Origin of the sequence: Kribbella albertanoniae, assembly GCF_004348455.1 — a bacterium.
Classification (GTDB): domain Bacteria; phylum Actinomycetota; class Actinomycetes; order Propionibacteriales; family Kribbellaceae; genus Kribbella; species Kribbella albertanoniae.
The window spans coordinates 1-44,600 of sequence record NZ_SMKA01000038.1 but is presented as its reverse complement, the minus strand read 5'-3'; the positions used below and the strand labels follow the sequence as shown (position 1 = coordinate 44,600).

27 protein-coding genes and 5 pseudogenes are annotated in these 44,600 nt (G+C 64.5%); 15 read left to right on the top strand and 17 right to left on the bottom strand.

The annotated features are described in order from the left end of the window. A pseudogene (locus tag E1261_RS12070) lies at positions 1 to 544 on the bottom strand (hypothetical protein); the annotation flags it as partial. A 1,888-nt stretch (positions 545 to 2,432) separates the two neighbouring features. Between E1261_RS12070 and E1261_RS12065 the strand changes: the two are divergent. Further along, a complete protein-coding gene (locus tag E1261_RS12065) occupies positions 2,433 to 4,058 on the top strand; it encodes an MFS transporter (protein WP_132405873.1) in 1,626 nt (541 codons plus the stop codon). A gap of 982 nt (positions 4,059 to 5,040) precedes the next feature. On the opposite strand, the gene E1261_RS12060 is transcribed toward E1261_RS12065, so the two are convergent. Together E1261_RS12060 and E1261_RS12055 are read right to left on the bottom strand one after the other, a co-directional pair. Next, complete coding sequence (locus tag E1261_RS12060) at positions 5,041 to 6,195, bottom strand: hypothetical protein (RefSeq protein WP_132405871.1); 1,155 nt, start codon at positions 6,193 to 6,195, stop codon at positions 5,041 to 5,043. Beyond that, a complete protein-coding gene (locus tag E1261_RS12055; protein ID WP_238176159.1) occupies positions 6,192 to 6,731 on the bottom strand; it encodes an RNA polymerase sigma factor in 540 nt (179 codons plus the stop codon). Before E1261_RS12055 ends, E1261_RS12060 begins: the two co-directional genes overlap by 4 nt. A 577-nt stretch (positions 6,732 to 7,308) precedes the next feature. Here E1261_RS12055 and E1261_RS12050 point away from each other — a divergent pair. Further along, complete coding sequence (locus E1261_RS12050) at positions 7,309 to 10,155, top strand: BTAD domain-containing putative transcriptional regulator (protein WP_132405869.1); 2,847 nt, start codon at positions 7,309 to 7,311, stop codon at positions 10,153 to 10,155. Positions 10,156 to 10,236: 81 nt separating this feature from the next. Beyond that, a complete protein-coding gene (locus tag E1261_RS12045; RefSeq protein ID WP_132405867.1) occupies positions 10,237 to 12,750 on the top strand; it encodes an ATP-binding protein in 2,514 nt (837 codons plus the stop codon). A gap of 200 nt (positions 12,751 to 12,950) precedes the next feature. Here E1261_RS12045 and E1261_RS47115 read toward each other — a convergent pair. Continuing rightward, positions 12,951 to 13,301, bottom strand: a pseudogene (locus E1261_RS47115) (phosphotransferase); the annotation flags it as partial. Between E1261_RS47115 and E1261_RS12035 the strand changes: the two are divergent. The 3 genes from E1261_RS12035 to E1261_RS12025 all read left to right on the top strand — a co-directional run bounded on the left by E1261_RS12035 (position 13,214) and on the right by E1261_RS12025 (position 14,880). Next, entirely contained in the window at positions 13,214 to 13,738 is a 525-nt protein-coding gene (locus E1261_RS12035) for a methyltransferase (protein WP_132405865.1), read from the top strand. The pseudogene E1261_RS47115 and the gene E1261_RS12035 overlap by 88 nt on opposite strands. Positions 13,739 to 13,947: 209 nt before the next feature. Continuing rightward, on the top strand, positions 13,948 to 14,328 hold the full coding sequence (locus E1261_RS12030) for an SDR family oxidoreductase (RefSeq protein WP_165952462.1): 381 nt from the start codon (positions 13,948 to 13,950) through the stop codon (positions 14,326 to 14,328). A gap of 81 nt (positions 14,329 to 14,409) precedes the next feature. Then, positions 14,410 to 14,880: a Rossmann-fold NAD(P)-binding domain-containing protein gene (locus E1261_RS12025; RefSeq protein ID WP_132405861.1), complete on the top strand. Its 471-nt coding sequence runs from the start codon at positions 14,410 to 14,412 to the stop codon at positions 14,878 to 14,880. 628 nt (positions 14,881 to 15,508) lie between these two features. Here the strand turns inward: E1261_RS12025 and E1261_RS12020 are convergent. Further along, complete coding sequence (locus E1261_RS12020) at positions 15,509 to 16,348, bottom strand: hypothetical protein (RefSeq protein WP_132405859.1); 840 nt, start codon at positions 16,346 to 16,348, stop codon at positions 15,509 to 15,511. After that, positions 16,345 to 16,848 (bottom strand): SigE family RNA polymerase sigma factor, encoded by a 504-nt coding sequence (locus tag E1261_RS12015; RefSeq protein WP_132405857.1) that lies wholly within the window; start codon positions 16,846 to 16,848, stop codon positions 16,345 to 16,347. The genes E1261_RS12020 and E1261_RS12015 overlap by 4 nt, the downstream gene beginning before the upstream one ends. Positions 16,849 to 17,024: 176 nt before the next feature. Between E1261_RS12015 and E1261_RS12010 the strand changes: the two genes are divergently transcribed. Beyond that, the gene (locus tag E1261_RS12010) at positions 17,025 to 17,801 is read left to right on the top strand and encodes a hypothetical protein (RefSeq protein ID WP_132405855.1); all 777 of its coding nucleotides are present in this window, start codon (positions 17,025 to 17,027) and stop codon (positions 17,799 to 17,801) included. Positions 17,802 to 17,982: 181 nt separating this feature from the next. Continuing rightward, a pseudogene (locus E1261_RS47110) lies at positions 17,983 to 18,375 on the top strand (alcohol dehydrogenase catalytic domain-containing protein); the annotation flags it as partial. A 366-nt stretch (positions 18,376 to 18,741) separates the two neighbouring features. On the opposite strand, the gene E1261_RS12005 reads toward E1261_RS47110, so the two are convergent. Next, complete coding sequence (locus E1261_RS12005; RefSeq protein ID WP_165952461.1) at positions 18,742 to 19,608, bottom strand: S41 family peptidase; 867 nt, start codon at positions 19,606 to 19,608, stop codon at positions 18,742 to 18,744. Positions 19,609 to 19,769: 161 nt separating this feature from the next. Between E1261_RS12005 and E1261_RS12000 the strand changes: the two genes are divergently transcribed. Both E1261_RS12000 and E1261_RS11995 read left to right on the top strand, forming a co-directional pair. Further along, positions 19,770 to 21,527 (top strand): ABC transporter substrate-binding protein, encoded by a 1,758-nt coding sequence (locus E1261_RS12000; RefSeq protein ID WP_132405851.1) that lies wholly within the window; start codon positions 19,770 to 19,772, stop codon positions 21,525 to 21,527. An 85-nt stretch (positions 21,528 to 21,612) separates the two neighbouring features. After that, the gene (locus E1261_RS11995) at positions 21,613 to 23,718 is read left to right on the top strand and encodes a helix-turn-helix transcriptional regulator (protein WP_165952460.1); all 2,106 of its coding nucleotides are present in this window, start codon (positions 21,613 to 21,615) and stop codon (positions 23,716 to 23,718) included. A 56-nt stretch (positions 23,719 to 23,774) separates the two neighbouring features. Here the strand turns inward: E1261_RS11995 and E1261_RS11990 are convergent, their stop codons facing one another. From E1261_RS11990 to E1261_RS11970, 5 genes and pseudogenes are all read right to left on the bottom strand, one after another. Continuing rightward, a complete protein-coding gene (locus E1261_RS11990) occupies positions 23,775 to 24,473 on the bottom strand; it encodes a WD40 repeat domain-containing protein (RefSeq protein ID WP_132405847.1) in 699 nt (232 codons plus the stop codon). A 325-nt stretch (positions 24,474 to 24,798) separates the two neighbouring features. Next, a pseudogene (locus tag E1261_RS11985) lies at positions 24,799 to 26,316 on the bottom strand (IS1634 family transposase). 533 nt (positions 26,317 to 26,849) lie between these two features. Beyond that, positions 26,850 to 27,110 (bottom strand): DUF7660 family protein, encoded by a 261-nt coding sequence (locus E1261_RS11980; RefSeq protein ID WP_238176158.1) that lies wholly within the window; start codon positions 27,108 to 27,110, stop codon positions 26,850 to 26,852. An 11-nt stretch (positions 27,111 to 27,121) separates the two neighbouring features. Beyond that, the gene (locus E1261_RS11975; protein WP_165952459.1) at positions 27,122 to 33,820 is read right to left on the bottom strand and encodes an RHS repeat-associated core domain-containing protein; all 6,699 of its coding nucleotides are present in this window, start codon (positions 33,818 to 33,820) and stop codon (positions 27,122 to 27,124) included. Between the two features lie 591 nt (positions 33,821 to 34,411). After that, complete coding sequence (locus tag E1261_RS11970; protein WP_132405843.1) at positions 34,412 to 34,648, bottom strand: hypothetical protein; 237 nt, start codon at positions 34,646 to 34,648, stop codon at positions 34,412 to 34,414. A 391-nt stretch (positions 34,649 to 35,039) separates the two neighbouring features. Between E1261_RS11970 and E1261_RS47105 the strand changes: the two genes are divergently transcribed. Further along, positions 35,040 to 35,198: a hypothetical protein gene (locus tag E1261_RS47105; protein WP_202874646.1), complete on the top strand. Its 159-nt coding sequence runs from the start codon at positions 35,040 to 35,042 to the stop codon at positions 35,196 to 35,198. Positions 35,199 to 35,764: 566 nt separating this feature from the next. Here the strand turns inward: E1261_RS47105 and E1261_RS11960 are convergent. Next, positions 35,765 to 36,589 (bottom strand): hypothetical protein, encoded by an 825-nt coding sequence (locus tag E1261_RS11960; RefSeq protein WP_132405841.1) that lies wholly within the window; start codon positions 36,587 to 36,589, stop codon positions 35,765 to 35,767. 1,201 nt (positions 36,590 to 37,790) lie between these two features. Here E1261_RS11960 and E1261_RS46845 point away from each other — a divergent pair. Together E1261_RS46845 and E1261_RS11955 are read left to right on the top strand one after the other, a co-directional pair. Next, positions 37,791 to 37,889, top strand: a pseudogene (locus E1261_RS46845) (hypothetical protein); the annotation flags it as partial. A 129-nt stretch (positions 37,890 to 38,018) separates the two neighbouring features. After that, positions 38,019 to 38,819, top strand: coding sequence for a tyrosine-type recombinase/integrase (locus E1261_RS11955; RefSeq protein ID WP_272948576.1), 801 nt, complete (start codon positions 38,019 to 38,021; stop codon positions 38,817 to 38,819). A 128-nt stretch (positions 38,820 to 38,947) separates the two neighbouring features. On the opposite strand, the gene E1261_RS11950 is transcribed toward E1261_RS11955, so the two are convergent. The 3 genes from E1261_RS11950 to E1261_RS11940 all read right to left on the bottom strand — a co-directional run bounded on the left by E1261_RS11950 (position 38,948) and on the right by E1261_RS11940 (position 39,860). Then, on the bottom strand, positions 38,948 to 39,199 hold the full coding sequence (locus E1261_RS11950) for a LuxR C-terminal-related transcriptional regulator (protein ID WP_132405837.1): 252 nt from the start codon (positions 39,197 to 39,199) through the stop codon (positions 38,948 to 38,950). A 194-nt stretch (positions 39,200 to 39,393) separates the two neighbouring features. Continuing rightward, entirely contained in the window at positions 39,394 to 39,570 is a 177-nt protein-coding gene (locus E1261_RS45915; RefSeq protein ID WP_420814007.1) for an antitoxin, read from the bottom strand. A 74-nt stretch (positions 39,571 to 39,644) separates the two neighbouring features. Continuing rightward, positions 39,645 to 39,860, bottom strand: a complete 216-nt coding sequence (locus E1261_RS11940; RefSeq protein WP_132405835.1) for a hypothetical protein — start codon at positions 39,858 to 39,860, stop codon at positions 39,645 to 39,647. Positions 39,861 to 40,099: 239 nt separating this feature from the next. On the opposite strand from E1261_RS11940, the gene E1261_RS11935 reads away from it, so the two are divergent. After that, the gene (locus E1261_RS11935; protein ID WP_132405833.1) at positions 40,100 to 41,380 is read left to right on the top strand and encodes a tyrosine-type recombinase/integrase; all 1,281 of its coding nucleotides are present in this window, start codon (positions 40,100 to 40,102) and stop codon (positions 41,378 to 41,380) included. 60 nt (positions 41,381 to 41,440) lie between these two features. Here the strand turns inward: E1261_RS11935 and E1261_RS11930 are convergent, their stop codons facing one another. Next, positions 41,441 to 42,604 carry an acyl-CoA dehydrogenase family protein gene (locus E1261_RS11930; protein ID WP_132405831.1) on the bottom strand — a complete coding sequence of 388 codons (1,164 nt, stop codon included), beginning with the start codon at positions 42,602 to 42,604 and terminating at the stop codon, positions 41,441 to 41,443. Between the two features lie 134 nt (positions 42,605 to 42,738). Between E1261_RS11930 and E1261_RS11925 the strand changes: the two genes are divergently transcribed. Beyond that, on the top strand, positions 42,739 to 44,076 hold the full coding sequence (locus E1261_RS11925) for a UDP-glucose dehydrogenase family protein (protein WP_132405829.1): 1,338 nt from the start codon (positions 42,739 to 42,741) through the stop codon (positions 44,074 to 44,076). Positions 44,077 to 44,600: the final 524 nt, after the last annotated feature.

Here is a 44,600-nt window from a genome sequence, read left to right as displayed (position 1 = left end):
CGCCCATCTCGCGACTCAGCTTCGTCACCGCAATCGCATCCACCGGGTGCTCAACGACCACCGGCACCGCACCACGTCCCAGCAGATCCAGCTGCTCCTCGATACCGACCAAGACATTCGTTGGCCGATGAATCGCGGTCGCCGGAGTCGCCGCCTGCGCACGCCCCGTCTCATCGATGCCGACGAATCCCACCGGCGAAAGTCGATGGTCCCGAGCCACCAGCATCAACCTGTCGCGATGCCGATCAACGGCATCGCCCTGGTCGCTCCACTCCACCAGTCCCGCCTTGACCAGCGTCCCGCAGTCAAACCCTTGAGCCCGCAGATGGTCCGTCAGGTTTGAGCAGGTATCCGGCGCATACCCAACCTTCCAATCGGACTCGACCGTCAACACATGCGGCAAACCACGCGCGTCGAGATACGACGCTGGCCAGGTACTCCTCGTCCGCAACAACTCACGCCGAAAGAACTGCGCCGCCGCCCTATTTGCCTCCAGCAACCGCCGCCGCTCATCCAGCGACAACGCATACCCAACCTCGTCCACGAAGACCTCCACAGAGCCGCCCAACTGACAGCTCGAAGATCTCCTCGCCACGACCACGGCAGAAGCCTGATCCGCGATTCCAGGAGTCCGAGATTCAGAACCAACGCAGCCCTTCACGCCAGATCGATCGCTTGCCCGAGGTCCGCTTCGTCCTCGGGTCGCCACCGCCCGCTACCGCGTTCTCTGACGGGCCGACGACCTGTGATCGGCCGAGGGACCGTCCGATCGTCGGTCCAGTCGAGCCGCAGACCTTCAGACCGGGCCAGCTGAGCGCCGGCCGAGTCAATCGCATCGTCGACCAACTTGATTAGCCCAGCGATGGTCCAGCTCCTAGGCCGACCCCAGCCGACGTCTTGCTGCCTGGGTGTCGCCCGGACGTCATTCGTGTCCTCTTCGATCTCCACAGATGCGAATCTCGTAGGCAGCGGGCATACAGGGAACCTGGAACCTAGATTCCAGGACCACCACAGTTCAGACGAGCGCAGTCCGACAATCGGACCGGTGCAGGGAGGTCAATAGGCGATCTGATCGAGGACGAACCCGATCAGGCCCTTCGCACAGCGATAAGCAACCCACTCGCCCGGGTCAGGTGGGTCATCTGGAAGTCAGGCCGGCACTCCAGCTCGGCGAGCAGAATGCTTGCCCTGACACAAGAACGAGGTTGGCAGGCAGACCCGCTTCGAGAAGATCCGGGAACCACCGAGTTCCAGCCCGTCAACGGCGGCATCCAGGATCAAGCAACTGCAGCTGTCCAAGCGGTGCTGGCACTGTTGGATGCAGGTGTTAGTCGCATGAGGTCGCTGTACTTCTCCGCTACCGAAACCCGCCCGGCCGCCCCATCGAGCAGCAACTGGCGGCAGCCGGAGTCATGGTCCGGGCCCACAGCACCCGCGACCAAGCTCGGCCGGTGGATGGAGGCCGCAGCACTCTATGCTCTGCGGCTGGCGCTCGGAGGGGACGAGGCTGGTCCCCACAGTTCGGCGCCACCGAACTTCTGGAACGCCTCGAAACCCTCAGGAGACTCGCGAACCTGCCACGCGGTACCAACCAGCGGCTCATCCAGGTCGATTCACTGCACGGACGCTACTCGGGACCTTGACCACGACGGCCAGCTTGGCGGAGTGGGCTCGGTCGGTGGTCGACGATCTCAACTTGCGCCGAGTCGCAACCGCAATCGGCGACCCCCGCACGATCAAGGAGATCCAGACCCTGACATCTGCCCTCGACGACCTCCTGCTGACGGACCTTGCATCCGATACGGCTGCGACGGGAAGGTTTGCTTTGTCGACCTACCACAACGCGAGGGGGCGGGCGGACCTTCACCGCGGTCATTCTTCCTGGACTGGCCGCAGGAGTCGTACATCCGCTGGCTGGGCCGCCTTGGGACCGTCGGCCACTCCGAGGCCCCAAGCTCGAAGAAGAGCGACGCTACGTCGCGCTGACCAGGAGCCGTGGCAGCGTCCTACTCCACCTCTCGCCAACAGGGATGGATGCGACGAAGCGACCGATCAGCTATGGCCACTCAACTTCCCCCGAACTCGCCGCTTCCCTGGGCCAACAGGCCTGAGACCCATTCGGCCATGTGAGCAGCGAGTCCCGGCTGAAACATCGGAAGCCGGAACCGGATCACCGTCTTCGTGCGTACAGGTGATTGCCATGGCACGGGCTCAGAGGCGGCCAGGTGCCGTTTGCACCGTTCATTCCGGCAGAAAGGCGTCACCGCAACGATCAGGATCGAAGCGTCTCCGGCCTGCCCAGACAGCAGAGCATGGACACAGGCTCAGCCTGTCCGAGGCGCATGAGGCCTTGACACACGGGCGCGCGCTATTCCTCTTCCCGACCGGACGCGTCCGTTAGTCGGGTTTGATTCACCGACTACTGGGCAGCGATGTCAAGCGACGAGGGGGCAACGCACGACATGGCGATGCAAAAGGAATTGCGGCTGTCGCCGCTGTTTCGGACTCTCGGCAACCACGAACGCGAAACAGTGTCCGCGCTGCTGGTCGAGCGAGTTTTTCCGGCGGGTAGCGTGGTCGCCGAGGCAGGATTCCTTTTTGTCGTTGCGGGCCGGGCAAGCCTAACCGTCGGCGGGAGCCTGGCTAGCACGCTAGGTCCCGGGGACCACATCGGAGCGGCTGCCCTCGTGGGCCTACCGCGTTCTGCCACGTTGACCGCCCTCACCGATCTGCATTGCTTTGCCATGCCCTGGCCCGCGTTCCGCCAATTGCTCGACGCGAGCCCGGAGGTCGCCGGCGAGCTACTGATCGCTTTGGGGACACATCCCGCGCCCCCATCATCCGATGCAGATGACAACCAGCCCCGCCCCCTGTCCACTGGGACACGGCACCGAGCCAGTGGCGTCGCTTCCCACCTATCCACGGCATCCGACGAAGCAGCGACTGCATTGCTACCAGCATTCGTGGTTGGCACCCTGGGCTCCTCCCCGCTGGCACTCGGCCTGATCGAAGGCTTGGCCAATGCCGCCGACGGCATCGCCCGGCTAGGCGGTGGCGCACTGAGCGAGAACCCGCGACGACGCCCCCTTATCAGCCTGGTCGCGTTCACCCTGACTGCTCTGCTCAATGGGTTGGTGGCGCTCGCTGCCACCAGCCCACAGGTAGGCATGTTGAGGGCCGGCGCGTCCGGGGCCCGTGGGTTGCGTTCCCCGCAACGCTACGCGGCCGTGCCGGAACGCGCCGGCAAGGGCGGCTATGGCGAGGAATTCGGCCGTAAGCGCGCAACCCACCATCTGGTCTCGGTAACCGGGCCGCTGCTCGCGTTCGCGATCCTTGCTCTCGCCGACGTCCGGTCGGCGCTCGTTGCCACCCTCGTGCCGGGTCTACTGGCGGTAGCGATGGGGACATGGGTGATCCGCCGGACACCGTCTCGGCCGAACGCCATCAGCCCACCAACCCGGCTGCGGGTGCGTGCAGTCTTTCAGGGCCCGCTCGGTCGGTTCATGACGGCGATCACTCTGTTCGAGCTCTCCAACTTCGCTGCGGTCCTGCTGATCCTGCGCGCCACCAAGCTGCTCGAGCATCGCGACGTACCGTTTGGAGCGCAGGCGATGGCCGTGCTGCTCTACTTACTGTGGCGGCTAGCAGCCTGTGCGTCGTCTTACTTGTGCGGCCGCCTGCTGGACAGTCATCGGCCAGTGGACCTGATGCGAGCCGGGGTGGTCATGCTGTTGGTTTCATACGCCGGCTTCGCGTTGCTGCCCGGGACGGTGCTCGGGCTGGCGTTGTGCTTCCTGTACGCCGGCGCGGCGATCGGCGTGGTGGACGCCGCCGAGCACGTCGGCGTCGCACAGGTCGCCCCAGGGCCGCTGCGCTGGTCGGCGTTCGGGTCGCTGTCCGCCGTGCGCAGCTTGGGCCGACTCACCGCCACAATTGCAGCCACGGCGGTCTGGACATTCCTCGGCGCCGAGTTCGGCCTGCTGCTGGCCGTCCCACTGATGATCGCTGCGCTGGCTGTGATGAGCAGCCACGATCCCGGCATACGCCCTCCTGCGTGACAGCGGGGGTGGCTTCCCCGCATCACGACCGAGACGCCGCCAACGTCTAGCCGCTGCAGTTGAGGCAGCTTGACCTCGGACTACTTGCGCTCAGATCGACGTCAACACGCAAATGCAGCAGGCGGTCGGGATGACTTCACCCGTCGTTGCAGCGACCTGTACACACGGTTGGGCGTCTGGGTCTGAGCGCGTCCAGCTGGGTGGACCATCGACCGCCCCGATGGCACCCGATCGGTTGCCACATGCACGACGGTCACGGGGACCGACGCCATCGCGCCGAGGACATCGTGGTTGAACCAGCCGCGGCCGGGCTCTAGCGGTACTGGCGGGCGACTCGAGCAAGGGGGACCAGCAGTCCCAGTCAGTCTCGTCGCAAGGATCGCGCTAGTGTGAACGATCTTTTCGTTGTGCACATAGACATGAGTCAGGCGCTATCAGCGTCCTCGACAGGCACAGCATCAGCCCCGTCATGAGAGAAGAAGCAGACAGTGCCCAGATCCAAAGGCACCCGGATTGCGCAATACCAACCACGTCGCCGCCGTACTGACCAAACTCGGCGCAACCAACCGCATCGAGGCAGGCGACCGCACCCACCAATGGACGACCGGCCCCCATCCGACTGCCCCGAGATCAGTCCACCATGAGCGCCGCTAGCCAAGCACTGCACTCCGACGTCGAAGTCAACCCGGTACTGGGTCTCTCCGCAGCAGGGTTCTGCAGGCGGTCGTGCGAACGGCCTACGCTCTATCGGTTCTCCCTCGGAGCCCCGCATGCTCGCTGTTCCTCGAGATGCTGGGTCGCTTCCGGATCGCCGACACCCGAGGTAGTCATCCAAACGTCGTCGACGTCTGTGCATGCCGAGCTGATCCGCGACCCGTCCTACTGGCTCCTGGACTTGGCGATTCCGCTGTTGCGACCGACTGACCGCTCCCGCGCATCACCAAAGGCGGTCCCGCGAGAGCAGGACCGCCTGAGGAGGGTCTCATGGCCGGGTGAGGACGATGTTCTTGTCCTGCTCCGTGCGGAGCAGAGTGCACTCACCGCTGGCGACGTCGCAGCGGTACAGCCGCTGCGGACCATACTTGTTGCCTTCTCGATGCTGAGTGACTGCAAGCACCCGGGTGGCGTCCTCGAAGACTGCCGACAGGGGGCCGCGGATCGGGTCCACGAGCTTCAGCTGGGTGGTCTTCCCGCTAGCGACGTCAATGGCGAGTTTGCGTTCGCTATAGAGCATGGTCTTGCCGTCGTCGGACAGGACGGCATAGACAGCTCGCTGGCCGCTGGCGCAATGCTGACGCTCCACGTTGAACTTCCCGTCACGCAGCGCGCCGGCCTTGACGCAGCGGCTGTTTCCGGCTGCAGTTGCGACCGCCACCGTATCTGTAGCGGGGCTTACAGCAAGGCTTCCGGTGAATCCGTTTACTCGAACCGGCTCGAACGCCGACTGACCGGGACGCCAGACAAACAACTCAGCCTTTCCGCCGCTTTCCACCGAGCCCCACACGCCAGTCTGGTTCCATCCGTGCAGGAGGAACATCTGCCGTGGCACCGCAACCTTGGAACGGCTGTATACACCGCTCGCGACATCGATGACATCGAACCGCCCGCCACCATCCGGAGTCGTGCGCGTCATGACCGCAATCTCCCGACGGTCCGGAGACAGCACCGGCATGTCAGCCTTCGACGGCCCGATAGTGCGAAGCGCCCCATTGGGCTGCAGGATCGCGGCACGGAAGTCGCCACCAGGGGCAGAGACTCGTTGAGTCAGCCATCCGTCACCAACACGGCCGTAAATCAACTTGATCTCGTTTGGGAGCCTGACCGTGCGAGAGCCGTCGTACAGGGTGGCGGTCAACCTGTCACGCCCACGCCTCGCATCGTTGACAATGTACGGAACCTGCGGCGACGCATCCACGACCGATGTACTCGCCGCGCTAGGAGCGTCGGCAGAGACGCGATTCACGAACGTCACCGTCAACACCAGCACGGCAGCGACCGCGGCTGCGGTCAGGATCATGGGCAAGGCGAGCTGCCGCCGATGTACCTCGGTCGTCAATGCAGGTCCACGGGCGGTAGCGGAAACCGTCGCAGCCATAGCCTCGAAGTAGTCGCGGAGACGAGCTTCGGTGTCGTTCATCGGAGTCCCTTCAAGCGGTTGGTGAGCATGACGAGTCTGCGCGACGCAGTGGAACGTGCACTGGCCTCGCGAATACCGAGCAGAGCGGCGATCTCGCCGAACGGCAGATCGAGATAGAACCGAAGAACCAGGACCTCACGAGTACGTGCAGGCAGACCCTGCAGAGCTCTCTGCACCTCCCCGCGTTCCTCGCTGAGAACCACATCGCTCTCCGCCGAGGCCTTAGGTGCCTGGTATGGCGGGGTGTACATGCGAGCGACGCGTCGACGACGCAGCACCGAACGACTCCGATACAGAACCGCCGCCCGCAGATAGCCGAGCTCGACCCCTTCCTCTTTCAACGGCCATTGCCGATACAAGGTGGCAAACGCCTCCTGTACGACGTCTTCTGCCGCCTGCCGATCGCCCATCGTCAGCACAGCCAGGCGCACGAGCCCAGTCCAGTGCTGCATGTGGAGCGCCGAGACGACCGTTCGCGCCTCGTCTCGCAGCAGAGCTTCGTGGGGACCGCTCGTGCTCATCGGTTCGTTCGTCACACCCCTCCAGTCGCGCTGAGCCGGAGAAACGCTGCTAAACCCGGCAGACGGTTCCTCATCACTTGCCCACCGGGATTCCAGTTCGCGCCGAGTCCACCCAGCGCGCAGCTTTTCAATGCATTCGGCGACCAGTCAGACAACCGACCACATTCTGCGGTCCTGGCTGATTGGAAGAAATCGCCGAATGCGGGAATCCGCTGGCACGAGCGCGGAGGTGCTCGTCCCTGTTACAACGAGGCAGCATCAGGCGGAAAGGTGGTTGGCCCCGGGTTCATCTCGGCTCTGCCAGCGCGACCGAGACACGCAGCGCCAGCACCCGCCTCGCCTCAAGGCACGGTGGGTGGATGCTTCGGCGGTCGTGGAGTATGCGACCACTCGCTGATGCCGGCCTCAGTCAGCAACCGCCGCTCCCTCGTCGTCGCTCTTCGACGAGACCGCTCATGATCACGCTGGACCCCGAGCACGGTCCCATCAGGCCACTACCAGAGTCACGGTCAGGTCAGCTGCCGGGCATCGGTGTCCGGTACCTATCTGAAGCATCGAGCTACCTAGGTCGGGCAGGCGCTAAGCTGTGGCGATGGCGGCGGGGGATCTGCCGGTTCGGTTGTCGAGCTTCGTCGGGCGGAAGGCCGAGCTGACGGAGCTGTCTGAGCTTGTCTTGGCGCATCGGCTCGTCACGGTGACCGGGCCGGGCGGTGGTGGCAAGACCCGGCTGGCGGTAGCGCTAGCCGATCGGCTGCGGTCACGGTACGGCCATCGCGTCCGCTGGCTCGGTCTGGCCGGAATACCACCGCGGAGTGCCGTCGACCGCGTACTCGCGGCGCTGGCTGACGCCTTCGAACTGTCCGAAGAAACGATCGAATCCGCGGTCACCGCGTTGGCCGGTGAGCCGTCACTACTCGTGGTCGACAACTGCGAGCACGTGCTGGAGACCGCCGCGCCACTGCTTGGCGAGTTGTTGCGCGCCTGTCCAGGGCTGACAGTGCTGGCCACGAGTCAAGAGGCGCTGGGGATCGCGGGTGAGGCCGTCTACCGGCTGCCACCACTCAAGGCAGAGGCAGCACGGTTGTTCGTCGATCGCGCTCAGGCGGTTTCGCATGGTTTCGAACTGACCGAGGCGAATGGTCCGCACATCTCGGCGATCTGTACCCGGCTGGACGGCGTACCGCTGGCGATCGAGCTGGCCGCAGCCTGGGCTCCAACGCTCGGCGTGGCGCAGATCGCGGCTCGGCTGGACGACACCCTGGCTGTGCTCACCCAGGGCGATCGGGAGGCGATGCCGCGGCATCGGACGCTGCGGGCCGCGCTCGACTGGAGCTGGGATCTGCTGGAGAAGCCGGAGCAGGAGTTACTTGCGCAGCTCTCCGTGTTCCACGGCGGTTTCTCGGTCGACGCGGTGGAGGCAGTAGCACAGTCCGAGGATGTGTTGCGGTCGCTGTCGAGACTCGTGAACCGGTCGCTCGTCATGGTCGAGCAGAGCGACCAGGCGCAGTACCGGCTGCTCCGGATCGTCCAGCAGTATGCGGCCTCCCGGCTCGGCGACGACTCCGGGCCGGCCGAGCGGCTGGCGCAGCATGCTCTTGACCTGCTGCAGCGGGCCGCTGGCCGGTGGGAGGGTGCGGAGCAGCAGGAGTGGCTCGACCTGTTCGTTGCCGAGCGGGACGGTCTGCAGACTGCCCTCACCTGGCACATCGATCGCGGCGAGGCCGAGCAGGCGACCAAACTGGTGGTCGGGTTGTGGTGGCCGTCGTACTTGCTGGGCCGGTACCGGGAGACCCGGGATCGGCTGGAGCGGGTGCTCGCGATGCCCGGTCCGGTGCCACCGGACCTGCGGACGGAGGCCGAGCTGGCGCTGGGCACGATGGCGCACTTGCAGGGCGAGGCTGACCTGGCCGAGGTGCATCTGAGGGTCGCATTCAACGCCATGAAGGCGGCCGGTGATCTGACAGCCGAGGCGCGAGAGCTGCATTGGCTGGGCGGCGCCGCGATGCGTCGAGGTGAGTACGACGAGGCTCGCCGGCTCGGAGAGCGGTGTATCGCACTATGGCGGACACTCGACCATCCGTCGAACCTGTCCCGGGCAATCGACTATCTCGGCATGCGCGAACTGCTGGCCGGTGAGCTCGATCGCGCCGAGGCGCTGCTGCGCGAGGCACGGTCCCGCTATGAGAGCGACGGTGCGGGCGAGGGGCTCGGCTGGACGACCGTCCTGCTGGCCGGTGTCGAGCACTACCGCGGTGAGTCGGCCGTGGCGCGGACGCTGCTCGGTGAGTCTCGTCGGCTGGCCGAGCGAACCAACTCCGGCAGCACCCTCGCCTGGACGCTGCAGTTCCTCGGTCTGGAGGAGCGTCGCGCCGGGCGTCTGGATGCCGCGGAAGACCTGCTCAGCCAGAGCCTGCAGGCACACAATGACCACGGCAATCGGTGGCGGGCGGCAAGCATCCTGGAAGCACTCGCCTTGACAGCACTGGCCAGGCGCAACGACCGCGGTCAGCTGCGGCGCGCCGTACGGCTGCTCGGGCACGCCACCAGTCTGCGGGCCCGCTTGGGTACGCCGGTGCCCGCGGTCGAAGCCGACGAGGTCTCGGCCGGGCTGCAGGTGGCACGGGCGGCATTGCCGCTGGATGAGTTCCGGACCGCATGGGCCGAGGGAGAGATCTGGTCCCTCGAGAAGGTGGCCGAGGTCGACCCAACCTCGCGGCCGGCCTCGCCGCCGATCACGATCGCCGAGACCAGAGTCGATGCGCTGCGAATCGTTGCCCTGGGCGTCTCCGAGGTGCACCGCAACGACACCCTGCTCGATGCCGCCGATTGGGGCTACGCCAAGCCGCGGGAGCTGTTCCAGTTCCTGCTCGGCTCCGGCCCGGTCAGCAAGGGCCGGATCGGCGCCGAGCTCTGGCCGGACGTCTCCGCCCAGACCCTCCGCAACAGCTTCCACACCTGCCTGCACCAGGTACGCCGTACCCTCGGCCGCTCGGATTGGATCACCTTCCGCGGTGGCCGCTACGAGTTCAACCAGTCGCTCGAGTACGCGTACGACGTCGCCGACCTCGAAGCTGCAGCCGCGGTCGGCGACCTGGCCCGGGTGATCGATCTCTACCGCGGCGACTACCTGACCGACGTGACCGGCGCCTCCTGGATCGACGAGCGCCGCGAGAGCCTGCGCCAAACCTTCGAGCGCTCACTCATCGCGCTGGCCGAAGCCAAGGCCACCGATGGCCACGTCGAAGAGAGCATCGACCTCTACCAGCGCGCTGTCAGCCACGACCCTCTGCTCGAATCCGCTCACCGCGCCCTCATCTCCCTGCACCTCATCCAGGGCGATCGGGCCGCCGCCGTTCGCCAGTACAACACTGTCACCGAAATCCTCGCCACCGAACTCCGAACCACCCCCAGCCCGCAGACCACGGCTCTCCTCCAGTAGGTCCGCCCCTAGCGGTTCCCACAGCGCGGGGAGAGATCGTGGGCGCGGGGAAGACATGAGCGAACCTCGGGGGTTCTACTGATGTTGCTGGAACGGGAATCGGCGATACGTGCCGTCCTGGGGGCGGTGGCGGAGCCGGAAGGAACCGTCGTGCTGCTGACCGGGGAAGCAGGGGTCGGCAAGACGAGTGTGATCCAGGAGGCCCTCGGACAGGTCGGCGCGCACGTGCGGGTCCTGAGAGGTGCCTGTGACGACATGCTGGCGCCGTCACCGCTGCAGCCGATGCGGGACGCCGTACGGGGGACGACAGGCCCCTTCGCGTTGGCGCTGGCCGCAGGAGAAGATCTGTACGAGCCGCTGATCGCGGAGTTCCGCGGTGCGCGGCCGACGATTCTGGTCATTGAGGATGTGCACTGGGCCGATGACGCGACGCTAGATCTGCTGCGGTACCTCGCTCGCAGACTGAGCAGGTTGGAACTGGTTCTGGTGCTGAGCTTTCGTGACGGCGAGATCGATACGCGGCATCCGTTACGCGCCTTGCTCGGGTCGCTGACCGAGGTGCCGGTACGGCGGATTGCGTTGGAGCCGCTGTCGGCGGAGGCGGTCACGGAACTGGCCCGCGCGGCCGGTCGGGATGCCGACGAGCTGTATCGGCTGACGAACGGCAACCCGTTCTATCTGACCGAAGCGCTGGCCGGCCCGGCGGACGCCGTACCGCTGACGGTGGTCGATGCGACGCTGGCCCGGTTACACACGCTCGATCAGGAGAGCATCGCGGTCGTCGAGCAGTTGTCGGTCATTCCGCGGCCGGTCGGATTCCAGTACATCGATCACATCCTCGGCGGCCGGACGGAAGCACTGACCCGGGCAGAGCGCCGCGGGCTGCTCCAAACCAGATCGGAGGCGATCTCGTTCCGCCACGAGCTGGCTCGCCGGGCGATCGAGGAGGCATTGCCGACGATCCGCCGACGGGCACTCAATGCCCGGCTCGTCGAGCTGATCCTGGCCGCCGACTACCCCCGAAAGCTGTATCCGCTGGTTCATCACGCGGTCGCGGCCGGGGACCGCGAGACGATCGTCGAGTTCGCGCCGCAGGCGGCCCGGGAGGCGACAGCTGCGGGATCACATCGGCAGGCACTGACGCACTACGAGGCCCTCGCGCCGTACGTCGATCAGCTGCCTGCCGCCGAGCGGGCCGAGGTACTGGCGGGGTACGCCTGGGAGCTTCACCTCGCACATCGGTTCCCCGAGGCGATCAGCCGGTGTCAGGAGGCGATTGCTCTGTTCGAAGAGCTGGCCGACCGGGTCTCACTGACCGAAGCTCTGCTGCAGCTTTCCCGGCACTCCTATCTGGCCGGGGAGACAACGACCGCGCTGGTTGCTACCGAACGAGCCTTCGAAGTTGCTCAGGGCAACGCTGAGGTACTGCCGCACGCAGTCGGCAGTCGCGGCATGATGCTCGTGCTGACCGGCTCGCCGGCAGCCGCCGTACCGCTGCTCCAGCAGGCGCACATCCTGGCGAGCGAAGCCGGCCGGACCGACCTGATCGCGCTCTGCCTCAACTACCTGGGCCTGGCCTGGTGCGATCTCGGCCAGCCCGGAGGGCTGGAGAACTTGAGGATCAGCATCGACGCCGCGCAGGCCAGCGGCGACTTCGAAGCCGTTGCCCGCGGCTACACGAACCTGACCGAGATGCTCTACCGGGCGCGCCAGTGGGACGAGCTCGAGCAGACGATCAAGGCCGGTCTGGAGTTCACCGACGAGCGCGGCTTCGGGTCGCATGCCTACAACCTGCAGGCGCACCGTGGATTGCTCATGATGCGGCGCGGTGACCTCGCCGTCGCCGAGCAGCACCTGCGCCGGCTGATCGACACAGTGGATGAACCGGGCATGCTGTCAGTGCTCACAGCCGCCGGGCTCGGACGCGTGCTGGCGCGCCGCGGGGATCCCGAAGCAGGTCATCTCCTTGCTGATGCGTGGGCACAGGCCAGTAAGCAGCAGTCGACGCTCGGTCTCTCGCATGCTGCAACCGCGTATGCCGAATGGGCCTGGCTGAACGACCTGCCGGAGATCTGCGAGGAGATCCGGGCCGGACTCGGCCGCTCGCTGGAGGAACCGGCGTTCCGTGAGCTGGCGCGCTACCTCGCCGTCGCGGAGGCGGCCGACCAGGGAAGGTGCGTTCGGGACCAACAACTCGAGTCGTGGGAGGAAACGCCGTACGAGCACGCCGTCCAACTCGCGCTGACGGCCACCCGGGAGGCAACCCTGGAAGCGCTGGAGATCCTACTCAAGCTCGGCGCCGCACCGGCGGCCAAGCTGGTACGGCGGCGGTTGCGCGAGCTCGGCGTCCACCGGATCCCGCGCGGCGCCCAAGCCAAGTCACGGAACAACCCGGCAGGGTTGACCGACCGTCAGGTGGGCGTCCTGATGCTGCTGATGGACGGACTGACGAACGCCGAGATCGCAGCGAAGCTTGTGGTGTCGGTGCGTACCGTCGACCACCACGTCGCGGCGATCCTCACCCGGCTTAACGCCCGCACCCGCCGGGAAGCGGCGGCGCGCGCCCAAGACCTCGACCTCCGGCTCATCGGTTGACAGATAGCAGGACCCCAGGTTGGCGAGTTGGTCGCCTCACTCCATTTGGTGAAGAGCGGCGCGGACGCCGGCGGCCGGATCGCCTTCGTGATAGACCCGTTCACTCGGCTCGATATTGTCGAGGCGGCCCAGACCGTGGCCGCGTGTTCACGCTTCTCGGGCGGCAGCCAGCCGTACAGTCGGCGCAGGTCGGTCGCTGGGTGGCCGACGAAGCTGTCCGACCAGTCGACGATCATCCGGGTGCTCCCGTTGGATCGCCAGTTGCCGGGATGGAAATCGCCGTGCACCAAGGTGATCGGCAGGCCGGACTTGCTCCGCAACGATTCCGGGGAGCGCGTCGACGAGTTCGCGAGGAGCCTGCGTTCAACCAGGTATTCGGGATGTCGATTTATGAGTACCTGCAGACGAATCCAGCCGCTGCGCAGATCTTCGGCTCCACCGTGGCGAGCTTCCACGGCACGCGATGAAGCCGACAATCGCGTCGTACGACTTCTCGCCGTACCGGACAGTTGTCGACGTCGGCGGCTCGGGGAGCCTGCTGATCGAGCTGCTGCAGGCCTATCCGGAGTGCCGAGGTGTGCTGCTGGAGCTAGATTCGATGCTCCCAACAGCCTCGTCGACCATCGCGGCCGCAGGACTGGCAGATCGGATCGAACTTGTCGCCGGCGACTTCTTCGCCGCCGTACCGGCGGGCGATGCATATCTGGTCAAGAGCAATCTGCACAACTTCGGCGACGACCAAGCGCTCGAACTGCTGCGCGTGGTTCGCTGCGGGAACGCGCCGGTCTTCGTGATCGAGACGATGATCCCGGCCGGCAACGATCCGCACTACTCCAAGTTCGACGACATCGAGATGATGGCGATTGCCGGTGGGAATGACCGCACCGAACGGGAATGGTCCGAACTCGTTACCGCCGCCGGGTTCGCCGTACGGGCCGTGCTGCCCGCTGACGAACGCTTCTCGATGTCGGTGGCTGACCCCGTCTGACTCAATGGTTGGCGACTCCAGCGACGCGGCAGCTGACAGTTGGTCAAGTTTCAGGGTCGACTGGCGCACGAGGATGCCGCCCGACACCCGACGAACCAATCATGTCCGAACGCACGTACTGCCTCCATCACGTCCCGTCTTGCGTCCCAGGTGTGCCGCTCCGACTGCGACATAGCGCTGTTGCCGACGCCTCGACTGAAAGGATCACTGTGGAGGAGAAGATCAGGGTGCTGGTCGTCGGATCGACTGGCACAATGGGATCGTCCGTGCTGGGCGCACTGGTGGCAGCCGGAACACCAGTGAGAGTCCTGCAACGGAAGCCGCCGCCCGGTCCACCAGTTCCATCGCATGTCGAGGTCTTCACCGGTGACCTCCGGAACTCGAATGACGTCCGCGCCGCCATGACCGGAATCAGCGCCGCATTCTATGTCAGCCCACACGATGATCATGAAATCGACATGGCGGAGACATTCATCCAAGCGTGCGAACGGGCAGATGTCAGGCTCGTGTTCGGCGGGGTCCATGCAACTGGAGGCGTTCTTTCGCGTCGTTTGAAGCGGCTCCTCTTCTCGGCGATGATGCCTCACTAAAGAGGTAAGCTCCGGATCGGCAACCTGGTCTTGCGCTCAAACACCCGGCCAGTCCTGCTGATTCCGACGAACTTCATGCAGATGGACGAGTTCGCGCGAGAAGAAATCATGTCTGGTCGCTATCCGTTCCCGCTGGCCGGCGCCAACCGGGTCGATCTCGCCGACCTGGCTCACGTGGCGCAGGTTGCTCTGACGGATCCGGACTTCCCTGCTGGCGAGTACCCGATTGTTGGGCCAAACTCGATCAGCGGTGCTGATTGCGCCGCAGAGTGGAGTCGCGCGCTCGGCAGGCCGGTCCAGTACACAGGCGACGACGCGCACCAATGGATGGCCTTCTTAGGGAAGCAGTTCTCTGGGCAGAAGCTCGCCGATATGCAGAAAACCTACACGTTGCTTGCGAAGCGGACGTGGCCGACGGACGTGAAGGAGATGGCTGTCACTGAACGACTACTGAAGCGGCCGCCGACCAGCTACCGCGACTACGTCGATCGAATGGCACACGAGTGGCTCGGCCTACAGACTGACCGTCAGTCAGGCCAGTCCACGCGGTGATTGGTTTCACCGCGTGGACTGCCCGAGAACGTTCCCTGGTCGTAGCCACTGGACTCGCACCCGGGGCAGCAGTTGTCCATTTCCGGATAGTCCGCAAGATCACACCGGGGACAGGAACTGAAGGCCAGCACGAATCCCGGCCCGACGTCACCGAACCAGATCCCACCTTGACGACCCGTGACCTCCGCCGACCGGAGCGGTTCAGAACCCGACGAGCATCCCGACGATGTTGAGCCGCAACATCATCACTAGCAAACTCTCTGACCACTATCCGCACCCGCCAAGCTGACGCGGCAGCCCCTGCGTTGCTTGACGAGGCACTGGATACGCACCTACAGCTGGTTCAGTCAAGATCGCGCGGCAAACGCCGGCAGGAGGTCGCGCCCTGCACTGCCCATCGCTCGGGCGCTGCTGGTTTCATGGCTATCCGTCCTCGACCGTCGTGATATCCACGCGTATGCCACGATGGTCATTTTGTTGCTTTCAGCAAACACATGGTCCCTCGATACGGAGCACGAGCACTCCACGACGTCCTCAGTCGAGCCGATCTGGCCCGGAAGTCACTACCGATCGAGACCGCGACCGACCACCAAGAGGATATTGCGGACGAAGCTATCCGGCGGCCACACTACCTTTTGCCTAACGGCGGGATCCGCTGTGCCTGGTACGGCGCTTTCTCGTCAAAGACCGGCGCTCCCTTGGCGTCGTAGCCCCTGATTCGGACCATGACCAGTGACTTGCTCTCGTCGTCATGCGGCCATCCGATCGTGAAGAAGCCACCGGACTGGCTCAGCAAGGCCTCGCGCGCGAGCTTCTCCCCGGGCACATCGACCAGCACTCGCGTCACCCCCTTAGGAACCTGAATACCCCTTGCCTGGGTCATCGTCAGGTTGTGCGGGTTGCCCTTCTTGACAACGTAGGTGGTGCTCGCACGGTCGACAACCCCAGAGCCGCGGAACTGTCCTTTCGCGCCGGCCGAGTGACAGGTTGCGGCGATCGATCGGTCCGGCGAAACGAAGATGGCCGTGAAGGCGTCGCCAACACCACTCTTCACCGCCAGCGTCCACTTCGCATCGATCGGTCCGGCCTTGTCGAACGTGTTCACCCCATACCTCTTGTTCAAGTCACGAGCTTCCTTGTCACCAGACTGGCAGCGCATGAGGATCGCAATGTGCTTCAGGAGACTCACGGGCGGCGGCGGAACGGCTTTCCCACCTCCAGCGGTATCGGTGCCATCAGCCGCCGCGACCTGCGTGTCCGATGCCCCCTGCGGGCCACGCAATGCGGAGATGGCCGGCGGCGCGACGGCGGTGACCGCGATCGCAGCTAAGGCCGTGCTCGCGACAACCGCGAAGCGGCTCCGGCGCACCGCCCTACGGCCGCGCTGCAGAATCGCCTCGACCGAGATGTTCTGCGACCGATCGTCATCGTTCGCTGCAGCGTCAAGCAGCCTCTCGATATCGTTCATGCTGAGTTCCTCTCTGGTAATGCGAGCAAGCTGCGGAGTTCAGCCAGCCCGCGGGATGTCTGGCTCTTCACGGAGCCGGCGCCGGTTCCGAGGATTTCGGCGGTCTGTTCGATGCTGAAGTCCGCGTAGTAGCGCAGAACCACGCAGGCACGTTGGCCTGGCGGCAACCTCGACAGAGCCTGTACGACGACCGCACGGGTGTCGACAACCGTCATCGCATCTGGGGCAGCCAGGACAACCGATTCCAGCCCGCCGAGGATCTCGCTTCGCCACTTGCGCCTGGACTGGTCCAGCACGGCCGATACCACCGCACGGTTGGCGTAACTTGCGAGGCCGCCATCCTTCCTAAGATGCCTCCACCGCCGATACACCTTGACCAACGCGTCTTGCGTGGCATCTTCGGCCCGGTGCCAGTCGCCGCACATCAGGTACGCCGTCCTGCACATGCGCCGAGCAGCCACTACAGCGAACTCTGCGAACTCGTCGTCGCGTCGTCGCATCTGGCCTCCTCTCACCTGTCATCGAAGGAAACGCATCCGAAGTCGACGAAGGTTGAGAAGCGGCCGACGGCTAGCCCGACCAGTCACCGCAAGATCAACGCGTCGAACCTCAGCTCTACGCACGGGTATCGGGCACCGGTTCGTCCGGCAACGGGGCGATGCGCCAGACTCTGCGCATGGAGGCAGTCGAGATCTGGAACAAGATCAACGAATCGGCCAGGATCTTCGCGTGGCCCGGTGTAGTCGTCTTCACGGTGATCCTCTTCAAGGCCAAGCTGGGCAGCCTTCTCCAGCGTCTGCGCGAGGCGGACACGCCGGCTGGAACCGTCAAGTTCGATCCGAGCGATCAGAGCGCCGCGAACTCACTGATGGAAGCGTCGGCGAGCAGCCTGGTGGAGACTGTCAAAGCCGAGATCGAGGCTGCGTCGAAGGCCGGGGGCGAGACTCCAGCACCGATCGTCGAAGAGCGACTGGATCTCCGGGAGATCAAGGACGAGGTCGAGGACCTGATCACGACATCGTTCGCGGCAGGTTTCGATGCCGCGAGGAAGGTCGACCCGAGCAGCGATCGGATGAGGAAGGCTGCGACACCTTCGCCGGTCATCACCTGGAACGGTTCCGAGCCACAGGTCGCCGGTTACTCCGGCGTGACCGACGCGGTGCACACGGCCGTCCTGAGGGAAGAACGTGGCAGGGTGCTCAACCGGCGCCGGCTCCTGACCGAAATCATCGAGCGAACCGAAGCCGACATCGCTGACATCGCCGAGAAGCTCGAGAGCACCAACGGTGACAAAGATCTGCAGACTGAGCTACTTCGCAAGCACACCGCGCTCAGAGGCCAACTCGGGCGGCGACAGCGGGACCTGAAGGCACTCAACAATCAACTCGCGATCTTCGACGCGGAGTTCGGTGAGATCCGACTGGGCGAAGACAGCAACCGGCCGTCAGCCTAGCGACGCGACGAAGGGTCACGCGATCCGTTCCTCGGTTCGCTGCGTATTCGTCATTGGTGTCCACGAGTACCAGCCGAGGTGAAGCGAGCATGCGTGCAGTTGCCGTTCGAGCCGCCGGTGGGCCTGAGGCAGTCGAGGTCATCACCCCGATCGCCCACGGCCGGCGACAGATCAGGTACCGGTCCGCGTCGAGTCCGCCCCCGTCGCACCGGTGGACATCGACACTCGGTCGGGCGAATTGGCAGGTCTCCTCGGTGATCCGAATCCCTATCACGCCCTCGGAAGATCCGCGGGTGGAGTCGTCACCGAGGTCGGATCGGGCGTCCGAGCCTTCGCGCCGGGCGGCCGCGTGGTCGGCTGGGTCCCCACGCCTCACCGACCCGTACGGCGCACAAGCGGACTGCGTGGTCCTCCTGGTGAGCTGCGTCGTCAAGGTGCCGGAGGGGATGGACCTAATTGGCGGCTCTACTCTGCCCTCAATGGCCTGACTGCTGGCCAGGCCTTGGCCCAACTCGGCCTGGGTGAGGGCCAGAGTGTTCTGATTACCGGTACCGCCGGCGGCGTCGGCGCGTAGGCTGTTGAACTCGCCGCTCAGCGGGGCCAGCGGGGTCGATGGAGTCATCGATGCCGCTGTACTTCGAGACGCTGCTCTGGACGCCGTTAGCAACGGTGAGCGCTTTGTGACGTTGGTGGCCGGCGGTGAACCGGTCGCCGCTCGCGGAATCAGGATCAGTATGCCGTGGACAGCCGGACGGTCCACGACTTGCCGAACTGGTCTCGCTGGCTGGGGCCGGCCAGCTGACCCTGCGACTCGGAATGAGGTACGCGCGCACAGATGTCGTCGCGACACACAAGCGCTTCGAGCAGGGACAACTCGGCGGCCATCTCGTACTGGTCCCATAGGGCCGAGAGCGACTGGGATCGTCGGTTCGACCAACTGTTAGCGCAGCGCCGCCACCGCGGTCTCGATGACCGTGTCGGGAGGGCTCACGACGTCGGGCACAACACCGACGCCCTCCCAGTTGGTGCCGGTGATGCTGTCGACGACGTACGCCTCAGGCAGGAACGCCACAACCGTCGGCGCCAGCCGGATCGGCGTGATGTGATCGGCAGCGCCGGGCGTGGTCTCGCCCACGACGACAACCCGGCCACGCGCTTGCAGGTGATATGCGAGCGCTTCCCCGGACGAGAACGTCCCCCGACCGACGAGAACGGCAACCGGCTGCCGCAGACTCGTGCCGGACGGCAGGGCGGGTGTCCACCACTGGCGCCGCCGGTCCCGGTAGACAACCTCGGACAGCTGCGTCGGCGTATCACCAAGCAGCCAGCCAGCGATATGCGCCACGGTCGCCGGGTCGCCGCCCCCATTGGCCCGCAGGTCGAGCAGGATCCGGGCCGAGCCCTGCGCGAGTGCGAACGCGCCATCGAGATACGGCTGGGCCAGGCTGACAGCGTCGAGGTCATCGACGCTGATGAGGCAGGTGCCGTCCGCCATCCGCCGCACCTGCGACACGCACGCAGCCCGAGCCCTAACCACGTCCGGGTCAGGATCCGGCCAGCCCCGCGACACGGTGTCAGGCAGGCCAGTACCGCCGGGCTCGAAGATGAGCGAGAGATGGCGGGAGACCGTCCACGCACAACGCTCGATCGCCACGCAATCTGCGCCGGTGACGGGGGTATCCACGCTCTCGAACCGCTCAGTGAGACCGGCGACGAGCGCGTCGCGCCGTGGACTGGCCGGCATCAGCCGGCGCAGCCAACCCGTGAGCCGCTCGACGAGATCGCACACCACCAAGGCATCGGACATGGTCGAACAGTAGAACAGCGGCTCAAGGTCAGCAGGCTCGACCATTCTGTCCGCAGGTCGGATTGGGTGATTGATGGCGGATTTCCCTCCTGTTTGGCGATGCGGGCCTTAAGACACTGCACACGTGGTGCATGAGGCGCCCGGAATGGAGAGATCCGACGATGCAGTGGAAACGGCTCACCGTAGTCGCGACGACGGTCCTGCTGGCCGCCGTCGCGTGCGGCAGCCCGTCCTCGAACAACAACCAAGGCGATCGCAAGCCAGGGCAGCTCGGCGGTGGCACTCAGCAGAAGATCACCGATCCGACGGCCAAGGGCCCGGCTGCTGACGCGCCGGATGCCCGCAAGGGCGGCATCATCACGGTGCTCTCCGACGCCACCCCCGATACCTTCGACCCGACCAACACGTTCTACACCGATGGCACCGCGATCGAGAAGCTCGTCTTTCGGGCACTGACGCAGTACAAGATCGTCGACAAGAAGCCGGTTCTGGTGCCTGACCTCGCCGCCGACCTGGGCACGCGGTCGGCCGACGGCTTGACCTGGACCTTCAAGCTCAAGTCAGGCATCAAGTACCACGACGGTACGCCGGTCAAGGCCGAGGACTACGCGTACGCGATCAAGCGGTCGTTCGCCCACGAGCTGTACGACGCCGGACCGTCGTACCAGCTTCAGTACTTCAAGGACGGCGGCAAGTACAAGGGGCCGTACACCGAGAACGGGCAGAACTACGCCGGCGTCGAGACTCCCGATGACCGCACGTTGATCATCCACCTGGCCAAGCCGTTCGATGATCTCCCGTACTACGCCTCGTTCCCGATGTTTACGCCGATCCCGCAGGCCAAGGACACCAAGAAGAACTACGAGCAGAAACCGATGACGACCGGCCCGTACCAGGTCGCCTCGTACACGGCCGGGAGCGAGCTCAAGCTGACGAAGAACCCGAACTGGGATCCGAACACCGACCCGGTGCGGCACCAGTACGTCGACGGCTTCACCTTCAGGTTCGGCCAGGACAAGCTCAAGGTGCAGCGGCAGGTGCTGTCATCGGCCGGGCCGGATGCCAACGCACTGAACTACAGCGACCTCGATGTCAGCCTTCTTCCCGAGGTCAAGGACCGTTCTCAGCTGGTGACCGGCCCGACCCCGTGCACGATCATGTTCACGATGGATTCCCGGAAGATCCCGCTCGAGGTCCGCAGGTTGGTCGCCAAGGCCTATCCCTACGACGGCCTACGGCTGGTCTCCGGCCTCACTCCGGACAGCGCAGTACCGGCCTCGACGATCCTGCCGCCGACCATGCCGGGATTCGAGAAGTTCGAGCTACCTGGACTGAACGGAACCGGCAAGGGTGCCTCCGATCCGGCGATTGCGACCGAGGTGAAGGATGCATTGGCCAAACTAGGCAAGGCGGACTTCGAGCTCAGTTGGTACTTCTCGAACGACGACCAGATCGCTACCCAGGTCAATCAGCTTCGCACGCAGGCGTTCACCGCGGCCGGATTCAAGGTGAGGTCGATTGGCGTGCCGAAGGCGCGAATCAGGGCGCTGAGGGGCGATCAGAACGGGCCCGTCAACACCGGCAAGGATCCGGCAGGGTGGTGCGCCGACTGGCCGGAGCCGACCAGTGTCATCCCGGTGCTCTTCAAGTCTGACGCAATTGACTTAGGCAACAGCTCCGGTCAACTGCAGGACAAGGCACTGGACGCCGAGATCGAGCGGGTAGCGGCGTTGCCGCCGGAACAGCGCGTCAAGGAGTGGACGAAGGTCGACCGACTGATCCTCGAGAAGTACCTGCCGGTTCTGCCCCTGTACTACCCACAGGACAACATGCCGATCGGCAAGAACATCGGGAACGCCATCAGCGATCCGACCATAGGCGTCATCGAGTTCTCCTCGCTGTTCCTCAAGCAGCCCTGACCCAGGGGCTGATCGAAGGCGGCACCGGGCTCCGGTGCCGCCTTCGATCCGGTCGCGGTGATTCCTACGTACCCCTGCCATGGCCATGGCGACTGTTCATCCCGCCGGGCGCCAGGACTACGACCGACTGACAGGGACTCTGGAGGCGGGCTGGCACGGCGTCCGCGGTATCGCAATCGTCGGCGAGGCCGGTATCGGGAAAACCTACCTCGCTGACGCCACCGCACGCGTCGCCGCCGAGCTTGGCTGGACGGTCGCCGCGACTACTGCGGTCGAGCACGAGCGATCAAGTTCGTTCGCAGCCCTGGCCGGCCCTCTCGCACAGGCTCTCGGGGCTTCCCTGCCGGACCTCGCCAGCGACGACCCTCGCTGCTCGTCGATCACGCGGCGGCATCGGCTGTACGACGTGATTGGATCTACCCTCAGTGACGGCTCCGGCGACCTGCTCATGGTGATCGACGATCTGCACTGGGCTGATCCGGACTCCCAGCGGCTCATTTGCAGCTTGCTCCAGCGACCGATGGAGCGAAAGATCCTGATTGCGGTCGTCTATCGGCGTGCGCTGATGCTCGAGGCTGACCAGCGTGCAACCCTCCACATGCTCGAGCGCGCTACCAAGATCACAATCACACCTCGCCGCCTGACCCGGCGCGAGAGTGCCGACCTGCTCGGCCTCCCTGACGGACCTCAGGTCCAGCGCATGCACCAGGCCGGCAACGGAAACCCACGGTATCTCCTGGCGCTTGCCCGGCCGGAGGAGCTGACTGCTCTCGTTCAGCGAGAGATGGCTCTGCTCACAGACCGCAGCTCGACCGTGCTACAGGCTTCCGCATTGCTCGGAGCATCATTCGACTCGTCGCTTCTACCGGAGATCACCGGATTGGATCAGAGAACCGTCGACGAAGCAATCGACGAGCTTCTCAGCCACGACCTGCTGGAAGCCATGCACCTGCGCCGGCTGCGCTTCAGCAAGCCGGCCTTCCGGCGCGGAGTCCTCGCCACGATGCCCAGGGCAACGAGGCGGACGCTCCATGCAGCGGCGGCGACCGAGCTGACACGTCGCGAGGCATCGCCCACCACCATCGCTCCACACGTCGAACGTGTTGCTCGACACGGGGATGTCGCCGCGGTCGACGTGCTGCGATCCGCGGCTGATATTGCGCGCTGGCAGGACCCTCGTAGCGCCGCCAGGTGGCTGTGTACCGCATCCGAGCTCGTGCCAGGACAGGAGAGTTTGCAGGTAGCTCACGCCTCCGTACTGATGACACTCGGTCGGCTCTCCGAGGCTCAGCAGGCGCTCCCCCACGCGTCCCTCAGAGGTGGGGGGATCCTGAACGCCCACCTGCGGGTCCTGCAGAGCAGACCCGTCCACGATGTCCCCAATGTAGTCGAGCCAGGCATCAGACTCTTCGATCTTGTCGAGGTCGAACTGCTCCTGGGCCGCTACAAGTCAGCCTCACAGAGACTCCCCGCATTGTCCGAGCTGCCTCCGTTCGTGCCGAACGCGTTGCAGGTTGCTGCGAGCTTGTGCCTCGGCGAGCGACTGGCAGCAGAGGAGGCGATGGCGCGCACCGGCATTCTGTTGCGTACAACGACCGACGCGGACCTCGCGCCGTACATCGGCTCGATCGTCTGGGCCGGGCTCGGCGCGCTGCACCTGGATCGCTTGACCATCGCGCTAGAGGCCGCCGAACGCGGGCTGGCAATCATTGATGCTGTTGGCAACGAGCTCTACCGTGCTCCGCTGCTTTGCCTGCTGAGCTGGGCGGCGCCGTCACCAGAAGACGCCACCGCCACGATGGCTCAGGCGCGCACCGCCGCCAGGTTGGTTGGCAGCCCTCTCTACGCCACCCTGACGCATGCTAGCCCGGCCGATCTGTTCTCTGCGGCCGGAATCTTCTGCGTACGCGAGAAGCCACCGGCATCGAGCGCGCTGACTCGCCGCGAGTTGGCCGTCGCGGAACTCGTCGCCGACGGCGCAACGAACCGTCAGATCGCGACCGCCCTCTTCCTGAGCGAGCGCACGGTTGAACGCCACCTCAGCAGGATCTTCACGAAGCTCGACATCAGCACCCGATCCAGCCTTGCTGCGCTGGTCGGAGCCCGGGGCACGCAGTGGCCGCTCCCGAGCGGCAGATCGGGAGCGGCCGGACCTGCGATCCGGGCTGTCGGATCACCGACGGCCCGGTAGCCCAAACGCAGACCCACGCCCTATCTACGGAGCGAGTATCCTCAACGGTTCTCGCGCTAGCGATGCCAGATCGCAAGCTCGCCGCCTGGTCCCGCGACAGCCAGACGACTGTCCCGGGACCAGGCAACGTGCACGACCGGATGCTCTGTGACAGGAGCTCCTTTGGGCCGACGACCAGATCCCCACACCGCGACACCCCGTCCGCTATCGGCATGCCAGCCTCCAACGGCCAGTTCCCCGGACGGAGACCAAGCAACACTGCCGACCCAGCCCGAGAACTTGCCAAGCGTCCGCGCACGACCATCACCTTTCGGGCTCCAGATCGAGATCACCGCGAGTTCGTTGCCTTGGTCATCGACCTCCCGCCATCCCCACGCGAGCTCGTCACGCGATGACCAGACTGCCGTCGCATCCGCATGCCGGCTCAGGGTCACGAACTGCACAATCGGCGTGCCTCGCCGGGGGTACCAGACCGTCATCACGCTGCTGCCATCAGTGCGATCGCGGTAGCCGGCAGCGACCAGCCCACGGGATGACCACGCGACCGACGTGATGGGGCCAGCCTCCATATCGACTTGTTCAGAGACCACACCAGTCTCGACGTCGATGACCACCAGCAGCCCGGTATCCCACGCGGACCGGCAACCCAGCGCCGCACACCCATCGGCACTGACATCGACCGACAAGACCTGTACGACGCTCGCCGGCAGCACGATCCCTTCGGTAACACCTGAATTGTCGATCTTGGCCGCCATCCAGCCCTCGGCAACCAGATCATCGCCAACGACCAGCAGATGTCCGTCCTTGAGCCAACGCAGGGACTTCACACTGCCACTCACATCGACCGACGTGGCCACGTTCAGTTCGGCGTCGTACCAGACAGCATGGTCCGACCGACCCTCTCGAGCCCAGGCGCTGGCCAGGACGCCCGAATTACCCCAAGCGAGCGCCCGGGGTGTCCCTTCCGTCTCCAGAGGACGACCACGCCAAGCGGACGCCTCTTCCGTTCGCCGCCTCGGATGAGACCCATCCATCAACCTGCCTCCATCGCTGATCCGTCGACACCTCGACTACGACGGATCAGCCCACTTCGGATCTCGATGGTCGAGATGCCAGATCGGCGAGGGCGTCGCGTAGGTCGGTGGGGAGTGGATCCTCGGCGGTGAGAACGTGTCTGCCGGTCCGGATTTGGACGGTGCGGTAGCGGCGTGCGGTGGTGACGAACTTCCGGATCGACCAGCCGGTGCGGTCCTCGATGAATCTGGTTATGGCCAGGGCAGCGAACACGATGGGTGAGGTGGGCTTCGATGGCTTCGCGTTTGTGGTGGTAGATCGGCCGCGCTTTCAGGTCGTGCTTGGACATCCGAAACGACTTCTCGATGCGCCAGAGCTGGTGGTACGAGCCGATCACGAAGTCTGCGGTCGGGCTGGCCATGTTGGTGGTGTAGCCCTTCAGCCCGGCCAGGCTGCGGGCCTTGGTCTCTAGGTCGCAGTTGACCGACTTCTTCGTGCCGGTGAGCTTGTTGAACCGGTTGCGCTTCACCGCGAGCTTGCCCGCGACCGCGCCCTCGGCCTTCTCGACCTGTTCGTCGATCCCGCGCAACGTCAGCCGTGCCCGGTCGGCCCGCTACTGGTAGTAGATGATCTTGTCGCGACGCCCGGCGGCCTTCTGTGTCTGCGTGGCCGGCCAGGGCTGGGTGAACACGTGCCCGTCGGGATTGTCTTCGCCCGGGCGCTTCTCGCGCCACTTCTTGATCGCATAAGGCATTTCGGTGATGCGGGTGCCGAAGAGGAACGACAACCCGGCGTCGTGGATCGCGTTCTGGTTGGCATCAGAGATCATCCCCGCGTCAGCCACGACGGTGACGTCAGGGAGCTGGTGAGCAGCCATGAAGGACCGGATGACCGGGAGCATGGTCTTGGTCTCGGCCTTGTTTCCCTCGAACGACTCCACCATCAGCGGAAACCCTGATCCGTCCGTCAAGAGACCGAGAGTGATCTGAGGTTCCAGACGGCGCTCTTTTCGAGAACCCTGACTGACGGAAACCGTCACCGGTATCGGTCTCGAAGTACAACGTGGATACGTCGTACAACACCAGACTTGCAGGTCCCAGCGCCGCATGCTTCGCGCATGCAGCCGCCAGACCACGACGCCACGACTCGCCGGTATAGACCGGCAACCGGCGATTCACCGTCGGATACGACGCCGCACCGACCCCCATTGCCTCTAGCACCCGCAGACTGTCCTGCTTGCTGGTCGGCTCAATGATCCGGGCCAGCACCAACTGCAGGAACACCTCGTCCCCACCACGAGCCTGATCGAACCCGAGCACGTCATCAGCGCGGCACAACGCGTCCCACAGATGCCCCATCCGCGACGCCACGATCTCCAACGGACCCGAAACCAGCCGCCCGCCGTGTCCAATCCCAGCGTCAGCTCACCCTGCCCCGCAGCCAATCGCTGGTTCGCCGCGGCCTTCCGCCTCCAACTCGTCATCATCGTGCGCCGAACCAACAGGCTCGATATCCCTGGATCCACGCGAGACGACCACACCACCTGGACCGCCGTCGCCCCGACGCGGTCTTCACCGTCCGCACCTACGCCACTGACGACCTACGAGCCCGATTAGTGCGCAAGCAGCCCAGCACACAAACCCGCAGGTCACAGCGTCGCGCCCACACGGATCGTGTCTCAGTGATAAGAGTCAGGTCGAGCACCGTAACCACCGGCTGTCACAGCTACGGCATAACGGCCTTCAGACAACTTCTGAGACCGAAGGCAGCGTCCGCCTTGTTAGCAGACTTGCAGCAGTCGCGGCGATCTGGGCTCAAGAACTGGGAGCAGGTTGGTTCGCTCGCGGACCGAGGCAGACAGCCCGACTAGGACGACCCTCGATCCGACCGACCCGGGGGATTGTCTCGCGTTGGCCCCTAAGGCGCCGGAATTGCCCATCCACGCCAGCAAGCCTCCCGGGCACGAACCGCGGCAACCTCCGGTGACGCACGAGACTGGAAGGTGGTGTGTCAGCTTGTGGCATTGAGTTGCGCGCCCTACCTATCGGTTGCGCTGCGGCGACACCGCACCTCTATGCACCGAAGGCGCTAGAGGGGCGCGGTGTCGCACTAGTGGCTCACTCGTAGATTCGGGCAGCCAGCACCATGTTGGCTACCAGGTTCCAGTCGGGTTGGTCCGGAACATCTGCGCCGCGGTTCGCGTACCAGCCAGGCAGGTCCTCGACCCAGGCTGCCCAGGCCTCGAGGAATCGCTCGAGGGTGGAGTTCTCCCACTTTCGTGGCCTAGCCTGGAGATCCGCCATCGCCACTCTGAGGAAATGAGCGAGATCGTCTCGGGTCCGCACCGCCTCGGCCTCTTCCTGGAGACTCACGGTCACCTGCCTTCCCATCATTTGAGTCTGATCGACGTACCTTGGTTTTTGGTGGTGAACTTCCACCCCTCATCCTTCACTTCTTGAGGAGTTGCACGAACGTAGGGGACGTCCACACCCGCCTTTTGAAATGCAGCCAGCCGACGGTTGTCGAGAGTGTAGGTCTGCCCGCCCTTCTGGAAGATGCGGATCGGCGGGATTGAAGAGGGCTGTACGGTACCGGCCTTCAGTTGCGCAGCGAGTCCGAGGACCGACCCACCGTTGGCGAACGTCTGACGGGCAGAGGCTTGCGAGAAGCGGACCTTCGAGGGATCTATCGTTCCCGAACCGCTGAACGCACCCGCCATGGCCAGCGCGCCGACGTTGCCGAGGCCCATCATGATTGCGTCTTTGGTGCCCTCGCTCTTGACGCCGAGGAGATCCCAGACCCTGGCCCCGAAATTGTCCAGCGCAGAACAGAAGCCTTCGGCGCCCTCACAGACGTCCACTGCCCCGCCGATGGGAGAGGGTGGGTTGTCTTCGGGGTGGTCTTCGACGGTGATTGTTTCGGTGGGTTCGGTGGGTTCTTCGGGGTGGCCGATGATGGTGACTTCGTCGGCGCAGAGGGTGCCGCCGGGGCCGCATTCGGCGGCGCGGATGGCGTCTACTTCGGCGTCGTTGATGCGTACGTGTGTCGAGGGTGTGGGTGTGGCCTTTTCGCGGTTGATGGTTGGGGGTTCGGAGCCGGCGACTGCGGTGACGTCGTGGGTGGGGAGTTCGCAGCCTGTGGCGCATGGCTGGGGTGTGGTGATTGTCCGGATCTCGTAGGTTTTGAATTTCCAGGTTTGTCCGGTGCCGGGGTTGCCAGAGCCTCCGGGGTTGTCTCCGAAGATGTTGCCGCCTCCACCGTCGCAGTGGAACTCGAGTAGTCCACCGAGGCAGTAGGTGAGGCCAGTGGGGTCGTTGTGGGTAGCAGGGTTGTTAGAGACGTAGGTATAGCGGTTCCAGGCCTGACTGGGTGTGGCTCCATCGACGTTGGGGTCGGGGGTGAGGAACCGGCCGAGGGTGGCGTCGTAAATGCGTCCCTTCATATTGGTGAGGCCAAGTTCGCGGTCCTCGTTGTGGCCGGTGTAGCCCTGGTCTACGGTCATTTGCTCGAGGCCGACGTACCCGGCGTCTCCCTTAGACCAGTCTTGGTGGCGGGGTAGCCCGAACGCGTCGTAGCTGCGGGTTTCCTTGATGCCTGCTTTGAAGCCTCCGGTGGTGTTGTCGTTGGCGGTGACGAGGCTGGTCGAGCCGAGCCGGTCGGTGTGGTTGAACACGGCTGGCTTCTTAGCGACTGGGGCGCTGGGGGTTGCTTGTTCGTAGCGCAGCACCGCACTGGTGCTGCCGCCGGTGTCGATCAGGAGCCGATGCTCGGTCTTGGTCGGGGTCCGGTGCCGTTCGTAGAGCCCGGGCAGGTAGGTCGTGCTGCCGGTTGCGGTGGTTTTCTGGGCACGTTCGCCGGTTCCGTAGTAGAGGAACGTGGTGGCCTCGCCGCTCGTGGGGGTGAGTTTCGCCGGCAGGTCGAAGTCGTTGTAGCTCACTTGAGTACCCGGCCGGGTGATCTGATTACCGACTGAGTCGTAGCCGTAGGCACGGTCGCCGAAGATCCCACCGGTCACCGACATCACCTGGGTCGGTTTCTGCGAGTCGTAGGTGTAAGCGCCGCGGCGTTTGCTGCTAACTATGTTGCCGAGCTTGTCGTAGGACCACGTGTCGGACAACACTGTTGGAGGGAACACCACGTCCGCGCCGGTCCGCCCAGGCGCTGTGGCCCTTGACTTGCGGTGGGTCCCACTCTGGCCAGCGCTGTTGTTGCCTGGACCGCCGCAAGACTCGGGTTGAGGACAGGCCTCGACCGGCGGGACGTAGGCAGAGATCACTCGGTCAAGTGCGTCGTATGCGAACGACTCGCTGAAAGAGATTAGGCCGTCGTCTTTGCGAAGGCGGTCGGTGAGGTTGCCTGCGCCGTCATATGTGTAGACCTCAGAATTAAGCAGCTTTCCAGGGCTGGAGTCCGCAGCGTTGGTGATCACCTTGTTCTCGACCACTCGGTTCAGTGGGTCGAAGAGCCGGGTATCGGTGACCCCGTCGCCGGCCTCCTCGACGGTCAGGCGATCACGGTCGTCGGTGTCCTTGGCTGTCCACAGCACCTGCGCATCGGCAGCCGGCTCGACCGTGCGGACCCTGGTCATGCGCCCGTTGCTTGTCGCGGCCGGGCTGTAGTCGTAGGCGACTTTCACCCCGGCTGTCTGTCCGGGCAGCGTCGGGTACCGAACCCCAGTCACCCGGCCGTCCTGGTCATATTCGTAGGCAGTTGACATGGATTCGTTGATCGTTGGATTGGAGGCCGCCGGGAGAGTGTTGACGGTACTGCTCAACCGGCCGAGATCGTCGTAGGAGTACCCGATCGATGTCGACTGCGCACCACCCAGGGTGTGATCGGTCCGCTCAGTGCGCCGCAAGGTCCCGTTCCGGGATCCCCGCGATCCGTCAGCGTCATAAGTGCTCGTCTGCACGCTGCGCACCGCACCGCCCAGCTTCACCGTCGCCGACGTCGGCCGCCCCAACACGTCATAGTCGAGGACCGTGTCACGACCCAACGCATCAACCGTCCCGGTGACCTCACCAAACGCGTTATAGCTGCTGGTCGACGTGCCACGCTCAGGATCAGTTCTGGTCGACATGTTGCCAAGATCGTCGTAGCTGAACGTGTTCCGGCTCGCCGTGACACCCTCGGTCTGGCTGGACAGCAAAGTCCCAAACGCACCATAGGCATACCCACGCGCGGCTTCCGCCGTGCTACCGACACCATCGACTGCACGGACCACCTGGCCACGCTGATCAGTCTCAGCGCGCGTCTTGTTGCCACGCGGATCGGTCGCAGTGGTCTTGAGTCCGTCATAAGACCAGACCCGAACTGCGTTCTTGGCGTCCCTGGAGTACACGACTCGGCCCGCGTCATCGTACTCAAAACTGGTCTGCGTCACCCCGGCTCCGACCGTGTGGTAATCGGTCCGACTGACCAAGTTGCCGCGGGCCTCATAGGCATACTCGCGCTGGCGCTGCTTGCCGTCGAACCCCTTGAACCGCTCGATCCTGACCCGCCCTGCCCGGTCGATCACAGTTTGGCTCGACGCGCCGGTGCCGTCCGTGACCTGCGTGCGGCGCAGAAACTCTTCACCGACCTGTTCATGAACGTAGTCGGTGGTCTGAACCGCTCCGCTGGGCGACCGAACCGCACGCAGCCGGCCCAGTGTGTCGTAGGTCAGGTCGGTGCGCAGCCCGTTCAGGTCGACCCCGACCTTAGCGACACCCAGGACCGGGTCATACCCCGTGCGGGACACAAACCCGGCCGCGTTCATCGTCGCGTGCGGGAACCCGGCCGGGTCATGCACCGCCGTCGCCTCGCGCACCTCAGCAGTCGCCTGGTCGGTATGCGTGACCCGGTTCACATTGCCCGAACCGTCATAACCAACATCAGTGATCAACACCGGACCTTGACCAGGATCTGCCCCATAGGACTTCTGCTGGCGGACCCTGACGTGACCGGGGTCAAAGGACAAGTCGCTCGTTCGGGTCTGCTCAGCCACCGCGTCACCTGCCAGCACGACCCGGTCCTTCACCTTGATCTGCTTGGGCCGTGAGATCAGCCAATTCACGGTGTCGACGTCGGGGGTGAAACTGACCGTCATCTGTTTCTCATGACCATTAACCCTGGTTGTCTCTTCTCGTACATTGCCATAGACATCCATATCCAAAACGGACCGCGACCCGTGCCGGAATGGTTGCTTGTTTTGTGCCTCGAAGGCCGACCGTGCCATGGTACCGAGGCAGCACATGGTCGGAAACTCGTAGGTTCGGTGTTGAGTATGAGCGTAGGAGAAAAAATTGCCGGCCGGGCTGGTTGTTTTGATTGTCCAGTAGAATTCGGCCTGTTCGAGGGATTGCTGCCCATTGGGTAGCGTGGTGACAGTCCATTGTTCTTCCAGCCGCGGGTCAAACTGGGCTGACGTGTTGGAGTAGAAGAACCGTTCGATTAGCGGCGCGGCGTTGCCTGCCACGGTAGTGAAGACTCGGCGCTCGGCGTATCCGAGGAATCGCTGGCTGCGCTTGTCAGCACGCCCGTCGCGGTAGACGTAGCGCGACACACTAACCGACGCGCCGAGAGTTGCCGCGGTATCCCGCTCCACATGACTCACGACATACCGCCCGTCCGCGGGGAGGCACACCCTGGAGTCCTGCTGGCCACAGGTGCCGGGCTCATATACCGTGGCATCGGTCCGCGGCGAGTACCTGATGCGCACCGTCGGGTAGAACGCCGGCGCACCATTGGCTTGGAACTGATTTCCGTCCCGGATCGCGGCGAGCAGGTCAGGCTTGCGGTCCACACTGCCATCGTTGTGCGTGAATAGCTTTAGCGTCGCTGGCGCCTCGTCGATATCGGATCGGTCGATCAAGATCAGATCGTCCAGCGCGTCACCGTCCGCATCGATGACCCGGAAGCCCTGAATCGCGAGAGCCTCAGCCGTCCGTGACGCGAACGAGACCTGGGTTCCCGACTTCGCGAACACCATGCCGCCAGCCGTGGTGAAAGAGCCCCGGACCAATTCCAGCCCGTCATAGACCGGCAAGCCGCCGCCGGTCGGTCGCAGCCGCGGGATCAATAGATCCTGCCGCCCATCGTTGTCGGCGTCGGCAACCTCGGAGACTGCCAGCCCGTCCACCGGCAGCGAAATTCCCATCGGCTGCACCGAGGTAAACCCGCGGCCAGTGTTCAACCGATAATACAGCTGACCTTCCTTGACTTCGTCGTTGTCACCTTGCCCATTGGTCACCAGGTCGGCCAGACCATCACCGTTGAGGTCCATCACCTTCAAGTCAAGGCCCAGCACCCGCGCCGACAGGGCGCCGCTCCCGGCCGGATGCGACCTGTCACGCGCCACATCCCACACCACGGCCGATGTGGAGAACAGCCGGAACACAACCTCGTCACGGCCGTCACCATCGATATCCAGCACCAGCACCTTGTCGGGAGTCAGATTGGCCAGCGCCGCCAGCTCCTTCGGTGCACTGAACGCCACATTCTCCGGGTTGTCCGCGTCATTACCCAGAACACCGACCTTTCCCGACCGCTGCCGCCATGACCACTTGTTGCCGGTACTACCGGTCGGGTTGCGGTACTCCAGCACGTCCTGATCGCCGTCGCCGTTGAAGTCACCGAAGAACCCAGTGCCCTTGGCCCCACCACAACATGCATTGGTCAATCCGCCGGTGTATGCGGTCTGCACCCGCTGCACCGACAGACTGCCACGCGTCAAGAACGGCCGCCACACCCCCGGATCCGCCGTCCGCGGAATCAGATCCACCCGGCCATCCTGATCGAAGTCCACCGGAAACGCCGTCGCAGTCGCCCCACTCGCGAAAGTGCCACCGGCCGTCACCTTGCTGCGATAACGCTTATCCGGCGACCCTGCCAGCGCCGCGAGATATTGCCAACCATTCGCCTCCGGCCATGCCAGATCCGTCCGCCCATCTCCCGTCAAATCCGCAGTCACCAACTGACTCGTAGCCGTGCTCGGCACCAAAGACTGCGACGGCGACGACTGCACATGCCCCGAATTGAACCCCCCAATTCCCTCCGACCATTCAAACCTCGTCGGCCGCATACAGCCAGCCTCCGCCGCCCCGCACTCCGTGATTTGTTCCAACTTGCTCGTCTTCGACGAACCACGGTTCTGATAATCTAGCCGGTAGCTACGAGCCGTCTTAAACCCAGCGCCGGCATCAACACTCATCGTCACCTTGACCAGCCGGCGCAAGTTCTCCTGCCGAACACCAAACATGAACCCATGCAGCGGATCCGGGCGCGTTAAGTACCCGAACTCGACCCTACGATCCAACTTGCCGACATCGCCGTACTCAACAGACGCCAGCCACCGCTCCACCTCGGACGGATTCAACGCCGACACTGTCCGAGTCTCATACCGGTACTCGATCACATTCCCCGAACGATTCTCCGAACGCGCCAAAAACCATGACACATTCACCCGATCACTGCCCGACGGCACCGACGCAACCGTCCCCCCAACACCGAACGTCAACGTCTCCCCATTACCGGTCTCCACAGTGAAATGCGTTGGCCCCTTCACCGACGCCGGCGTCCCAAACGCCCGGAACGACCTCACCCGCACATGCGTATCCGGAAACGTCCGATACTCCGCAAGCTGCCCGCCATAAGTGCCTCCCACCAGAACCAGCTTCTGCCCATCCAGACACAACCGGTCCTCATCAGCCAACTGCGGCCCCTCCCCCTGCCCAGCACCATCCAATGCCGTCGTCACACAACGATCAATCCGCGATACACCGCTAAGACCAAAACCCACACCAACGTGGCCGTTGCCAACCTCACCGCTATAAGTCAACGCCAAACTCGGCTGATACCCACCACGCCCCGCCACAACCTTCAACGGCACCGAATACCGCGAGGAGCCATCCTCACCCACATCAAATGCACCAGGCGAGGCGCCGAACGCCGCCGCACCAGCCGCCACCGTCGCCGACGGACCCGCCACGATCGCCGGGTCATACGATGGTAACGGCAACGGCCCCCTCACCACAGCGCCTGTCATCTCTGCGGATGCTTTGCCGATGAAGTCCGTCGATACCGAACCCGACACCAGTATTAAGGCCACGCACGCACTCCAGGCAGCCTTGCTGTGCCAAAGTCGTCGAGTTCTCCACATCACGCAACCTCCAAGCAATAGACGACGTACACGCAAGTACGCAGTAACCCCCACCATCGGATCGCCAAGGCCTCGCTGCTGGCGGATGGGATCAAGAGTTAGAGATCGCCGCTACGAATCAGCGGAATACGGGATCCACGTCAGCATGATCACGCGTCCCCCTCCGGCCCTCGTGTCGCGAGTTGCTAGTTCGTGTGCAGTATGCGGCGAGGGCTGTCGAGGATCTGGCCGACAGCCTTGGGTTTGGGGCGGCGCGCCATTCGTTGATCCAGCTGTCGCGGAGGTCAGCTTCGCTGTCGACGACGGAGTGACGCGCGGATCGCCGGAGCTTGCGGTTGGTCAGGTTCGGCGAACCAGCGCTCCACGAGGTTGGGCTTGGACTTCTGGTGGCGGTGACGTGCAGGTGGAACTGGAGATCGCGGATCAGACACTCCCTCATCTTCGGGGGCATCTAGATGGCGTAGCTGTCCAACACCAGATGCAGGTCCAGGTCTTTGGGGGCGGCGGCATCGATTCAGGTTCAGGAAGCGCAAGAACCTCTCATGCCGGGTGCCGGCGGTAGCGCTGGGCGATCACCGACCCAGTGGAGAGCCGAGCGCGGCGAACAGGTAGGTGGGCGACCTGCCGGACGTATTCGTGGGTCATCCGAGCCGGCGTCGTCGGCGTGATCGGCAGAATCGGCGCGGCACGGTCGATCGCCTGCATCTGGGACTTCTCGTCCACCGCGAGCACCAGCGCGTTCTCCGGCGGAGCCCTGTACAAACTCGACGACGTCACGGGCCTTGTCCACGAGCAACGGATTCGTCGAGAGATTCCACGTCTAGATCGCGTGCAGCATCAACCCGAACGCACAATGGCAAGCGTGGCGGGCACCTGCTCCAGCACCCGCGAGTCGCGGACGATCAACGGCTGCGCTCCAGCCATGCGTTCAGGCCGCAGCGATGAGTCCCAGTTGGCCGCCTTGATCGACTTCGTCCGCCGGCCTCAAAGTGGCCCAGCGATCCGGTGGGCGGAGCTCGGAGTTTGCGGTTGGTGAGTTCGGCGGACCAGCGTTCGGAGAGGTTGAGCCAGGAGCTGCTGGTGGTGAAGTGCAGGTGGAAGCGGGGGTGGCAGATCTGCCACTCCTTCGCCTTCGGAGTCTTGTGGTGCTGTAGTTGTCGAGCACGAGGTGCAGATCGAGGTGCTTGGGAACGGCGGCATCGATCAGGTTCAGGAACCGCAGGAACTCGTGGTGACGGTGCCGGCGGTAGTGCTGGGCGATGTTAGACCCGCTGGACAGGTTCAACACGGCGAACAGGCTGGTGGTGCCGTGGCGGACTTAGCTTAGTCGTGGCTCAACCTTACCGACATTGAATGCACCGGGCGAAGTGCCCAACACCGCCCGGCAGCCATGGTCGCGGAGGCACCCACCACGATCACTGCGTCATAGGACGGCAACGGCAGCGGGCCTGCCGCCACATCGTCTGTCACGTCTGCGGTTGCCTTGCCGATGAATTCCGTCGACAACAAAGCCGAAACCAGCATCAAGGCCACCCACGCACTCCACCCAGCCCTGCAACGCGAAAGCCGTCGACGATTCCACATCACGCATCCTCCAAGGAATAGGCAACTATTGATCAGTACTCATGAGCCGACGCCAACGGATCATCGAGGCTCCGTTTCTAACGGAGGGATCACGAGTCAGCGCCCACCGCTCCGGGTCAGCGGAATGTGGGATCCGCGTCAGTCTGTTCGCTTAGCCCGTCCTGGAGAGCGTTCGCCGGCGACATCCAGGATGACCCCCATGGCTTCAGCCACGGCGTGGCGCATCCGGGATATCAGGTCGGACGGGCGCAAGATCACCGGCCTAACCAGCCTGCCTGGGAAGTACATCTAGAACTGGCCGACTGCGGGTCAGATGGTTGCGCAAACAGCGAAGGTTTGTAATGTCCACGCCAGATCAGTGCCATCCAGATCCTCGTTTGCCGAGGCGTTCGACCACCCATGGCCACCCAGGAACGAGTTCTCGATCGCTGATCTGCTGACGCGGACCTGCCCGAGCGAGTTGACCAGGTCGAACCCGGGGCTCAGGAACAAGGTGCCGAGCGGACATTGGCCCTTTACGTCAGAGTTTCCGCTGGGATTGCCAAGCTTGAAGTTCGATGTCACCGAGCGATTGGCCACCGGATACGCACAAATAGCATAGGTATCGAGTATCCAGTTTGCCGATCCACCTACATGACTAAAGAACGCCTTAGTGGACACCGAGTTCACACCAGGGATCATTGAATCGAGGACCACCTCGTTCCGCTCGTCACTAAGTTGTGTCTCGTAGCCCGAACCGATGGCCACCTTGTCCTGCGGACATTCAGCACGTGCCTCCCACTCGCTGGCTCCAGTAATGGTGGTCTGGCGCCTTACAATTTGATGCCCGGCCAGCGGCGACGAGCAATACGCCTTGGCGATCACACCCCACTCTGTGTAGGTCTGATTGTGGGCCGGCTGCTCGGGCCGACGCGCGCTGACCCATGCGCCCCATCTGACCACTCCGCTACTGGTGACAATTTGCACCGGCCTCGCTTTCCTGACAACTATCCTTCGCTGGGTACCGCCCGCAGCACTCAAGAAGGGGTGCACGCTAAAGCCAACCCCGGTGATGGTCGTACCCGCAGGACAGTAGGCAACGGCGGAGATATACGGCTTGGTCGTCGTCGTCAAGCCATTCACCTCGCTGGTCATCGTGGCACCCGTCGCAGCCGCGTCGTGACCGGCCTTCTCCCTTGCGGATGCCGGGGGCACCGTCAAAAGCCCGACAAGCAACATAGCCACGGCCGCTGACGCGTGCACTGTCTGTCTGGTGTAAAGCTTCGGCACTTCCGTCTCCTAGCTCCCTGGCCAAGGAGTGCGCGCTTCACCGCGCATAGCCAGATCAGATGTCTCGGACATCAGCCTGTACGGCCTGACGAGTTCATCCGGTTTACGACTGAGGAGCTTGAGATCTCGAGCACTCGTCGGATGTCGTCTGGGCAGCTGGGCAGCAGAGGAACCACAGTCACGGTAGACACAACCAACTGACAACCTGACAGGCGCCACCGGACGACATCGCGATGAGTCACGACCACAGCTCCATTGGGTGGTTTCAACCCTCGCTGCTCCGTACGGAGACCATCTCTTTGTAAACGTCAATCAGCACCGGGATGAGCAGCAGCACGGGTATTCACTCGGTACAGCTCGATCAGTAGCTCCGTACCGGCAAAGGATTCTGCTCACATTCGACGGCTCATGATCAATCTGGGCTGCAATCAGCGGATTCAGGTTCGCGGCTGACGGCAGCCTAGGTCATGTCGCACCCATGGCCTTCAAGCATTTGACAGCGCCGAGGTGTAGCAGTTGTCGCAGCCGGAGGCGATCTAATCGCAACCGGTCACCGGATTCCAGGTCGTCCCGCTGCACTCGATCGCACCCTTGGTCGCGACGTCCCCCTGCCCAAAGGTGCGCAGCACCAACCAATCGCCGCGTGTTCGGCATCGGATGCATCAGTCGGACAGCGCGCAGTCGTTCTATAGCGAAGTCACGGCCGTAATGTCCAAAAAAAAATGTGGTTGCCCAGCCGTTGAGGTCCGACCGACTTCGACGGCTGGAGGCAGACGTGGCGTTTACGAAGGACTTGTGGATGAGAGCGGTGAAGCAGGCCGACGGGAGCATCCAGCGGCAGCGGAACGAGAAGCGTTGGGGACGAGGGGAGCGATGGCTATTGGTCTGGCTCGCCCCTTCGGGAAATGAGGTCTCGAAGGCCTTCAGTACCAAGGCTCGGGCGGACAAGTATGGATCCGAGATGGAGACGGATGTTGGGCGCGGGGAGTATGTCGCTCCGCGGGCGGGGACTGTTCGGTTCGGGGTCTACCTCGAGAGATGACTTCAGTCGCGGTCAGTCGATCCGTCCACACTCATTACGTACGAGCGGGCGCTGAGGCTTCATGTTCTGCCGATGTTCGGCGAGCGGGAGACAGGTTCCATTAAGCCGTCTGAGATCGGCGCTTGGCTGAGAGATCTGGAGAGGCGGATCGGCACCGCGACGGCACGGACGGCATTCATCGTTCTTCATGGGAGCCTGGAGCTCGCCTTCGACGACGGAGCGATCAAACGCAATCCCGCCAAGGCGAAGTCCGTGCAGGTGCCCGAGGTGAAGAGTGGGCGGATCGTGGCGTGGAGCGATGCGACCGTCCTGGTCGTCGTCGAGGCTCATCCGGCGTCGCTGCGGCCGATTCCGGTGCTTGGTGCGGCGGCCGGCCTGCGGCAGGGCGAGCTCTTCGGGCTGGGCGAGGAAGACATCGACTTCGACGCGATGGAGATCCACGTACGGCGTCAGATCAAGAGGCTCGGTAGCGCCTTCGTGTTCGCTCTGCCGAAGAACGACCAGGAGCGGACCGTTCCGATGTCCGATGGCGCCGCGGAAGTCCTGCGGCAACACATCAAGGCCGGCCGGATCCGGCCGTACAGCCTGCCGTGGGAGAAGCCTGACGGCGACCTCGCCAGTGTGCGGCTGCTCTTCCGGTGGCGTGATGACCTGCACATCAAGGCCCGAGCGTACAACGAGCGGATCTGGAAGCCGGCGTTGGTGAAGGGCAGTGTCATTCCGCCGCCGATCCGGAACGAGAAGGGTGCGCTGGTGTACCTCGCGAGCCGGAAGGACGGCATTCACGCGCTGCGGCACTATTACGCGAGCGTCACTCTCGCGGACGGCGTCAACATCCGGGAGCTTGCCGAGTACATGGGGCACGGTGATCCCGCGTTCACGCTCCGGCTCTACACTCATATGCTGCCGTCATCGCATCAACGCGCACGGCATGCCTTTGATGCACGTCTTGGCCCGGTGTTCGCGTCTGCGTCTCACGGAACAGTGACGGAACAGAGCCCCTCCGCGCGGGATCTGCTGGAAGCGGACGATGGCCCTCAACTTGGCCTCTGACCTGCGAGAAGTCCGCAGCTCAGAGGCGCACGAAAGCTGTCGTAGGACTGCTCAGGCCAACATGTTCCAGTTGTGCCCGGTCCGGCGCGCCGAGTTTGGCCATGGCCCGCTGCACGTGGCACCGACGGTCAGGAGCTCAGATGCAGCTCGGCTGCGACCACGTCGTTGGCCAGGCCTTCGGCCGCCAGCTTCATTGCCTGCACCTCGCGATTGGTCAGCTCTCGCAATCCTGACGCTTCCGAGGGCACCGACTCGATCGGCGGCGACGTGGCCACGAAATCGACAGCCACCGGCCGGAAGGACTCGAGTGACGCCACTGCCATCGAGGCCAGGCAAAAGTTGCCCGGCACAACCGGCGGTTCGGCATCGGCTGCGGACACTTCAGCAGCCTAGTCGCGCGGCGAACTGGTTTACCTGCGCAGGCCCGAGTCTCAGCGAGGCCGAACCTCCCGGCCCGCCTGGACCGGGCGTCAAGACCAGGCGTCGTCCGCGTCGTAGCGAAAGAGAACTGCCGTGGCTTGATCGCAGTGGAGAGACCGACGGGTGGGCCGGTCGCTCCACTGTTTACGGACTGTCAGCGCTGGTCGTCGGTGATGTCGTCGTTCTGTCCGTCCAGGTTGTCCAGCTGGTCTTTCGCGGCGTCGACCCCCTGGTCGATCTTGTCGCCGTACTTGCCAGCGGTCTTCTCGTCGACGAAGTCTCCGGCCTTGTCCAGGCCGGCGGCAACCTTGTCGCCGTGTCCGTCGACCAGTTCCGTCGCCTTGACTCCGGGCCCTGGGCTGCGTCCTTCAGATTGTCGAACGCACTCACTCGTTGTTCCCGCTTCTATCGTTGTTCACTCCCCGCAGTAGAGGTCAACTCGTAGCGTGGAATCCCTCCGCTGGACTCCACCTCCGGGTTGCTGCTCTCGATCCCTGGCCCGAATCGCTCGCGAGTTAGCTCCCGCGCGTCCCCGAACCGGCCGAAGTCTCGACCGGACGTCCGCTCGTCGACGAGGTGGAGTGCACGCTCGTCTGACTGGTCCTCGACACGCTTGGTCATCAGATCTCCCCGTGAGATATACCGGCGACCGGCCGTCCACGCGACCGCATCGATCCCATCCTGACCTACCCGATGCGGTTGGAAACGTGCAAGCCATTCAAGGCAACGCGCAACTTCTTCACGGCGCTCGGCCCCAAGCTGGGCCTACTTATCCACAGCTTTGCCGTTCGCATGTGGCCGATCGGCGAGGTCCCCATACGTTGACCATCGGAAATCCCAAGGAAACGGGAGGCTTTTCGATGGCGTTCGTGAAGGATCAGTGGACGCGGGCGGTCAAGCAGGCCGACGGGACAGTCGTCCGGGTGCGGAACGAGAAGCGCTGGGGCCGGGGCAAGCGGTGGCTGGCGGTTTGGCTGGGGCCGGCCGGCAACGAGGTCTCGATGGCATTCGAGACGAAGACGGCGGCCAGTCGGCACGGGTCGGCGATGGAGACGGATCGGGAGCGTGGTGACTACCTTGATCCGAAGGCGGGGAGGACGAGGCTGGAGCAGGTTGGGAAGGACTGGTTGGAGTCACGGTCGGTGGATCCGGCCAGCCTGATCCAGTACGAGTCGAAGTGGCGGCTTCACGTTGCGCCGAAGTTCGGCAAGCGGCAACTGAAGAGCATCCGGCCGTCCGAAATTGCCGTGTGGCTGCGTGAGGTCACCGAACAGTTCGGGCCGTCCACGGCACGAAGTGCGTTTCTCGTCCTCCACGGAGCTCTGGAACTGGCGGTCGCGGACGAGACTCTCAAGCGCAATCCCGCGAAATCGAAGATCGTGCGGCGTCCGCCGATTCACTTCGCGGATGTCGTCGTCTGGTCAGAGCAGGTCGTAGACGACATCGTCGAGGCACATCCGCCGCAGTACCGTTTGATACCGATCGTCGGAGCCGGCGCCGGACTGCGCCAAGGGGAGATCTTCGGGCTGTCTACCGAGGACTTCGACTTCGAGAACAATGTGATCTGGGTGCGACGCCAGGTCAAGAAGCTCGGACGCGACTTCGTCTTCTCAGCGCCCAAGAACGACAAGATGCGTGCGGTGCCGATGTCAAAGGCCATCGCTGAGTTCGCGCGAGAGCACATCGAGCAACTCGGTGACACTGAGGTGACCTTGCCGTGGGAAACGCTCGCCGGCGAACCTCGAACGATTCGGCTGATGTTCACGTGGAGTGACGGGAAGCAGATCCGTGCCCGCAATTACGACGAGACCATCTGGAAGCCGGCGTTGTCCGCGGTCGGCGTCATCCCGCCGCCCACCCGCGACAAGCGCGGACGGCGGCACTACGTGACCGACAGGAAAACCGGACTGCATGCGCTACGCCATCACTTTGCCAGCGTCGCCCTGAAGGACGGCGTCAACATCAAGGAGCTTGCTGAGTACCTCGGGCACTACAACGCCAGCTTCACACTTCGCCTCTACACGCATCTGTTGCCGTCGTCGCACGACAGAGCGCGTCAGGCCATCGACCGCCGGATGACGCAGCTCCGCCAGCGGCTGACGGAGCAGTCACGGAGCAGGACCGAGTCGGCTGCTGCCTGAGCAGCAAGCCGACGATCGCGGCCTGACACGGGAATATGCCTCTGACCTGCGGAAACAGGGTTAGGCGAGGCCCTTGAGGAGTTGGCGGGCCATGACTATGCGTTGGACCTGGTTGGTGCCTTCGTAGATTTGGGTAATTTTGGCGTCGCGCATCATGCGTTCGACGGGGTAGTCGTGGGTGTAGCCGTAGCCGCCGAGGAGTTGGACGGCGTCGGTGGTGACGGCCATGGCTACGTCGGAGGCGAAGCACTTGGCGGCGGCGCCGAAGTAGGTGAGGTTGGCGTCGCCGCGCTCGGACTTGGCGGCTGCGGCGTAGGTGAGCTGGCGGGCGGCTTCGATCTTCATGCCCATGTCGGCGAGCATGAACTGCAGCCCCTGGAACTCGGCGATCGCCTTGCCGAACTGCTTGCGCTCCTGGACGTAGCCGAGGGCATAGTCGAGTGCGCCCTGGGCGATCCCGAGGGCCTGGGCGGCGATCGTGACGCGGGTGTGGTCCAGCGTGGCCATCGCCGTACCGAAGCCGGTGCCGGGGTCGCCGATCAGGCGGCCGACGGGGATCCGGACGTTGTCGAGGTAGACCTCGCGGGTCGGCGAACCCTTGATGCCGAGCTTCTTCTCCGGGGCGCCGAAGGAGACGCCCTCGTCGGACTTCTCGACGACGAACGCCGAGATGCCCTTGGAGCGCGCATCCGGGTCGGTGACCGCGAAGACGGTGTAGTACTCGCTCTCACCGGCGTTGGTGATCCAGCGCTTCACGCCGTTCAGCACGTAGTGGTCGCCGTCGAGCACCGCACGGGTCTTCATCGACGCCGCGTCCGAACCGGCCTCGGGCTCGGACAGGCAGTACGAGAACATCGCGTCGCCGGCGGCCACCGGCGGCAGGTAGCGCTGCTTGACCTCTTCGGATCCGGACAGCAGCAGCGGCAGCGAGCCGAGCTTGTTGACCGCCGGGATCAGCGAGCTCGAGGCGCAGGCCCGGGCGACCTCCTCGATCACGATCACGGTCGCGAGTGCATCCGCCCCGGCGCCGCCGTACTGCTCGGGGATGTGCGGGGCGTGGAAGTCCGAGGCCTTCAGCGCGTCGTACGACGCCTTCGGGAACTCGGCCAGCTCGTCCACGTCACCGGCGTTCGGCGCGACCTTGGCGTCACAGACGTCGCGGACCGCCTCCCGGATCGCCTCGTGCTCCTCGGACAACGCGTACAGGTCGAATGAGTTACTCACGAGTCACATGGTACGACGAATGCCGCCGTACCGGGAGTTGCCGGAAGCAGGAAGTGATCAACCCCGCACGGTCCGAGAGCCGGTGGACATGAGCCGGTCACCAGTTGCTAACCGGGATGGGTAGAGTCCCCGGCATGAGTGAAGCGACCTCCCGCCCGCTGCGGATCGCCGTGATCGGCACCAACTACCTCGGCGCGAACACCGCGGCCGGGATGGCCGAGTTCGGCTTCGACGTCGTCGGGGTCGAGATCGACGAGCACCGGCTGAAGCTGCTGAACGACGGCAAGGCGCCGCTGTACGAGCCCGGCCTGGACCCGCTGCTGAAGAAGCATGTCGACTCCGGGCGGCTGCGGTTCACCAAGGACTACACCGAGATCGCGGACTGGGCCGACGTCCACTTCATCTGCGTCGGCACGCCGCAGCTGGAGAGCAGCGAGGGCGCCGACCTGGCCCAGGTGCACTCGGTCGTCTCGATGCTCGCGCCACTGCTGACCAAGCCCACGCTGGTGGTCGGCCGCTCGACTGTCCCGGTCGGTACGTCGAAGGTCGTCGAAGCGCGGTTCCATGCCGAGGCGCCCGCGGCGACCGGTATCGAGATCGCCTGGCAGCCCGAATTCCTTCGCGAGGCGCACGGGGTCGACGACACCCTGCACCCGGACCGGCTGGTCTTCGGGGTGCAGTCCGCCGAGGCCGAAGCGCGATTGCGCGAGGTCTTCGCGACGCCGATCGGCGAGGGTACGCCGGTAGTCGTCTGCAACCTGCCGACCGCCGAGCTGGTCAAGGGCGGCGCGAACGCGTTCCTGGCCACCAAGATCTCGTTCATCAACGCACTCGCCGAGATGGCCGACGCGACCGGCGCCGACGTCACCCAGCTGGCCGACGCCCTCGGCTACGACAAGCGGATCGGCCGCGGCATGCTCTACGCCGGCCCCGGGTACGGCGGCGGCTGCCTCCCGAAGGACCTGCGCGCGTTCATGCACCGCGCCGGTGAACTCGGTGTCGAAGAGGTCATCACCCTGCTCCGCGAGGTCGACGACATCAACCAGCGCCGCCGCGCCGGTCTGGTCGACATCACGCACGAGATGCTCGGCGGCGTCTGGATGGGCAAGAATGTCACCGTCCTCGGCGCCGCCTTCAAGGCCGGTACGGACGACGTCCGCGACTCGCCCGCCCTCGACGTGGCCGGCCGCATCTCCCTGCACGGTGCCACGGTCACCGTCTACGACCCCGAAGCGATGGAGAACGCCCGCCGCGTCCGCCCGACCCTCCGCTACGCCTCCTCCGCCGCCGAAGCCTGCATCGGCGCCCACGCCGTACTGCACCTGACCGAGTGGCCCGAGTTCCGCGAACTGGACCCAGCCGCCCTCCGCGGCTCCGTCGAGTCCCCCGTCATCATCGACGCCCGCCTCCTCCTCGACGCCGCCAAATGGCGAGCCGCCGGCTGGACCTACCGAGCCCCCGGCAAGCCCTAACCCCCTTCCCCGGTACGACGTTGAGCACAGGCCAACCACGCGCGCGGCCAGCAAGTGGTTGATGGGTGCTCAAGGTGAGCCGGGCGGGCGACCTTGAGCACGGTTCAACCGTTCCAGCGGGTGTCACATGGGCTTCTGATGGGTGCCCAAGGCGAGCCGGTACGACGTTGAGCACGGGTCAACCATGTGCGCGGCCAGCAAGTGGTTGATGGGTGCTCAAGGCGAGCCGGGCGGGCAACCTTGAGCACGGTTCGACCGTTCCGGCGGGGTGTCAGATGGTCGGCGGGTGCTCAAGGTGACTCCCGGCCCGCGATAACACCTCGGCCATCTCGCACCTCAGCCACAGCCCGTCAGGCCGTCAGCCCGTCAGCCCGTTAGCCCGTCAACCCCAGGCAACGCGAGACCGCGGTAACCGGGGTGTCGTTGCTGCCCGGAAAACGAGGGGATCTCCCCTGAAGTTGCCGGTTCTCCCCTCGAAATTTGGGAGGAGAACCGGCAACTCGAATGGAGATCCCCTCAAATTT

Excerpts from the sequence above, each read along its gene's own strand:
- E1261_RS12065 (WP_132405873.1), top strand. The coding sequence starts at position 2,433 with ATGTCAAGCGACGAGGGGGCAACGCACGACATGGCGATGCAAAAGGAA.
- E1261_RS12060 (WP_132405871.1), bottom strand. The coding sequence starts at position 6,195 with ATGAACGACACCGAAGCTCGTCTCCGCGACTACTTCGAGGCTATGGCT.
- E1261_RS12050 (WP_132405869.1), top strand. The coding sequence starts at position 7,309 with ATGGCGGCGGGGGATCTGCCGGTTCGGTTGTCGAGCTTCGTCGGGCGG.
- E1261_RS12045 (WP_132405867.1), top strand. The coding sequence starts at position 10,237 with ATGTTGCTGGAACGGGAATCGGCGATACGTGCCGTCCTGGGGGCGGTG.
- E1261_RS12035 (WP_132405865.1), top strand. The coding sequence starts at position 13,214 with ATGAAGCCGACAATCGCGTCGTACGACTTCTCGCCGTACCGGACAGTT.
- E1261_RS12025 (WP_132405861.1), top strand. The coding sequence starts at position 14,410 with ATGGACGAGTTCGCGCGAGAAGAAATCATGTCTGGTCGCTATCCGTTC.
- E1261_RS12020 (WP_132405859.1), bottom strand. The coding sequence starts at position 16,348 with ATGAACGATATCGAGAGGCTGCTTGACGCTGCAGCGAACGATGACGAT.
- E1261_RS12015 (WP_132405857.1), bottom strand. The coding sequence starts at position 16,848 with ATGCGACGACGCGACGACGAGTTCGCAGAGTTCGCTGTAGTGGCTGCT.
- E1261_RS12010 (WP_132405855.1), top strand. The coding sequence starts at position 17,025 with ATGGAGGCAGTCGAGATCTGGAACAAGATCAACGAATCGGCCAGGATC.
- E1261_RS12005 (WP_165952461.1), bottom strand. The coding sequence starts at position 19,608 with ATGTCCGATGCCTTGGTGGTGTGCGATCTCGTCGAGCGGCTCACGGGT.
- E1261_RS12000 (WP_132405851.1), top strand. The coding sequence starts at position 19,770 with ATGCAGTGGAAACGGCTCACCGTAGTCGCGACGACGGTCCTGCTGGCC.
- E1261_RS11995 (WP_165952460.1), top strand. The coding sequence starts at position 21,613 with ATGGCGACTGTTCATCCCGCCGGGCGCCAGGACTACGACCGACTGACA.
- E1261_RS11990 (WP_132405847.1), bottom strand. The coding sequence starts at position 24,473 with ATGGCGGCCAAGATCGACAATTCAGGTGTTACCGAAGGGATCGTGCTG.
- E1261_RS11960 (WP_132405841.1), bottom strand. The coding sequence starts at position 36,589 with ATGACCAGCGAGGTGAATGGCTTGACGACGACGACCAAGCCGTATATC.
- E1261_RS11940 (WP_132405835.1), bottom strand. The coding sequence starts at position 39,860 with ATGACCAAGCGTGTCGAGGACCAGTCAGACGAGCGTGCACTCCACCTC.
- E1261_RS11935 (WP_132405833.1), top strand. The coding sequence starts at position 40,100 with ATGGCGTTCGTGAAGGATCAGTGGACGCGGGCGGTCAAGCAGGCCGAC.
- E1261_RS11925 (WP_132405829.1), top strand. The coding sequence starts at position 42,739 with ATGAGTGAAGCGACCTCCCGCCCGCTGCGGATCGCCGTGATCGGCACC.